Origin of the sequence: Pseudomonas sp. KD5 (assembly GCF_012932895.1) — a bacterium.
Taxonomy (GTDB): domain Bacteria; phylum Pseudomonadota; class Gammaproteobacteria; order Pseudomonadales; family Pseudomonadaceae; genus Aquipseudomonas.
Window position 1 is genome coordinate 1 of sequence record NZ_JDWJ01000007.1, and the last position, 57671, is coordinate 57671.

Annotated in this window: 53 protein-coding genes and 1 riboswitch (1 of these 54 running past the window's edge); of the genes, 21 read left to right on the forward strand and 32 right to left on the reverse strand. The window is 60.4% G+C overall.

Annotated elements, in window-relative coordinates; translation table 11 throughout:
• The 3 genes from dbpA to yccS form a co-directional block, all read left to right on the forward strand.
• The coding region (dbpA, locus tag AF70_RS16285) for an ATP-dependent RNA helicase DbpA (protein WP_169342488.1) at positions 1-1268 on the forward strand (1268 nt) is incomplete at its 5' end.
• Between the two features lie 147 nt (positions 1269-1415).
• Positions 1416-2594 carry an NAD(P)/FAD-dependent oxidoreductase gene (locus tag AF70_RS16290; protein WP_019580658.1) on the forward strand — a complete coding sequence of 393 codons (1179 nt, stop codon included), beginning with the start codon at positions 1416-1418 and terminating at the stop codon, positions 2592-2594.
• Between the two features lie 138 nt (positions 2595-2732).
• Complete coding sequence (gene yccS / locus AF70_RS16295) at positions 2733-4916, forward strand: YccS family putative transporter (RefSeq protein WP_028939055.1); 2184 nt, start codon at positions 2733-2735, stop codon at positions 4914-4916.
• Positions 4917-5063: 147 nt separating this feature from the next.
• Here yccS and AF70_RS16300 read toward each other — a convergent pair whose 3' ends face one another.
• Complete coding sequence (locus AF70_RS16300) at positions 5064-5801, reverse strand: ABC transporter substrate-binding protein (protein WP_019580656.1); 738 nt, start codon at positions 5799-5801, stop codon at positions 5064-5066.
• A gap of 257 nt (positions 5802-6058) precedes the next feature.
• On the opposite strand from AF70_RS16300, the gene AF70_RS16305 reads away from it, so the two are divergent.
• Positions 6059-6511 carry a GNAT family N-acetyltransferase gene (locus AF70_RS16305; protein ID WP_028939056.1) on the forward strand — a complete coding sequence of 151 codons (453 nt, stop codon included), beginning with the start codon at positions 6059-6061 and terminating at the stop codon, positions 6509-6511.
• 97 nt (positions 6512-6608) lie between these two features.
• Here AF70_RS16305 and AF70_RS16310 read toward each other — a convergent pair whose 3' ends face one another.
• The 3 genes from AF70_RS16310 to AF70_RS16320 are packed head-to-tail and all read right to left on the reverse strand — an operon-like array spanning position 6609 to position 9597.
• Positions 6609-6905, reverse strand: a complete 297-nt coding sequence (locus AF70_RS16310) for a helix-turn-helix domain-containing protein (protein ID WP_007937940.1) — start codon at positions 6903-6905, stop codon at positions 6609-6611.
• Positions 6906-6936: 31 nt separating this feature from the next.
• On the reverse strand, positions 6937-7428 hold the full coding sequence (locus AF70_RS16315; protein WP_007937938.1) for a M48 family metallopeptidase: 492 nt from the start codon (positions 7426-7428) through the stop codon (positions 6937-6939).
• Between the two features lie 45 nt (positions 7429-7473).
• Positions 7474-9597: a bifunctional diguanylate cyclase/phosphodiesterase gene (locus AF70_RS16320; protein ID WP_028939057.1), complete on the reverse strand. Its 2124-nt coding sequence runs from the start codon at positions 9595-9597 to the stop codon at positions 7474-7476.
• 320 nt (positions 9598-9917) lie between these two features.
• On the opposite strand from AF70_RS16320, the gene AF70_RS16325 reads away from it, so the two are divergent.
• Positions 9918-10586, forward strand: coding sequence for a polysaccharide lyase family 7 protein (locus tag AF70_RS16325; RefSeq protein ID WP_028939058.1), 669 nt, complete (start codon positions 9918-9920; stop codon positions 10584-10586).
• Between the two features lie 554 nt (positions 10587-11140).
• Entirely contained in the window at positions 11141-11503 is a 363-nt protein-coding gene (locus tag AF70_RS16330; protein WP_028939059.1) for a DUF6124 family protein, read from the forward strand.
• Between the two features lie 93 nt (positions 11504-11596).
• On the opposite strand, the gene fba is transcribed toward AF70_RS16330, so the two are convergent.
• The 6 genes from fba to tkt all read right to left on the reverse strand — a co-directional run bounded on the left by fba (position 11597) and on the right by tkt (position 18009).
• Complete coding sequence (gene fba / locus AF70_RS16335; RefSeq protein WP_018928755.1) at positions 11597-12661, reverse strand: class II fructose-bisphosphate aldolase; 1065 nt, start codon at positions 12659-12661, stop codon at positions 11597-11599.
• Between the two features lie 306 nt (positions 12662-12967).
• Complete coding sequence (locus AF70_RS16340) at positions 12968-13300, reverse strand: MliC family protein (protein ID WP_018928754.1); 333 nt, start codon at positions 13298-13300, stop codon at positions 12968-12970.
• A 56-nt stretch (positions 13301-13356) separates the two neighbouring features.
• The gene (locus tag AF70_RS16345) at positions 13357-13578 is read right to left on the reverse strand and encodes a hypothetical protein (RefSeq protein ID WP_019580652.1); all 222 of its coding nucleotides are present in this window, start codon (positions 13576-13578) and stop codon (positions 13357-13359) included.
• A gap of 34 nt (positions 13579-13612) precedes the next feature.
• Positions 13613-14776, reverse strand: a complete 1164-nt coding sequence (locus tag AF70_RS16350) for a phosphoglycerate kinase (protein ID WP_007937921.1) — start codon at positions 14774-14776, stop codon at positions 13613-13615.
• A gap of 17 nt (positions 14777-14793) precedes the next feature.
• On the reverse strand, positions 14794-15861 hold the full coding sequence (epd, locus tag AF70_RS16355; protein WP_018928752.1) for an erythrose-4-phosphate dehydrogenase: 1068 nt from the start codon (positions 15859-15861) through the stop codon (positions 14794-14796).
• A gap of 150 nt (positions 15862-16011) precedes the next feature.
• On the reverse strand, positions 16012-18009 hold the full coding sequence (tkt, locus tag AF70_RS16360; protein WP_018928751.1) for a transketolase: 1998 nt from the start codon (positions 18007-18009) through the stop codon (positions 16012-16014).
• 273 nt (positions 18010-18282) lie between these two features.
• Here tkt and AF70_RS16365 point away from each other — a divergent pair, with 273 nt between their 5' ends.
• The 4 genes from AF70_RS16365 to AF70_RS16380 all read left to right on the forward strand — a co-directional run bounded on the left by AF70_RS16365 (position 18283) and on the right by AF70_RS16380 (position 22809).
• Positions 18283-19278, forward strand: a complete 996-nt coding sequence (locus AF70_RS16365) for a metalloregulator ArsR/SmtB family transcription factor (protein ID WP_019580651.1) — start codon at positions 18283-18285, stop codon at positions 19276-19278.
• Positions 19279-19296: 18 nt separating this feature from the next.
• Positions 19297-20487: a methionine adenosyltransferase gene (gene metK, locus AF70_RS16370; protein ID WP_028939060.1), complete on the forward strand. Its 1191-nt coding sequence runs from the start codon at positions 19297-19299 to the stop codon at positions 20485-20487.
• 156 nt (positions 20488-20643) lie between these two features.
• On the forward strand, positions 20644-22323 hold the full coding sequence (gene ligB, locus AF70_RS16375) for an NAD-dependent DNA ligase LigB (RefSeq protein WP_028939061.1): 1680 nt from the start codon (positions 20644-20646) through the stop codon (positions 22321-22323).
• 90 nt (positions 22324-22413) lie between these two features.
• Positions 22414-22809, forward strand: a complete 396-nt coding sequence (locus tag AF70_RS16380; protein WP_019580648.1) for a DUF1090 domain-containing protein — start codon at positions 22414-22416, stop codon at positions 22807-22809.
• A 20-nt stretch (positions 22810-22829) separates the two neighbouring features.
• Here the strand turns inward: AF70_RS16380 and AF70_RS16385 are convergent, their stop codons facing one another.
• Positions 22830-23279 (reverse strand): cytochrome c, encoded by a 450-nt coding sequence (locus tag AF70_RS16385; RefSeq protein WP_026286618.1) that lies wholly within the window; start codon positions 23277-23279, stop codon positions 22830-22832.
• 128 nt (positions 23280-23407) lie between these two features.
• Here AF70_RS16385 and AF70_RS16390 point away from each other — a divergent pair, with 128 nt between their 5' ends.
• Positions 23408-24580, forward strand: a complete 1173-nt coding sequence (locus tag AF70_RS16390) for a murein transglycosylase A (protein ID WP_019580647.1) — start codon at positions 23408-23410, stop codon at positions 24578-24580.
• Positions 24581-24696: 116 nt separating this feature from the next.
• Here AF70_RS16390 and AF70_RS16395 read toward each other — a convergent pair whose 3' ends face one another.
• Complete coding sequence (locus AF70_RS16395) at positions 24697-25083, reverse strand: MAPEG family protein (RefSeq protein ID WP_018928745.1); 387 nt, start codon at positions 25081-25083, stop codon at positions 24697-24699.
• 50 nt (positions 25084-25133) lie between these two features.
• Positions 25134-25967 carry an EamA family transporter gene (locus AF70_RS16400; protein ID WP_019580646.1) on the reverse strand — a complete coding sequence of 278 codons (834 nt, stop codon included), beginning with the start codon at positions 25965-25967 and terminating at the stop codon, positions 25134-25136.
• A gap of 210 nt (positions 25968-26177) precedes the next feature.
• Here AF70_RS16400 and AF70_RS16405 point away from each other — a divergent pair, with 210 nt between their 5' ends.
• Complete coding sequence (locus AF70_RS16405; protein WP_018928743.1) at positions 26178-27347, forward strand: MFS transporter; 1170 nt, start codon at positions 26178-26180, stop codon at positions 27345-27347.
• 6 nt (positions 27348-27353) lie between these two features.
• On the opposite strand, the gene AF70_RS16410 is transcribed toward AF70_RS16405, so the two are convergent.
• Both AF70_RS16410 and AF70_RS16415 read right to left on the reverse strand, forming a co-directional pair.
• Positions 27354-28241 carry a formate/nitrite transporter family protein gene (locus AF70_RS16410; protein WP_028939062.1) on the reverse strand — a complete coding sequence of 296 codons (888 nt, stop codon included), beginning with the start codon at positions 28239-28241 and terminating at the stop codon, positions 27354-27356.
• A gap of 252 nt (positions 28242-28493) precedes the next feature.
• On the reverse strand, positions 28494-28898 hold the full coding sequence (locus tag AF70_RS16415) for an acyl-CoA thioesterase (RefSeq protein WP_018928741.1): 405 nt from the start codon (positions 28896-28898) through the stop codon (positions 28494-28496).
• Between the two features lie 198 nt (positions 28899-29096).
• Positions 29097-29195: riboswitch (S-adenosyl-L-homocysteine riboswitch) on the forward strand.
• Between the two features lie 23 nt (positions 29196-29218).
• Between AF70_RS16415 and ahcY the strand changes: the two genes are divergently transcribed.
• From ahcY to AF70_RS16435, 4 genes are all read left to right on the forward strand, one after another.
• Positions 29219-30628, forward strand: coding sequence for an adenosylhomocysteinase (gene ahcY, locus AF70_RS16420; RefSeq protein ID WP_018928740.1), 1410 nt, complete (start codon positions 29219-29221; stop codon positions 30626-30628).
• 190 nt (positions 30629-30818) lie between these two features.
• Positions 30819-31664: a methylenetetrahydrofolate reductase [NAD(P)H] gene (gene metF / locus AF70_RS16425; protein ID WP_018928739.1), complete on the forward strand. Its 846-nt coding sequence runs from the start codon at positions 30819-30821 to the stop codon at positions 31662-31664.
• Positions 31665-31833: 169 nt separating this feature from the next.
• Complete coding sequence (locus AF70_RS16430) at positions 31834-32649, forward strand: ABC transporter substrate-binding protein (protein ID WP_018928738.1); 816 nt, start codon at positions 31834-31836, stop codon at positions 32647-32649.
• Positions 32650-32871: 222 nt separating this feature from the next.
• Positions 32872-34728: a DEAD/DEAH box helicase gene (locus tag AF70_RS16435; RefSeq protein WP_018928737.1), complete on the forward strand. Its 1857-nt coding sequence runs from the start codon at positions 32872-32874 to the stop codon at positions 34726-34728.
• A 142-nt stretch (positions 34729-34870) separates the two neighbouring features.
• On the opposite strand, the gene AF70_RS16440 is transcribed toward AF70_RS16435, so the two are convergent.
• Positions 34871-35464 (reverse strand): YceI family protein, encoded by a 594-nt coding sequence (locus AF70_RS16440; protein WP_018928736.1) that lies wholly within the window; start codon positions 35462-35464, stop codon positions 34871-34873.
• Between the two features lie 32 nt (positions 35465-35496).
• Positions 35497-36048, reverse strand: coding sequence for a cytochrome b (locus AF70_RS16445; protein ID WP_018928735.1), 552 nt, complete (start codon positions 36046-36048; stop codon positions 35497-35499).
• Between the two features lie 363 nt (positions 36049-36411).
• On the opposite strand from AF70_RS16445, the gene AF70_RS16450 reads away from it, so the two are divergent.
• Positions 36412-37260: a YncE family protein gene (locus AF70_RS16450; RefSeq protein WP_019650246.1), complete on the forward strand. Its 849-nt coding sequence runs from the start codon at positions 36412-36414 to the stop codon at positions 37258-37260.
• A gap of 87 nt (positions 37261-37347) precedes the next feature.
• On the opposite strand, the gene AF70_RS16455 is transcribed toward AF70_RS16450, so the two are convergent.
• On the reverse strand, positions 37348-39210 hold the full coding sequence (locus tag AF70_RS16455) for a flavin monoamine oxidase family protein (RefSeq protein ID WP_028939063.1): 1863 nt from the start codon (positions 39208-39210) through the stop codon (positions 37348-37350).
• Between the two features lie 222 nt (positions 39211-39432).
• Here AF70_RS16455 and AF70_RS16460 point away from each other — a divergent pair, with 222 nt between their 5' ends.
• Positions 39433-40839 (forward strand): adenosylmethionine--8-amino-7-oxononanoate transaminase, encoded by a 1407-nt coding sequence (locus tag AF70_RS16460; RefSeq protein WP_018928732.1) that lies wholly within the window; start codon positions 39433-39435, stop codon positions 40837-40839.
• Between the two features lie 210 nt (positions 40840-41049).
• Positions 41050-41769: a 16S rRNA (uracil(1498)-N(3))-methyltransferase gene (locus AF70_RS16465; protein WP_018928731.1), complete on the forward strand. Its 720-nt coding sequence runs from the start codon at positions 41050-41052 to the stop codon at positions 41767-41769.
• A gap of 41 nt (positions 41770-41810) precedes the next feature.
• Here the strand turns inward: AF70_RS16465 and AF70_RS16470 are convergent, their stop codons facing one another.
• The gene (locus tag AF70_RS16470; RefSeq protein ID WP_019580638.1) at positions 41811-42428 is read right to left on the reverse strand and encodes a hemolysin III family protein; all 618 of its coding nucleotides are present in this window, start codon (positions 42426-42428) and stop codon (positions 41811-41813) included.
• A 156-nt stretch (positions 42429-42584) separates the two neighbouring features.
• On the opposite strand from AF70_RS16470, the gene AF70_RS16475 reads away from it, so the two are divergent.
• On the forward strand, positions 42585-43499 hold the full coding sequence (locus AF70_RS16475; RefSeq protein WP_028939064.1) for a LysR substrate-binding domain-containing protein: 915 nt from the start codon (positions 42585-42587) through the stop codon (positions 43497-43499).
• 137 nt (positions 43500-43636) lie between these two features.
• Here the strand turns inward: AF70_RS16475 and madM are convergent, their stop codons facing one another.
• The 11 genes from madM to AF70_RS16530 all read right to left on the reverse strand — a co-directional run bounded on the left by madM (position 43637) and on the right by AF70_RS16530 (position 52190).
• Positions 43637-44401 (reverse strand): malonate transporter subunit MadM, encoded by a 765-nt coding sequence (gene madM / locus AF70_RS16480; protein ID WP_028939065.1) that lies wholly within the window; start codon positions 44399-44401, stop codon positions 43637-43639.
• Between the two features lies 1 nt (position 44402).
• Positions 44403-44819: a malonate transporter subunit MadL gene (gene madL, locus AF70_RS16485; protein WP_028939066.1), complete on the reverse strand. Its 417-nt coding sequence runs from the start codon at positions 44817-44819 to the stop codon at positions 44403-44405.
• Between the two features lie 66 nt (positions 44820-44885).
• Positions 44886-45797, reverse strand: coding sequence for a malonate decarboxylase subunit epsilon (mdcH, locus tag AF70_RS16490; RefSeq protein WP_028939067.1), 912 nt, complete (start codon positions 45795-45797; stop codon positions 44886-44888).
• A complete protein-coding gene (locus AF70_RS16495; protein ID WP_028939068.1) occupies positions 45794-46414 on the reverse strand; it encodes a malonate decarboxylase holo-ACP synthase in 621 nt (206 codons plus the stop codon). Before AF70_RS16495 ends, mdcH begins: the two co-directional genes overlap by 4 nt.
• A complete protein-coding gene (gene mdcE / locus AF70_RS16500; protein WP_028939069.1) occupies positions 46408-47211 on the reverse strand; it encodes a biotin-independent malonate decarboxylase subunit gamma in 804 nt (267 codons plus the stop codon). Before mdcE ends, AF70_RS16495 begins: the two co-directional genes overlap by 7 nt.
• Positions 47208-48071 (reverse strand): biotin-independent malonate decarboxylase subunit beta, encoded by an 864-nt coding sequence (locus AF70_RS16505; protein WP_028939070.1) that lies wholly within the window; start codon positions 48069-48071, stop codon positions 47208-47210. Before AF70_RS16505 ends, mdcE begins: the two co-directional genes overlap by 4 nt.
• Entirely contained in the window at positions 48064-48363 is a 300-nt protein-coding gene (locus AF70_RS16510) for a malonate decarboxylase subunit delta (RefSeq protein ID WP_007941972.1), read from the reverse strand. Before AF70_RS16510 ends, AF70_RS16505 begins: the two co-directional genes overlap by 8 nt.
• Entirely contained in the window at positions 48363-49250 is an 888-nt protein-coding gene (locus AF70_RS16515; RefSeq protein WP_028939071.1) for a triphosphoribosyl-dephospho-CoA synthase, read from the reverse strand. Before AF70_RS16515 ends, AF70_RS16510 begins: the two co-directional genes overlap by 1 nt.
• A complete protein-coding gene (mdcA, locus tag AF70_RS16520; RefSeq protein ID WP_028939072.1) occupies positions 49250-50920 on the reverse strand; it encodes a malonate decarboxylase subunit alpha in 1671 nt (556 codons plus the stop codon). Before mdcA ends, AF70_RS16515 begins: the two co-directional genes overlap by 1 nt.
• 258 nt (positions 50921-51178) lie before the next feature.
• Positions 51179-51598, reverse strand: a complete 420-nt coding sequence (locus tag AF70_RS16525) for a hypothetical protein (protein ID WP_019580629.1) — start codon at positions 51596-51598, stop codon at positions 51179-51181.
• On the reverse strand, positions 51561-52190 hold the full coding sequence (locus tag AF70_RS16530) for a nucleotidyltransferase domain-containing protein (RefSeq protein WP_028939073.1): 630 nt from the start codon (positions 52188-52190) through the stop codon (positions 51561-51563). Before AF70_RS16530 ends, AF70_RS16525 begins: the two co-directional genes overlap by 38 nt.
• A gap of 591 nt (positions 52191-52781) precedes the next feature.
• Here AF70_RS16530 and AF70_RS16535 point away from each other — a divergent pair.
• Positions 52782-53159, forward strand: coding sequence for a DUF6124 family protein (locus AF70_RS16535; protein ID WP_019580627.1), 378 nt, complete (start codon positions 52782-52784; stop codon positions 53157-53159).
• Between the two features lie 29 nt (positions 53160-53188).
• On the opposite strand, the gene AF70_RS16540 is transcribed toward AF70_RS16535, so the two are convergent.
• Together AF70_RS16540 and AF70_RS16545 are read right to left on the reverse strand one after the other, a co-directional pair.
• The gene (locus AF70_RS16540) at positions 53189-53644 is read right to left on the reverse strand and encodes a chemotaxis protein CheW (protein WP_028939074.1); all 456 of its coding nucleotides are present in this window, start codon (positions 53642-53644) and stop codon (positions 53189-53191) included.
• Positions 53637-57671, reverse strand: partial view of an Hpt domain-containing protein gene (locus tag AF70_RS16545; RefSeq protein ID WP_028939075.1) — the 3' portion only. It continues 1869 nt past the right edge of the window; the window shows 4035 of its 5904 coding nt (coding positions 1870-5904); its start codon lies beyond the right edge, outside the window; it ends in the stop codon at positions 53637-53639. The genes AF70_RS16540 and AF70_RS16545 overlap by 8 nt, the downstream gene beginning before the upstream one ends.

Sequence of the window (57671 nt, forward strand, 5' to 3'; positions counted from 1 at the left end):
TCCTCAAGGGGATGGACCTGATCGCCCAGGCCAAGACCGGCAGCGGCAAAACCGCCGCCTTCGGTATCGGCCTGTTGAACCCGATCAATCCGCGCTTCTTCGGTTGCCAGGCACTGGTCATCTGCCCGACCCGTGAGCTGGCCGACCAGGTCGCCAAGGAAATCCGTCGCCTGGCCCGCTCCGAAGACAACATCAAGGTGCTGACCCTGTGCGGCGGCGTGTCTTTCGGCCCGCAGATCGGCTCGCTGGAGCACGGCGCGCACATCATCGTCGGCACTCCAGGGCGCATCCAGCAACACCTGCGCAAGGGTTCGCTGGTGCTTCACGGCCTGAACACACTGATCCTCGACGAAGCCGACCGCATGCTCGACATGGGCTTCTACGATTCCATCGAAGAAATCATCGCCCAGTGCCCGGAACGTCGCCAGACCCTGCTGTTCTCCGCCACCTATCCGGTGGGTATCAAGCAGTTGGCGTCAAAGTTCATGCGTAATCCGCAGCAAGTGAAGGCCGAGGCGTTCCACGACGACACGCAGATCGAGCAGCGTTTCTACGAAATCTCCCCGGAAGAGCGCATGAGCGCGGTGACCAAGGTGCTCGGCCACTTCCGCCCGGCGTCCTGCGTGGCGTTCTGCTTTACCAAGCAGCAGGTTCAGGAAACCGTCGATCACCTGACGTCCAAAGGCATCTCCGCCGTCGGCCTGCACGGCGATCTGGAACAGCGTGACCGCGACCAGGTGTTGGCCATGTTCGCCAACCGCAGTACCTCGGTACTGGTCGCCACTGACGTCGCCGCACGCGGCCTGGACATCGATGCGCTGGACATGGTGATCAACGTCGAACTGGCCCGTGACTCGGAAATCCACATTCACCGTGTCGGCCGTACCGGTCGTGCCGGTGAGAAAGGCATCGCGATCAGCCTCGTCGCACCGTCCGAAGCCCATCGCGCCCAAGCTATCGAGCAACTGCAGAAGTCGCCGTTGAATTGGGATCAGGTGGATAACCTCACGTCCCAGGGCGGCGGTCCGCTGCTGCCGCTGATGAGCACGCTGTGCATTGGTGCGGGCCGTAAAGACAAGGTGCGTCCGGGTGACATTCTCGGTGCACTGACCGGCGAGGCGGGCATCCCGGGTGCCCAGGTCGGCAAGATCGCGATTTTCGACTTCCAGGCCTATGTGGCCGTGGAACGCGGGATCGCCAAGCAAGCCTTGCAGCGCCTGAACGACGGTAAAATCAAAGGCCGTTCGCTGCGCGTGCGCATTTTGTAAAACCGCACCGCCCCCCTGTAGGAGCGAGGCTTGCCCGCGAAGAACGAAAGCTCGGTACACCTGATGCAACGCGTTATCGTTCTTCGCGGGCAAGCCTCGCTCCTACGGGATCGCCGTTAGCTCTGAGATTTATGTGAGGACACCGTTTTGCGCTCTACCGAAGTCGTGATCATTGGCGCTGGCGCCGCAGGGTTGATGTGTGCGCTGACCGCCGCCGGGCGCGGGCGCAAGGTGATGTTGCTTGACCATGCCAACAAGGCCGGCAAGAAAATCCTCATGTCGGGCGGTGGCCGCTGCAATTTCACCAACATGTACACCGAGCCGAGCAATTTCCTCTCGCAGAACGCACATTTCTGCAAATCTGCGCTGGCACGTTATACCCAGTGGGACTTCATCGCTCTGGTGGCCAAACACGGCGTGCCGTACCACGAGAAGAAACTCGGCCAGTTGTTCTGCGATAACAAATCCAGCGACATCCTCGAGATGCTGCTCGACGAGTGCAATCAGGTTGGCGTCAGCCTGCACCTGGACACCTCGATCCAGACCATCGAGAAGCTCGAAAGCGGTTATCTGCTGGATACCACGCTGGACCAGATCACTTGCCAATCCCTGGTGATCGCCACCGGCGGCCTGTCGATTCCGACTCTCGGCGCCACCGGTTTCGGCTATCAGGTGGCCAAGCAGTTCGGCCACGACCTGCTGCCGACCCGCGCCGGTCTTGTGCCATTCACCATCACCGATCAGCTCAAGGAGCTGTGCACCGAGCTGTCCGGTACGTCGGTGGATTGCCTGGTGAGCTGCAACGACCAGAGTTTCCGCGAGAACATCCTGTTCACCCACCGCGGCCTCAGCGGCCCGGCGATTTTGCAGATTTCTTCGTTCTGGGAATCCGGCGACACGGTAGAGATCAACCTGATGCCGGATCACGACGTACCGAGCTGGCTGCAACAGCAGCAAGTCGAACGCCCGAACAGCGAGTTGAAAACCCTGCTCGGTGAGATCTTCACCAAGAAGATGGCCAACTTGCTGGCGGATAACTGGTTCGTCTCCAAACCGATGAAGCAGTACACCCACGCGGAAATTGCAGACATCGCCGAAAAACTGGCGAGCTGGAAAGTCGTGCCGGCCGGCACCGAGGGCTACCGCACGGCCGAAGTGACCCTGGGTGGCGTCGACACGCGTGAAGTGTCTTCCAAAACCATGGAATCGCTGAAAAGCCCTGGCCTGTATTTCGTCGGTGAAGTGCTCGACGTCACCGGGCATCTGGGTGGTTTCAACTTCCAATGGGCCTGGGCGTCCGGTTACGCGGCGGCGCAGTACGTCTGACTACACCTCTCCCCCTGCAGGGGAACGTGTTTCGCCTGGGAAGGAACAGATTTTGCTGCCTGATGTGATCGGCGCCATTGCGTCGGCGTCATTAGTGGCTCAATTTAGCGTCATCGCCTCGGAAGGCCTTCGCACTTCATGTCATCGACCACATTTCGGCAGTCTCTGCGTCGCCTCTGGGCGCTGGATAAATTCAGTTACAGCGTTCGGGTATTCATCGCCCTGACCGGCACCATGGCGCTGTGTTGGTCTCAGGATCAAATGGGGCTGCTGATCCCGTTGTTCCTGGGGATCATCGCCAGCGCCCTGGCCGAAACCGACGACAGTTGGCAGGGCCGCCTCAACGCACTGGCCGTGACGCTGGTGTGTTTTATGGTCGCCGCCCTGTCCGTCGAACTGCTATTTCCCTACCCCATCCTCTTTATCATCGCCTTTGCCTTGGCCAGCTTCTGCCTGACCATGCTCGGCGCATTGGGCGAACGCTACGGCGCGATTGCGTCAGCGACGCTGATTCTGTCGGTCTACACCATGATCGGCGTGGACCAGCGCGGCGGCGCAGTCACTGATTTCTGGCACGAGCCGGTGCTGCTGGTGGCTGGTGCGGCCTGGTACGGCTTGCTCTCGGTGTTGTGGCAGGCACTGTTTTCCAACCAGCCGGTGCAACAGAGCCTGGCGCGGTTGTTCCGTGAACTGGGTTATTACCTGAAACTGAAATCGTCGTTGTTCGAACCGATCCGGCAGTTGGACGTGGAAGCGCGCCGCCTGGAGCTGGCCCAGCAGAACGGTCGGGTGGTGGCAGCCCTGAACGCCGCCAAGGAAATCATTCTGCACCGGGTCGGCGATGGCAGGCCGGGTGCGAAACTCAGCCGATATCTGAAACTTTACTTCCTCGCCCAGGACATCCACGAGCGCGCCAGCTCCTCGCACTACCCTTACAACGCGCTGGCCGAGGCGTTCTTCCACAGCGACGTGCTGTTCCGCTGTCAGCGCCTGCTGCGCCAACAAGGCAAGGTGTGCCGCGCGCTGGCCGAATCGATCCAGATGCGCCAGCCGTTCATCTATGACGCCAGCTTCGCCGAAGCCCTGAGCGACCTGCACGCCTCCCTCGAACACCTGCGCATCCAGAGCAATCCGGCCTGGCGTGGTCTGTTGCGCTCGTTGCGGGCATTGGCCGCCAACCTCGGCACCCTCGACCGTTTGCTCAGCGACGCCAGCAACCCCGATGCGCTTGCAGATGCCACCGACAGCAGCCTGCTCGACCGTTCGCCACGCAGCCTCAAGGATGTGTGGATTCGCTTGCGCACACAGCTGACGCCAACGTCCTTGCTGTTCCGCCACGCCCTGCGCCTGCCCCTGGCATTGAGCATCGGCTACGCGATGGTGCATTTGATCCACCCCTCGCAAGGTTACTGGATCATCCTCACCACGTTGTTTGTCTGTCAGCCGAACTACGGCGCCACCCGCCGCAAACTGGGCCAGCGGATCATCGGCACCGCCATCGGCCTGACCGTGGCCTGGGCGCTGTTCGATCTGTTCCCCAACCCGTTAATCCAGTCGAGCTTCGCCATCGTTGCCGGGGTGGTGTTCTTTACCAACCGCACCACCCGCTACACCCTGGCGACGGCCGCCATTACGATCATGGTGCTGTTCTGCTTCAACCAGGTGGGCGACGGTTACGGGCTGCTTCTGCCGCGACTGTTCGATACCTTGCTCGGCAGCCTGATCGCCGGCCTGGCGGTGTTCCTGTTCCTGCCGGACTGGCAGGGCCGACGCCTGAACAAAGTGCTGGCCAATACCCTGACCTGCAACAGCATTTACCTGCGCCAGATCATGCAGCAATACGCCGTCGGTAAAAGCGACGACCTGGCTTATCGCCTGGCCCGACGTAACGCGCACAACGCCGACGCGGCGTTGTCGACGACGCTGGCCAACATGCTGATGGAGCCGGGACACTTCCGTAAGGAAGCCGATGTCGGGTTCCGATTCCTGGTGCTGTCGCACACCCTGCTCAGCTATTTGTCGGGGCTTGGGGCACACCGTGAAACCCAACTGCCATCGGATGTGCGCGAGCACTTGATCGACGGTGCGGGCGTGAGCCTGGCCGCCAGCCTCGACGACATCGCCCAGGGCCTGGCGAGCAAACAGCCGGTGGCAATTCAGAGTGACGAGGAGGAAGCCCTGGCCAACGAGCTTGAGCAGATGCCGGATGAGATCGATGAAGGGCAGCGGCTGGTGCAGACGCAACTGGCGTTGATCTGTCGGCAGCTGGGGCCGTTGCGGACGCTGGCGGCGCATCTCATTAAAGACACCAGCGAAGCCTGAGATGTGTAGTGACTGGGCGGGCCTCTTCGCGGGCAAGCCTCGCTCCTACAGGATCAGTGTCGGCCACGGGATTTGCACCCGACACAAACTCTGCAGGAGCGAGGCTTGCCCGCGAAGGCTTCAGCTCAGACACTCAGGCCTTTCAGATCACATCCCATGCTGCCTGAGCAACTTCTCATAACTCCCATCAGCCTTCATCGCCGCAATCTCGCGATCGAAACCGGCGACGATCTGTTCATGCTCCGGGTTCTTCAGGCTCACCAGAATATGCAGACTGTTCTCGCTCAACGGCTTGGGCAGGAACTCCACGGCATTGCGCACTTTGGGTGATTCCCGCGCCAGGTAATACCGGGCGACGAACTCGTCTTCCAAAGTCAGCTTGACCCGATCGGCCGCGACCATGCGCACAGCCATGGCGAAGTTATGCACCGGGACTTTCTGCAACGACACATCGTCGTCAAATTCGTGCGAATAGGCATAACCGCGTACCACCGCTATCGGGTAGGTGTGCAGTTGTTGCAGGTTGTTGTATTCGATTGGCGTGTCTTTGCGCTTGAGAAAGCGCACGCGGTTGAGCAGGTACTCACCTGAAAATTGCCCCAGCTTCGTGCGCTCGTCGGTGTACCAGGTGTTGACCAGTACGTCGTAACGTCCCTCGCCCACCCCAAACAAGGCCCGGGCCCACGGCACTTGTTCGAAATCGCTGGCGTAACCGGCCCGGGCCAGTGCGGTGCTGACGATGTCCGTGGCCACACCGCCATTGACCAGCGTGGCGTCGGTAAAGGGTGGCCAGGCATCGGCGACCAGACGCAGCTTTTCCGCAGCCTCGGCCTGTGTCAGCAACAGCAATCCGATCAAAGCAAACGCTCGATGAAACCGCGGCATGCCAGAAATCCTTAGCGGGCGAGCTGCCCGACGTGTTTTTCAGCCAAAACTCCAAGGTCCCTCTACCGGCAAACCCAGGTCCTAACATTAGCTCATTGAGGCCATTGCACAGCGCTTCATCGCAGATTACACAAAGAAGACAACTTCGCGAGAAATGAATGATGGCATTTTGGTCTTTATCACAGATTCCTCTGTCATAAAGACATCCCGCCTCAGGGCGCTTAGTATCGGAACAACGTTGTTCAAGGAATGTGAAGATGACAATCGATTGGGTCTGCAAACATCACAGCGATCTGGGCAAAGAGCAGCTGTACGCCATTTTGCAGCTGCGCGCCGAAGTGTTTGTCGTCGAGCAGAAATGCGCTTATCAAGACATCGATGGCCAGGACCTGGAAGGTGACACTTGCCATTTGATGGGCTGGGACGGGGATCGGCTGGTGGCCTACCTGCGATTGCTCGACCCAGAGTTGCAGGGCGGCGATGTAGTGATTGGCCGGGTGATCATCGCACCTGCGGCACGCGGCGCCGGGCTTGGGCATGAGTTGATGAGCCAGGCGTTGAAACAGTCCGAGAAGCACTGGCCCGAGGTGCCGATCTACCTCTCGGCCCAGGCACATTTGCAGGGGTATTATGGGCGGTACGGGTTTGTGGTGGTGGGTGAGGAATACCTGGAAGATGAGATTCCGCATATCGGGATGCGTCGTCCTTGAGGGCCCCATCGCGGGCAAGCCCGCTCCCACAGGAACAGTGAACCCCTGTAGGAGCGAGGCTTGCCCGCGAAGGCGTCATCTGCAACACCGCAAAAGCTCAGGGATACTCCAGCACCGCTTTAATCTGCCGCAGATTACGCTCGATCCACCCCCGATCAATCGCCCCCCACTCGCGAATCCGATAGCGTCCCGCGTGGTTACGTGCGCCTTCTTCCTGCTCGAACTCACAAACGATATCCAGATCCGCCAACGCCGCGATGGTGTCCTGAGCCGTGCGTCGGGGCATGCCGGTCACCTCGGTCAATGCCGGGACGTTACTGGCCAGCCCGCTGTCGATCAGGTACGCCACGTACAATCGGCGGTAGAAGCTGCTCTTGGTCTTGCTCACGTCCATCCATGCGCTCCCGATTAATTAGCAGATTTGTTCAGTGCATATCCCGCCACGTCAGGTACACCCGCAAATCGAACTCCACCTGGTGATACCCTGGCAACATGTGCTCGCACAACTTGTAGAACGCCTTGTTGTGATCCGACTCTTTGAAGTGCGCCAGCTCATGCACCACGATCATCTTCAGAAACTGCGGCGCCGCGTCCTTGAACAGCGAGGCGATGCGAATTTCTTTCTTGGCCTTGAGCTTGCCACCCTGCACCCGTGATATCGCGGTGTGCAGACCGAGCGCGCGGTGGGTCAGGTCCAGGCGGTTGTCGAACAACACCTTGTCGATGGCCGGGGCGTTACGCAGGTATTCCTGCTTGAGGTCCAGGGCATAGGCGTACAGCGCCTTGTCGCTCTGCACCCCGTGTTTTTCCGGATAGCGCTGGCTCAGGTAATCGCCCAGCCGACCTTCGGCGATCAGTTGGCGCACCTGGTCCTGCAACGCGGCAGGATAAGCCTGGAGGTATTTCAACACAGTCATTGGAGCGGCAACACGCATCACGAAAAGGTCGCCAGTGTAGCGAATTCAACTCGTCAGCGCGCCCCAGTCGAACGGCTCGACAAAGTGACCGGTGTCCTCGGCCATCAACGGCCGCGCCACCAGGAAACCCTGCACATACTGGCAACCGTTGGCTTGCAGCCACTCATATTGCGCCACCGTTTCAACCCCTTCGGCGATCACCAGCAGCCCTAACCGGTTGCACAAATCGATGACACTGCGTGCCAGCGCCGCATCCCGTTCGGACCCTGGCAACCGGGCGATCAAATGCCGGTCGAGCTTGAGCGTGTCCAGTTCCAGGTCGCGCAAATGCGCCAGCGAACAAGCCCCGGAGCCGAAGTCATCCAGCGCCACCCGCACCCCCAGATTGCGCAGCAAACGCAGTTGTTTGCGGGTCTCGTCGGGGTTAGACATCAAGGCCTCTTCCGTGACCTCGACTTCCAGCTGCTGCGGCTTCAAGCCATGGCGCTCCAGCACCTGACGCAGCTCGGTGACCAGGTTGGGCAACCCGAATTGGGTGCTGCTCAAGCTGACGCCCAGCACCAGATCTTCGGCGAACAAGGTTTCCCAGGCTTTGCGCTGCTTGGCCCCGCGATGATAAATCCAGCTACCCAGGCGACTGATCAATCGCGCCTCTTCCAGCAACGGTAAAAACAGCCCCGGCGGTACATCGCCGACACTCGGGTGCTGCCAGCGCAACAACGCTTCGAACCCGCGGATCTGCCCATCGGCAATCGCCACCTGGGGCTGATACACCAGGTTGAAATCGCGGTTCTCGATGGCCGTGCGCACGCTCTCTTCAAGCATCAGACGCGAGCGCGCCCGGCCGTTCATTTCGTGATCGTAGAAGCGATATTGCTGACGCCCGGCGCGCTTGGCTTCGTACATGGCAATGTCGGAGGCGCGCATCAGTCCGTCCAGATTAGACCCGCAATCGGGATAAGTGGCGATGCCGATGCTGGCACCCAAGGCGATGTCCATGCCTTCGATCTGCTGACAGATCGACACCCGCTCGATGAGCTTCTCGGCAATCTTTGCCGCCTGCTCGGGGAGCTCAAGATCCAGCAACGCAGTGAACTCATCGCCCCCCATCCGCGCCAGAATATCGAAGGGCCGCAGGCACGCTTTCAACTGTTCGGACACCCAACGCAACACCCGGTCGCCGGCATCGTGGCCGAGGGAATCATTGACCCGCTTGAAGCCGTCGAGGTCCAGGTACAACAGCACCCAAGTGCTGTCGGAACGTTCGCCGCGCAGCAGCAGGTTTTCAACGGTCTGGTAGAAACCCCGGCGATTGAGCAGCCCGGTCAGCGGGTCGGTCACCGCCTGGAACTCCAACTGCTGATGCAGATGGCGCACCACCGACATGTCCAGCACCGTCACCACCATCGCATGTTGTTCGGTGGGCAAAGGCGCGCAAGACAACGCCACCGGCACTTGCTGGCCGGGCGCGGTACGCAGCAGCGCATCGTGCAAGCGCAGGGTTTCACCGCGTTTGTAACCGGCAAACAACTCGGAATCGGCCCAGATCGGGATGTGCGGTTTTTGCAGGAAATCCAGAAACTCCTTGCCTTGCAGGTCGTTCACCGTGGCATTGAGCAAGCGAGACATCGCCGGGTTGGCAAAGCGAATCACCCCGTCCTCGCCCACCACCAGAATGCCTTCGGCGGCGTTATCCAGCACCGAAGCATTGAAAGCCCGGGCGACTTCCAGATCATGGCTCAACCGCTGCAAGGCACGGCGATTACGCTGGTGCTCGAGCAACGCCTGGACTTTGGGTTTGAGTATTTGCGGGTCGAACGGTTTGAACAGGTAATCCACCGCGCCACTGGCGTAACCCTTGATCACGGCGTCCTGGGACTGTTCGTTGGCGGTAAGAAAAATGATTGGCGTAAGACGGGTTCGCTGGCTGCCGCGCATCAAGCGCGCCACTTCAAAACCGTCCATGCCCGGCATCTGCACATCCAGCAGCACCAGGTCGACATCGTGTTCGAGTAACAGGCCAAGGGCTTCAAAACCGGAAGCCGCGGTCATGACCTGCCAATCCTGGCGCTGTAACAACGCGCGCATGCTGATCAGGTTTTCAGGGTAATCGTCAACAATTAACAGGATTGAGTTGCCTTCAGCTGGCTTAGATTGTGCGCATTCCATGCTGCATCTCTTGTTCGGGGCGTCAGGCCGGCTTTTTGTTAAAACCGGTCACCTATTGCGACTTCACTCTAGACCCGGATCCCATAAAGCAGAAGCCGCTGGTATCCCATCACTTCGGTAAAGTTTCATATAGCCGACTAACGGTCAGCCCTGCAGGCCTTATAAACCGGGAAGGATGGCATTTCGACAGGTTGTTGACGCCAATCATCTGCCAGAAGGGCATTAACAAAGAGGCCTTCTACGCTTATAAAGACCCACCCGAAGGCGCGAGCTAGAGCTTCTGGCACGCACGTGCAGTAAAAAAAGTGGAAGCTTGAATTATGATCGATCTCGCAACCTGGAACCTCAGTGTTCCCGTCGGCAGCCCGCCGTACACCGTCGAAACAGCCAAGCTGGTAGACGGCTTCAAGGATCAATACTTCCACTCCGACACCGGCACTTTATTTTTCTGGTCCCCGGTCACCGGCTCCAAAACCGAAAACGCGATCTACCCGCGCACCGAACTGCGCGAAACCTACAGCAACGGCACGCTGAAAAACTGGTACTACCCTGACGCGGACAACACCCTGCGTGCCACCCTCTCGGTCAGCCAGGTACCCAGTTCGGGCAAGATCGTCATTGGCCAGATCCACGCCTTCAACAGCCAGAAGCCCATGGTGAAGGTCGAGTATCAATACAAGGACTACAGCGCGACCGGCAACATCGTCGCCAAAGTCCGCATGCACCCCGACGACGACACCGCCCGGGTCATCACCATCGCCACCGGCGTGAAACTCAATCAGGAATTCTCCTACCTCATCCACCTCAGCCCAGGCGGTGCATTGGGCATCAGCGCGGCGGGGTACCAGTGGGATACCGACATCAGCACGATGTGGCGTGATAAGCCGCTGTACTTCAAGGCGGGGGTTTATGTGCAGGACAACACCGGGTACACCACTGAAGGCGGGGAAGTGACGTTCAGCAAGCTGGATATCGATCACGATACGTAATCCCAGGACCACTCGGACAGCAGAACAATCCGGGCATCCACAGAACCCGCAGGAATCCACCCATTGTGGCGAGGGGGCTTGCCCCCGTTGGGCTGCGATAGCAGCCCCAAACCCTGCCACCCCATTCCCGCTGGTGCACCGCGCCTCCCAGTTTACGGCGGCTACGCAGCCGAACGGGGGCAAGCCCCCTCGCCACAGCCCCACTTAAACGCCAACGTTTAAAGACACTCAGCGTTACTTCATGAGGCCTACAACGGCTTGCGTCGCTGCCTACAGGTACGCCAGAATCCGCCGGCTTGTGCGTCTGGGAGGCCATCGGTAACTTGATTCGTGTCACTGATTCGCAGTGATCGGGTTTAGTAGCCCGTGGTTTCGAGCTTGGTGCACAAGCATCTGTCAGTCAGGGATTTCGATTCCTGCACTTGATGGTAACTGTGCGCAGGGCACCTTCGGGTGCGCCGGCTTGCTCGAAACCCCGGTCTACTAACCTGCGTACAGTTGCCTCCACTTTGATTAGTAGCCAGAGAGGGGCACTCCAATCAGGTTTCGAGCAAATGACTAAATCAACGCCGCATCCGCCGGTCACAGACCCGGCATCCCCCTACGAATCCCCCGATTCAAAAAAATTCCACGAAGCCGCCGAGCGCGCCCTCGACCATTACCTCAACCCCGCCGCCCAAATCATGGCCACCACCCACGAACCCGAGCCCATGTACCTCGCCAATCCGAAGTACAACACCGAAGCGCTGCTGGCCAACGCCAGCGAAACACTCGGCTCGGCCACCCTCATGCTCAACAATTTCGCAGCATTGCTGGAGACCTCCCATCGCAAGACCCTGCTGGGCATTGCGCAAGTGGTCATGCTCGGTGAACTGGCGGTGAACCAGGCACTGGATCACGTCGAACCGAAGGAGTAATCGCGGCTCGGTTGGTGCAAGGCGAGCAAACTTGCTTCCAAAAAAAACCCGCCTCTCGGCGGGTTTCTTATCAACGCAGCTTAACGCTCGGGCTTAGTTAACCTTAGCGTTCAACTCGCCTTTCAGGTAACGCTGGAACATCGCTTCCAACGAAATCGGCTTGATCTTCGAAGCATTACCGGCAGTACCAAACTGCTCATAACGCGCAATACACACGTCACGCATCGCAGTAACAGTCGCGCCGAAGAATTTACGCGGGTCGAACTCGCTCGGGTTGGTGGCCATCAGGCGACGCATCGCACCGGTGGACGCCAAACGCAGGTCGGTGTCGATGTTGACCTTGCGCACGCCGTGCTTGATGCCTTCGACGATTTCTTCAACCGGTACGCCGTAGGTTTCTTTGATGTCGCCGCCGTACTGGTTGATGATCGCCAGCCACTCTTGCGGAACCGAAGACGAACCGTGCATCACCAGGTGGGTGTTCGGGATGCGTTTGTGGATTTCCTTGATGCGGTCGATGGCCAGCACGTCGCCGGTAGGTGGCTTGGTGAACTTGTAGGCGCCGTGGCTGGTGCCGATGGCGATGGCCAGGGCGTCGACCTGGGTCTTCTTGACGAAGTCCGCGGCTTCTTCCGGGTCGGTCAGCATTTGGCTGTGATCCAGAACGCCTTCGGCGCCGATGCCGTCTTCTTCACCGGCCATGCCGGTTTCCAGCGAACCCAGGCAGCCCAGCTCGCCTTCCACCGATACGCCGCAGGCGTGAGCCATGGCCACGGTTTGTTGGGTAACGCGAACGTTGTACTCGTAGTCGGTCGGGGTCTTGCCGTCTTCGCCTAGGGAGCCGTCCATCATGACCGAGCTGAAGCCCAGTTGAATGGAGCGCTGGCAGACGTCAGGGCTGGTGCCGTGGTCCTGGTGCATGCACACCGGGATGTGCGGGAATTCTTCGATGGCCGCCAGGATCAGGTGACGCAGGAACGGGGCGCCTGCGTATTTGCGAGCACCGGCCGAAGCCTGGACGATCACCGGGGAGTCAGTCTTGTCAGCGGCTTCCATGATGGCGCGCATCTGCTCAAGGTTGTTGACGTTGAAGGCTGGAACGCCGTAGCCGAACTCGGCTGCGTGGTCCAGCATCTGGCGCATGCTGATAAGTGCCATTGTGTGTGTCTCTCCCGGTTGAGGGTCGTTAATCGTGCCAGCCTGCCGTAGCGGCGGCGGCTATTCAAGTTATTGCAGATCGGGGGTTGGCCCGGGCTGCGAATTCGGTACAACAAAACTCTTGTATCGCTGAAGCCTTGTGGCGAGGGGGCTTGCCCCCGTTCGGCTGCGCAGCAGTCGCAAATCGGACGACGTGGTCTAACTGAAGCACTGCATCCGCTGGCTTCGGGAGTGCTTCGCACTCCAACGGGGGCAAGCCCCCTCGCCACAAAAGCCCGCACCCACATTAGGTCCGTGGCGTGTCAATTACTGCGCTTTACAACCGCGGCCGATCAAATCATTGGTGGCGACCCAGTACACCAGGCCCTCCTCACCTTTTACGTGAAACGCCAGCATGTCGTTGCTGTACAGCGAGCCTTCGGCGCCCGGCTCAAGCTTCAGGCGGTAGACCTGATCGGCGCCGCCCAAACGGACATCGACTGCCTTGCGGCTCACGTCAGTGTAGCGCCAGAGCACTTTGGCCTGACTGTCGCAGGTCCAGGTGGTCCAGTTGTCCGTTGATTGGGCAGGCTTGAACAGGTCGAAATTCGAACAACCTGCCAGCAATACCAGCGCCGAAACGGCGATAAAACCTTTCATCCATGTTCCTCGACTGACGGCGCATGCCGCCAGCCCTGAGTAAAGAGTCAGACCCGTCAAGGGCAGCCATGTTCCTTGGCCGGAGTCTGTGTCTCGTATTTGTCCAGGCCATCGGGCCCGGACCGCTTGTTGATCACCGGGTTGGTTTCCGCTTGCCAGTCAGCCTGGTAGCAGCCTTTATCCGACGCGGATGGCGCGGGCTCCGGCGTGGCTTTCGGGTTACTCCCGCAAGCCGCCAGCATACCCGCGGCGATCAACAGCATTAATGTCCTGACCATCTGAACACTCCTTTGCCTGGTCAAATGAGCGGCCTCAGGCCTTGGCCCGGCTTTCCAGGACTTCAACGGCCGGCAGCACTTTGCCTTCGACGAATTCGAGGAAAGCACCGCCGCCGGTAGAAATGTAGGAGATTTGCTCGGCAACGCCATATTTATCGATGGCCGCCAGAGTGTCGCCACCGCCGGCAATGGAGAACGCCGAGCTTTCCGCGATGGCCTGGGCCAGCACTTTGGTGCCGTTACCGAACTGGTCGAATTCGAACACGCCCACCGGGCCGTTCCACAGGATGGTCTTGGACGACTTCAGCAGCTCGGCGAAATTCGCCGCGGTCTGTGGGCCGATGTCCAGGATCATGTCGTCTGCAGCCACGTCGGCGATCAGTTTGACAGTCGCGGTCGCACTTTCAGCGAATTCCTTGGCGACTACCACGTCCACTGGCAATGGCACGCTGACTTTCGCCGCGATTTCACGAGCGGTGTCCAGCAGGTCCGGCTCGTACAGCGATTTGCCAACCGGGTGACCGGCAGCGGCCAGGAAGGTGTTGGCAATGCCGCCACCAACGATCAGCTGGTTGCAGATCTGGCTCAGGCTGTTGAGTACGTCGAGTTTGGTCGACACTTTAGAGCCCGCAACAATGGCAGCCATTGGCTGGGCCGGGGAGCCCAGGGCCTTGCCCAGTGCGTCCAGTTCGGCGGCGAGCAACGGGCCAGCAGCGGCGACTTTGGCGAATTTGGCCACGCCATGGGTCGAGCCCTCGGCGCGGTGAGCAGTGCCGAAAGCGTCCATCACGAACACGTCGCACAGAGCGGCGTATTGCTTGGCCAGCTCGTCGGCGTTCTTTTTCTCGCCCTTGTTGAAGCGCACGTTTTCGAACAACACGATGTCGCCGGCTTTCACGTCGACGCCGCCCAGGTAATCGGACACCAGCGGCACTTCACGGCCCAGAGCCTTGCTCAGGTAGTCAGCCACTGGCTTGAGGCTGTTCTCGGCGGAGAATTCGCCTTCGGTCGGACGGCCAAGGTGCGAGCAGACCATCACTGCCGCGCCTTTTTCCAGGGCCAGCTTGATGGTCGGCAGCGAAGCCAGGATACGCGCATCGCTGGTGACAACACCGTCCTTGACTGGGACGTTGAGGTCTTCGCGGATCAGTACGCGCTTACCTTGCAGATCGAGGTCGGTCATCTTCAACACGGTCATGGGTCGCAATTCCTGGGTTACTGTTTTTGAAAGACAGATTGTGGAGTAGTAGCGGCTTGCAAATAGTGCTCTGCAACGTCCAGCATTCGATTGGCAAAACCCCATTCGTTGTCGAACCAGGCCAGGATGTTCACCAGCCGTGGGCCGGAAACGCGTGTCTGACTGGCATCGACGATGGCCGAATGTGGGTCATGATTAAAATCACAACTGGCGTGAGGCAACTCGGTGTAGGCCAGAAGGCCTTTGAGCGGGCCATGGGTGGCGGCCTCGCGCAGAATCCGGTTGACCTCGGTGGCGTCGGTATCGCTCACGGTCTGCATCGTAATATCGAGGCAAGACACGTTAACCGTCGGCACCCGCACGGCTTTGGCCTGAATTCGCCCGGCAAGTTCCGGCAGCAGGCGCTCAATGCCTCGCGCCAGACCAGTGGACACCGGAATCACCGACTGGAACGCCGAACGGGTGCGGCGCAGATCTTCGTGGTGATAGGCGTCGATCACCGGCTGATCGTTCATCGCCGAGTGGATGGTGGTGATCGACACGTATTCCAGACCAATGGCCTGATCCAGCAGGCGCAACAGCGGCACGCCGCAGTTGGTGGTGCAAGACGCGTTGGACACCAGCAGCTCGTCGCCGGTCAGGCAATCCTGGTTCACGCCGTAGACGATGGTGGCGTCGACATCCGCCTCGCTGGCCATCGGCTGGGAAAACAGCACCCGTGGCGCACCGGCGTCGAGAAAACGCTGGCCATCCTGACGGGTGTGATAAGCGCCGGAGCACTCCAGCACCAGATCGACGCCCAACGACGCCCAATCGATGCCTTCGGGGGTGGCACTGCGCAGGACCTTCACGCAGTCGCCCTTAATATGCAGACAATCGCCCTCAACCCTCACTTCACCGGGAAACCGCCCGTGAGTGGAGTCGAAGCGTGTCAGGTATTCGATGCTGGCCATGTCGGCCAGATCGTTGATCGCGACAATTTCAAACCCGGCTTTCTCGCCTCGCTCAAACAACGCACGCAAGACGCAACGACCAATTCGGCCGTAGCCGTTGAGTGCAACTTTGTAAGGACGCGGTTGAGGCATGGGGTTCTCGATTACCGTGGTGAATCCGTCAGTGCAGCATTGACTGGCCCGACGCCTTCGCGAGCAAGCCCGCTCCCACAGGAGAGTGCGATCTCCAGTGGGAGCGGGCTTGCTCGCGAAAGCGGCAGTCCAGACGACACATTTTCTGGATCAGTCTTCCAGCAGCTCTTCAGCCTGACCCAGGATGTTTTCCAGGGTGAAGCCGAACTCTTCGAACAAGGCCGGCGCAGGCGCCGACTCGCCGTAGGTGGTCATGCCGATCACGCGGCCTTCCAGGCCCACGTACTTGTACCAGTAGTCCGCGTGGGCGGCTTCGATGGCGATACGCGCGCTGACCTGCAACGGCAGAACCGATTGCTTGTAGCCGGCGTCCTGGGCTTCGAAGACGCTGGTGCATGGCATCGACACCACACGAACCTTGCGGCCTTGCTCGGTCAGTTTGTCGAAGGCTTGAACGGCCAGGCCGACTTCCGAACCGGTGGCGATCAGGATCAGCTCAGGCTCGCCTGCGCAGTCCTTCAACACGTAACCGCCACGGGCGATCTCTTCGATCTGGATCGCATTGCGGGTTTGGTGCTGCAGGTTCTGACGGGAGAAGATCAGCGCCGAAGGACCGTCGTCACGCTCCAGGGCGAACTTCCAGGCCACCGCCGATTCAACGGCATCGGCCGGACGCCAGGTGTCGAGGTTCGGTGTGCAGCGCAGGCTGGCCAGTTGCTCGATCGGCTGGTGCGTCGGACCGTCTTCGCCCAGACCGATGGAGTCGTGGGTGAACACGTAGACAATGCGTTTCTTCATCAGCGCCGACATGCGTACCGCGTTGCGGGCGTATTCCATGAACATCAGGAAGGTCGCGCCGTAAGGCACCAGGCCGCCGTGCAGAGCCACGCCGTTCATGATCGCGCTCATGCCGAACTCGCGAACGCCGTAGTACATGTAGTTGCCGCTGGCGTCTTCGGCGGTGACGCCTTTGCAACCTTTCCACAGGGTCAGGTTGGAACCGGCCAGGTCAGCCGAACCGCCGAGCAGTTCCGGCAGCAGCGGGCCGAAGGCGTTCAGGGCGTTCTGGCTGGCTTTACGGCTGGCGATGGATTCGCCTTTGGCCGCGACTTCAGCGATGTAGGCCTGGGCCTTCTCGGCGAAATCGGTCGGCAGATCACCGCTCAGGCGACGAACCAGTTCATTGGCCAGCTCAGGGAAGGCGGCGGAGTACGCAGCGAAACGCTGATCCCACTCGGCTTCGGCAGCGCGACCGGCTTCCTTGGCGTCCCACTCGGCATAGATATCAGCCGGGATTTCGAACGGGCCGTAGTTCCACTTCAGCGCTTCACGGGTCAGAGCGATTTCCGCGTCACCCAACGGGGCGCCGTGGCAATCTTCCTTGCCTTGCTTGTTCGGCGAACCGAAGCCGATGGTGGTCTTGCAGCAGATCAGCGTCGGTTGTGCGCTTTTGCGCGCGGTTTCGATCGCGATCTTGATTTCTTCCGGATCGTGACCGTCGACATTGCGGATCACTTGCCAGTTGTAGGATTCGAAACGCTTCGGCGTGTCGTCGGTGAACCAGCCTTCGACTTCACCGTCGATGGAGATGCCGTTGTCATCGTAGAAGGCGATCAGTTTGCCCAGGCCCAGCGTACCGGCCAGGGAACTGACTTCGTGGGAAATGCCTTCCATCATGCAGCCATCACCCAGGAATACGTAGGTGTGGTGATCGACGACGTTATGGCCAGGACGGTTGAACTGCGCCGCCAGGACTTTTTCCGCGAGGGCGAAACCGACCGCGTTGGCCAGGCCTTGGCCCAGTGGACCGGTGGTGGTTTCAACGCCCGGGGTGTAGCCGTATTCCGGGTGACCCGGGGTGCGGCTGTGCAGTTGGCGGAAGTTTTTCAGGTCATCGATCGACAGGTCGTAGCCGGTCAGGTGCAGCAGCGAGTAGATCAACATCGAGCCGTGACCGTTGGACAGCACGAAGCGGTCACGGTCGGCGAACGATGGATTGCTCGGGTTGTGCTTCAGGTAGTCACGCCAAAGTACTTCGGCGATATCCGCCATACCCATAGGGGCACCGGGATGGCCGCTGTTGGCTTTTTGCACGGCATCCATGCTGAGGGCACGAATGGCGTTGGCGCGCTCACGACGGCTGGGCATCGCTGATCTCCTGCGGATATTGAATCGAGAGTGAATAAAACGAAACGGAAAAAAGGCGAGCATTTTCCCTCACCGACCCGCCTCGGGGCAATGAGAGATAGTCATCCGAAGGCGTTTTTCCAATGGATAACGGCGTATTCGACTGATGAAACCTTTCCGCTGTTGGTTTGTGGACTGAAACTAACGTTAAGAAGTGCCATCTATCGACCAATATCAAAACTTTTTGATATTGCTCTTGCGGTGTTTTCTGACCGTCACTAGACTGCTGGCCTTATGAATCTGCGCGTGCCTTCCATTCAACATGACGATTGCGATGAGCTGGCGGCCCTGTGCAAGGCCGGCGGCGATCCTCTGCGGCTGAATGTATTGCGCGCGCTGGCCAACGATTCGTTCGGCGTACTGGAACTGGCGCAGATCTTCGGCATCGGTCAGTCCGGCATGAGTCATCACCTCAAGGTATTGGCCCAGGCCGACCTGGTGGCAACCCGCCGTGAAGGCAATGCGATTTTCTACCGTCGCGCCCTGCCCCACACCGACCTGCTGGGCGGAAAGCTGCATGCCGCGCTGCTCGAAGAAGTGGACAACCTGACCCTGCCGACTGACGTTCAGGCGCGGATCGGTCAGGTCCACGGGCAACGTGAGGCGGCCAGCCAGGACTTTTTCTCACGGGTCGCGGAGAAGTTTCGCGCCCAGCAAGACTTGATCGCCGGCCTGCCGCAATACCGCGAAAGCGTGGTGGCCCTGCTCGACAAACTGAGCTTCGGCCCCGGCGCCACGGCCATCGAAGTAGGTCCCGGCGATGGCGCTTTTCTGCCGGAGCTGGCGCGTCGCTTCACTCAGGTCACGGCGCTGGACAACAGCCCGGCGATGCTCGAACTGGCCCGTCAGGTCTGTGAACGTGAAACGCTGGCTAACGTCAGCCTGCAATTGGCCGATGCATTGAACGGTGTAAGCCTTCAGGCCGACTGCGTTGTACTGAACATGGTGCTACACCATTTTGCCGCACCGGCCGAAGCGCTCAAGCACATGGCCGGCTTGCTGCAACCAGGCGGTAGCCTGTTAGTGACAGAGTTATGTAGCCACAACCAGAGTTGGGCCAGGGAGGCCTGCGGTGATCTCTGGTTGGGGTTTGAACAGGACGATCTGGCCCGTTGGGCCACCGCTGCGGGACTCGTTCCCGGGGAAAGCCTCTATGTAGGCTTACGTAATGGTTTCCAGATACAGGTCCGCCATTTTCAGCGACCGGCTGGCGACACTCACCATCGGTAAATTCAGGAAAAAATCGAGATGAGCGAATACTCCCTCTTCACCTCCGAGTCCGTGTCTGAAGGGCATCCGGACAAAATCGCCGACCAGATTTCCGATGCGGTGCTGGACGCCATCATTGCTGAAGACAAGTTCGCCCGCGTGGCGTGCGAGACTCTGGTGAAAACCGGCGTGGCAATCATCGCCGGTGAAGTCACCACGTCGGCCTGGGTCGATCTGGAAGACATCGTCCGTAACGTGATTCTCGACATCGGCTACAACAGCTCCAATGTCGGCTTCGACGGTGCAACCTGCGGCGTGATGAACATCATCGGCAAGCAGTCCCCCGACATCAACCAGGGTGTTGACCGTGCCAAGCCTGAAGATCAGGGCGCCGGCGACCAGGGCCTGATGTTCGGCTACGCCAGCAATGAAACCGACGTGCTGATGCCAGCACCGATCACCTTCTCGCACCAACTGGTTCAGCGCCAGGCCGAAGCCCGCAAGTCCGGCCTGCTGCCTTGGCTGCGTCCAGACGCCAAGTCGCAAGTGACCTGCCGCTACGAAAACGGCAAGGTTGTCGGTATCGACGCCGTTGTACTGTCGACCCAGCACAACCCGGAAGTGTCCTACAAAGACCTGCGCGAAGGCGTGATGGAGCTGATCGTCAAGCACGTGCTGCCTGCCGAACTGCTGTCCAAGGACACCCAGTTCCACATCAACCCGACTGGCCAGTTCATCATCGGTGGCCCGGTGGGCGACTGCGGCCTGACCGGTCGCAAGATCATCGTTGACAGCTACGGCGGCATGGCCCGTCACGGCGGCGGCGCGTTCTCCGGTAAAGATCCATCTAAGGTTGACCGTTCGGCTGCCTACGCCGGTCGTTATGTGGCCAAGAACATCGTCGCTGCCGGCCTGGCCGAGCGTTGCGAGATTCAGGTTTCCTACGCAATCGGCGTCGCTCAACCGACTTCGATTTCGTTGAACACCTTCGGCACCGGCAAGATCAGCGATGACAAGATCGTCAAACTGGTCCGCGAAGTGTTCGACCTGCGTCCATACGCGATCACCACCATGCTCGACCTGCTGCACCCGATGTACCAGGACACCGCTGCGTACGGCCACTTCGGTCGCACCCCGGAAACCAAAACCGTGGGCGACGATACGTTCACCACGTTCACCTGGGAAAAAACCGACCGCGCCGACGCTCTGCGTGTCGCGGCCGGCCTGTAAGACCTCCCCGGTTGTCAAAAAGCCCCGCACGGTTCGCCGTGCGGGGCTTTTTCATGAAGAAGATCCCACCTCGAAACACGCAGAATTACACCTCTGCACTCCACACCCGAAACCTGACTAGCCTTGAAAGCATCCCAACGAGCAAGGACGCTCTCGATGCTGCCCAACCTGCGCCTGTTTTTCGGTTTCCTGCTGACCCTCACCTGCCTGACCGCCAATGCCGCCGACTGCCCTGATTGGCCGCTGGCCCGCGCCCTGGACGAAATCAACGCACTGCAAAAGCGAATCGACCTCTGGGACGACAGCTATCATCGCGAAGGACGCTCTTTGGTCGCCGATGAACTCTATGATCAATCCCGCATACGACTAAGCGAATGGCGCGAGTGTTTTGACTCAGGCCCTTCAGCCGAACCGTTGCGCACTGCCGGTGGCACGATTGCTCACCCCATCGCCCACACCGGCCTGGAAAAACTGCGCGATGGGCGCGCGGTCGAAGCCTGGCTGAAAAATCGGGATGAGGTCTGGATTCAGCCCAAGGTCGACGGCGTGGCAGTGACGTTGATCTATCGCAACGGCTGGCTGCACCAGGCGATCAGTCGTGGTGACGGGATGACCGGCCATGACTGGACTGCCTCAGCACGCCAGATCACCACCATTCCCCAAAAACTTCCGCAGCCGCTGGACCTGCTGCTGCAAGGCGAACTCTATTGGCGCCTGACCGAGCACGTGCAAGCCGAGGCCGGCAGCCTCAATGCCCGCGCCACGGTGGCCGGGTTAATGGCACGCAAGACGCTGAACCCTGAGCAAGCCGCCGGTATCGGCCTGTTCGTCTGGGACTGGCCACAAGGCCCGAAAAGCCTGCCCGCCCGCGTGGCGGCTCTGGATGAGCTGGGGTTCCCGAGCACCGCGCCCTACAGCCAGCCGATCGAGGCATTTGCCGATGCCGAACGCTGGCGCGATCACTGGTATCGCTCGCCTCTGCCCTTTGTCAGCGATGGCGTCGTTTTGCGACAGAGCCAGCGCCCAGCGGCCGAGCGCTGGCAGGCGAAAACGCCTTACTGGAGCGTCGCCTGGAAGTATCCCTTCGCCCAGGCACTGGCCGAGGTGCGCAAGGTCCACTTCAAGATTGGACGAACCGGCCGGATCACACCGGTGCTGGATCTGGCACCGGTGATGCTCGATGACCGGCAGATCAAGCGTGTCAGCGTCAGTTCCCTGCAGCGCTGGGAAGCGCTGGACATTCGTCCCGGCGATCAGGTCGCCATCAGCCTGGCCGGGCTGACCATCCCCAGGCTCGACGGTGTCGTATTGCGCAGCACCGAACGTCCTGAATTGAACGCACCGCTGGCAGCAGATTTTCATCCGTTGAGTTGCTGGCAGCCGACACCCGGATGCGAAAGCCAGTTTCTCGCACGGCTGGCCTGGCTCAGCGGCAAACAGGGGCTGGCCTTGCCGCATGTCGGGCCGGGCACCTGGGAGAAACTGCTCAAGGCCGAACGTCTCGACAACTTGCTCGATTGGTTGACCCTCGACGAGCAAGAGCTTGCTAACATTGACGGCTTCGGCGAACGCAGCAGTGCTCGTCTTTTGAACAGTTTCAACAGCGCCCGGCAACGACCGTTCGCCCGCTGGCTCAAAGCCCTGGGCTTGCCGCCGACCGGCCAGGCACAGCTCGCCGATTCATGGCAGGTGCTGGCGCAACGAAACACCGAACAATGGCAGGCCGAAACCGGCATCGGCCCGGGACGCGCGGCGCAACTGAGCGCATTTTTCCGCGACCCGCAGGTCCTGGCCTTGAGCGAGACATTACGTGTTGCCGGGATTGACGGTTTTTAGCAGCCGGCGACGCCCGCCAGCCTGGGAACCCATAGGTACCGATGCGCTCAAACAGCCCATCGCTACATCGATTTTTCACCTGGAGCTTTTATGAAACTTCTTTCACCGCTCGCCTTGTTGACCCTGTGCAGCGTGATGGCCGCTCCATTAATGGCCGCCGAAGACGCCCCGGGCCTGACCGGCTGCGCTGCCAAAAAACAAGGCATCATCAACCAGATCGAACTGGCCAAGTCTCACGGTAACGCCGATCAACAGGCTGGCCTGGAAACCGCCCTGAGCGAAGTTACCGCCCATTGCACCGACGCTTCCTTGAAGAAGGAACGGGAAAACAAGGTGCTCGACGCCAAGCACGAAGTCAGCCGGCGTCAGGCCGACCTCGACAAGGCGATGAAAAAAGGCGACGCCGAGAAGATCAACAAACGCAAAGACAAACTGGCTCAATCGCGCAAGGATTTACAGGACGCGCTCGACGAGCTGGATAAGTAATCCGGTTTGAACACGCCGCCTCAATGATCCCGAAACTCTTTATGGCAGGCACTACAGGCGTCTTCGACTTTCTGAACTGCCGGCCCCAGGTTGCTGGCCTTGTAGGGTTGAACCTGGCTGGCGATCACCAGTTCACCGGTGGCGCCTTCAAGGGTGCGGGCCATTTCCTGGAAGCGTGCCTGCTTCTGCCAGACATCGTCCTTGGCGCTGGTGTGATCTTCTTCGCGCACCTGCGGGAAATGTTTCCACGGCTCATGGGACAACGCGTCGAGCTTCACGGCACCGTCGGCGAATTTCGGGCCATCGAACGGAATACGCCCACGCAACATGCCACCCAGGTCTTCGCCGGTCTTGAGCATTTGCTTGAAGATCGCCTTGCGCTGGCCCAGAGGCGAGTTCGGGTCGACACCGCCGCAGGCGGACAAGGTCAGGCAGGCCAGCAATACAACAGAGAGTCTTTTAAGAGTCATGGTGGCTTCAGATCACTGGAAACGGCGGCCAGTATCCTCGCGTCACCGGCAAAGACCAATAGCCCTATTATCAATACGGGTTGTTTGAGCGCATGGAGCACTCAGGCAACCGGCAAAGGAATTACTCCATGAACAGCCGTTTCAAGGCGTGGCGTCACAACCTGGCCTGGACCCTTCCGATGGTGGCCGTGCTTGCGGGCTGCACCGGTGGCGACAGCAGCACACCGAAAACCCACGCACTGGCGACCTACTCCAGCGCTACCTGGGAAGCCCTTCCAGCGGTGTCCGACAACGACCTCGTCGCCGGTTTTGGCTCGTGGCGCAGCGCCTGCACCCGACTCAAGGCCGACCCGGTCTGGGGTGGCACCTGTGCCGCTTCCGCCAACGTGCAGCCAACCGCCAGCGACATCCGTGGTTTTCTCAAACAGAACCTCGACGTCTACGGCCTGCGCGCCGCCAATGACAACCCCAACGGCCTGATCACCGGTTACTACGAACCGGTGTATCCCGGCAGTCTGACCCAGACCAAGCAAGCGAACATCCCGGTGTACGGCGTGCCCGAGGACATGATCATCGTCTCGCTGGACAGTATCTACCCGGAGCTCAAAGGCAAACGCCTGCGCGGACGACTCGAAGGTCGCGTGCTCAAGCCTTACGACGATGCGGCAACCATTGAAACCAAAGGCGTGAAGGCGCCGGTGATTGCCTGGCTGACCGACCCGATGAACCTGCAATTCCTGCAAATCCAGGGTTCGGGGCGCATCCAGCTCGATGATGGCCGTCAATTGCGCATTGGTTATGCCGACCAGAACGGCCACCCCTATCGACCTATTGGCCGCTGGCTGGTGGATCAGGGCGAGCTGAAGAAAGAAGAGGTGACCATGAGCGCCATCGATAACTGGGCCAAGGCCAATCCGACGCGCATTCCCGAACTGCTCGGCAGCAACCCCAGCTACGTGTTCTTCAATCGCAACCCGGACAGCAACGAAGGGCCGCGCGGTTCGCTGAATGTGCCATTGACCGCAGGTTATAGCGCGGCAGTGGATCGCAAGGTGATTCCGCTCGGCAGCTTGTTGTGGTTATCGACGACGCGACCGGACGGCAGCGCACTGGTGCGTCCGGTGGCCGCTCAAGATACCGGCGGCGCGATTGCCGGCGAGGTCCGCGCAGACCTGTTCTGGGGCACGGGCGAGGCGGCCGGGCAATTGGCCGGCGACATGAAACAGCAGGGGCAGATCTGGATGCTCTGGCCTAAAGGGGCGGCGTTGCCTCAGGTGCCGCAGGTGGCTGACAAACTTTAGAAGCAAACGATCGCAGACTACGCCAGCGTCAGCATCGAGAGCGTTCGTCGCAATATCGCGAATGAACATCGATCCCTGCAGGGAATGGCGCAGCCTGCGATCCTTTGATCTTGCCGTTAAACAGACACCACAAAGAAACTGACGATCAGCCCCATGCCTATGGCCCACACCAGCGACCGCAGAATCGCCCAGTCCGCCAGATAGCAAATGATGTACAGCAGCCGACTGGTGATGAACAGCACCGACAGCACATTGATCGTCACCAGTTCGGCATTGCCGGCCAGATGCGCCACGATCACCGCCGCGGCAAACGCCGGGGTCACTTCGAAGCTGTTCAACTGCGCCGAATGCGCACGCCTGGCCACTCCTTCGAGCGAATCCAGAAACGCCCTTGGGTCGTGATTCTGTTTCAGCCCGAACTTGCCATTGCTGAACTTGGCGACGCCCGTGCACAGATAAGGCAAGCAGATCGCAATCAAAATGCACCACAGAGCAACCGTCATAACGCAGTCCCTTCTTCAAGTTGTAGAGAATCGAATTCCATCAGCGGCGACTAAAACTTCATCACCAACATGCCGATCAATACCAGTCCACAGGCTAAGAGCCGTGGCCTGCCAAAAGGTTCTTTGAGGTAGCGCATACCGAACAGCACCACCAGAATCACGCTGATCTCGCGCAGCGCCGCTGCCTCGGCAATTGAACCGAGCTGCATGGCCCACAGCACCAGAGCGTAGCTGAACAACACGCAGAACCCGACCGCCAACCCCAACCGCCACTGTTCGCGCCAGAACAACATGAACGCCGGTCGTTTGCGCACCAGCGCCAGCAATGGGAACGACCAGGCACTGAGCACGGTGACCCATACCAGGTAATCCAGCGGATGGGACCAGCGCCGCAAGGCCTGGCCATCGATGAAGGTGTAGCAACCGATGCACAACCCGATCAGCGCCACCACCGGCAGCATCGACCACGGCAGGCGCACCCCGCCACCGCCCTGCCAGAGCAGGCACACCATGCCGAACGGGATGAGCAAAATCCCGAAGATCTGCTGAGCCGTCAGCACTTCTCCGGCGAAGATCAGCGTCAGTGCCAGCACCACCAGCGGCGACAAGCCGCGCATCAACGGATAGACCAGACCGAGATCGCCGACCCGATAGGCCTGGATCAACAGGTAGCGATAGAGCAACTCGAATGCCGCCGACGCAAGAATCCACGGCCACATATCCAGTGGCGGCAGCGCCACGAAGGGCAGCATCAGCGCGACAAACAGCAACGCCACGCTGTCCATGCAGGCCACCACCAACAGCCGCTCCGCGCTGAACTTGATCAGGGTATTCCACGCCGCATGCAACAGCGCCGCCACCAACACCAGAATCGTCGCAAGCACGGCACACTCCTTGTATTGCCCCTACATCTCGGGACAGAGATTTGATTCGCCATATGTCCGCAGCTGTTTATACTGCAAGCGACCACGCCGCACTCAGTTGCGCACAGACTAATTCCAATAATTCCTGCCCCTGCCCGCTCTCGTCGAGAACGGTCGTCGGCCTGCGTATGCCTGATCAAAGCGTCAAGACTACCGACAGAGACCTTGCGCATGCCACTCGCCTTGCTTGCACTGGCCGTTGCCGCTTTCGGCATCGGCACCACTGAGTTCGTCATCATGGGCTTGCTGCCCGATGTCGCCCGCGATCTCGCCGTGAGCATTCCTCACGCCGGCCTGCTCATCACCGGTTACGCCCTTGGCGTGGTGTTCGGTGCGCCGATTCTCGCGGTCGGCACCGCCAACATGCCGCGTAAAGCGACACTGCTGGGCATGACGCTGATGTTCATTCTCGGCAACATCCTCTGCGCCCTGGCGCCGAACTACGCCACTTTGATGGCCGCACGAGTGATCACCGCGCTGTGCCATGGCGCGTTTTTCGGCATAGGCTCAGTGGTCGCTGCCAGTCTGGTGGCACCGAACAAACGAGCCCAGGCGATTGCCATGATGTTCACCGGCCTGACCTTGGCCAACGTGCTGGGCGTGCCATTGGGCACTGCGCTGGGGCAATACGCCGGCTGGCGCTCGACCTTCTGGGCAGTGTCGGTGATTGGCGTGATTGCGGCCATTGCGCAGTGGGTCTGGCTGCCCAAGGAAATCCCCATGGACAAAGCCAACCTGGCCAGCGAATTCAAAGTGCTGGGCAAGGTCAATGTGCTGCTGGCGCTGGGCATGAGCGTGCTGGCGTCCACCAGCCTGTTCAGCGTGTTCACTTACATTGCGCCGATCCTGCAGGACATCACCGGCGTCAGTCCGCATGGCGTAACCATCATGTTGCTATTGTTCGGGGTCGGCTTGACCGGGGGCAGCATGCTCGGCGGCCGATTGGCGGACAGTCGCTTGCTGCCTTCGCTGGTGGGGATGACATTGGCCGTGGCCATCGTACTGGCCGCCTTCAGCCAGACCAGCCATTCAGTGATACCGGCGGCGATCACGCTGGTGTTGTGGGGCATCTTCGCCTTCGCGCTATGCCCGATCCTGCAATTGCTGATCATCGATCAGGCCCATGAGGCGCCAAACCTCGGGTCGACCTTGAATCAAAGTGCATTCAATCTCGGCAACGCCGCCGGGGCGTGGATTGGTGGGCTGGTGGTGGCCAGCGGTGCGGACCTGGCGGACCTGCCGTGGACCGGCGCGCTGGTCAGCGTGTTCACGCTGCTGACGGCGCTGTTCTTCATCTACCTGCAACGTCGCAGTGCTGCCGCAATCAATGTCTCTGGCTGACATTGATCATTTTTTGACCTTCTGCGGTTCGGATTCCTGAGCCCGCTCCGCAGAGGTCTTCGGCGGCCCGCTTTCACTGCGAATCTGCGCGTGACTGATCAGCGCAAAGATAAAACTGCCGCCAATAATGTTCCCCACCAGCGTGGGACCTGCGAACACCCACCAGAAATCCTTCCACGGCAACTCGCCGGCAAACACCAGGTAAGAAACCTCGACCGATCCGACCACGATGTGAGTGAAATCGCCCAGCGCCATGAAATAGGTGATGAGGATGATGATCCACATCTTGGCGCTTTCCATGGACGGGATCATCCAGACCATGGTGGCGATCATCCAGCCGGAGATGATGCCTTTGGCGAGCATCTTGCCGGCATCGTTCTCCATGACCTTGCGCCCGATCTCAAGGAAGGCCAGATCGGTCTTGCTGTCGAATATCGGCAGGTGCAGCATCACATACGCCACCAGCAAGGTGCCGCAGAGATTGCCCACCAGCACCACCGTCCAAAGCCGCAGCAACCGACCGACATTACCCAGCGTCGGCTTGCTCATGATCGGCAGCACGGCGGTCAGAGTGTTTTCGGTGAAGAGTTGCTGACGGGCGAGAATCACCGCGAGAAAACCGGCGCAGTAACCGAAGCTGGCGATCACTTTGAAGCCTTCGCCGTCCGGCAAACGCGAATTGAGCAGCCCCATGCCCATCAGCGACAGGCCCATGGTCAGGCCGGCCGCCAGGGCCGACCACCACAGCGCCGCAACGCTGCGCTCGAGTTCCTGATCGCCTTGGGTGCGAATGATTTCGTGCAGCACCGCCGCGCGCGGGGGCTGGTTCTTGTCGACCTCGCGCTGTTCCTGTGCCGAGAGCTCCGGGGTCTTGCCGTCTTTGGGCGTGTCCATAAGGCTGCTCCTGAACCGGTGGCGTGTCGTTTACGTACGACACGCGGGGTTCGGAGCTGTTCACTACCCGGGGGGGGGGGGGAACGCAGCAAACCCTGTGGCGAGGGAGCTTGCTCCCGCTCGGCTGCGAAGCAGTCGTAAGCTGACGTGAAGCCTGCCTGAAAGAACCCAATGACAGATTTCAGGGCCGCTTCGCGCTGGAGCGCCAGCCCGGCCCAACGGGAGCAAGCTCCCTCGCCACAGAAACAACAATCACCCGCCGATCTCGTCATCCTTGAACTGGTCTTTGACGTACCTGATCTCGGTCCGGCCGTGCGGCATGGGCAGGCCGTCTTCGCCCAGGTTCACGAACACCATCTTCTCTACTGTCAAAATGCTCTTGCGAGTGATCTTGTTGCGCACTTCACAGGTCAGAGTGATCGAGGTGCGACCGAACTCGGTGGCGGTGATGCCCAGCTCGATGATGTCGCCCTGACGCGAGGCGCTGACGAAATTGATTTCGGAAATGTACTTGGTGACCACGCGCTGATTACCCAGCTGGACGATGGCGTAGATCGCCGCTTCTTCGTCGATCCAGCGCAGCAAACTGCCGCCGAACAGCGTGCCGTTGGGGTTGAGGTCTTCGGGTTTTACCCATTTGCGGGTGTGGAAATTCATACTCACTCCTGACCGTCTTGCCGATTGATGCCGGCCATCATGGCAGAGCCCGGACTAGAGCTCTATCAAGCATCGACTATGGTCTCGATTACCGTTCGGACATTGACCAACAGAAACGCTTTGGAAGATCAGCATAGCCCGCTATAATCGCCCCCGTTTCAAAACGGTAATGTTCACTTGCTACCGTTTTCCCGCCACCTGTCCGAGGGGCGCTGCAGCAGGTTCAACCTGTCAGGCTCGGATGGGGCGTTGACTGGCCACGGCCAGACACTAAACGCACAACGGCGCCCATTCGCATACATTACGAATGGAGGCTCTTCATGAGCGCTGTTATCACGCCTGCAGATTTTAACGATTACAAAGTCGCCGACATGTCCCTGGCTGCCTGGGGCCGTCGCGAAACCATCATCGCCGAATCCGAAATGCCAGCCCTGATGGGTCTGCGTCGCAAGTACTCCGTTGAGCAACCGCTCAAGGGCGCGAAGATCCTCGGCTGCATCCACATGACTATTCAGACTGCCGTGCTGATCGAAACCCTGGTTGCCCTGGGTGCCGAAGTACGCTGGTCGTCCTGCAACATTTTCTCGACTCAGGATCAGGCCGCCGCTTCCATCGCCGCTGCCGGCATCCCGGTTTTCGCCTGGAAAGGCGAGACTGAAGAAGAGTACGAGTGGTGTCTGGAGCAAACCATCCTCAAGGATGGCCAGCCTTGGGATGCCAACATGATCCTCGACGATGGCGGCGACCTGACCGAGCTGCTGCACAAGAAGTACCCACAAGTACTGGATCGCGTTCACGGCGTCACCGAAGAAACCACCACCGGCGTTCACCGCCTGCTGGACATGCTGGCCAAGGGCGAGCTGAAAATCCCGGCCATCAACGTCAACGACTCGGTGACCAAGAGCAAGAACGACAACAAGTACGGCTGCCGTCACAGCCTGAACGACGCGATCAAGCGCGGCACCGACCACCTGCTGTCCGGCAAGCAAGCGCTGGTCATCGGTTACGGTGACGTGGGCAAGGGCTCGGCCCAGTCCCTGCGTCAGGAAGGCATGATCGTTAAAGTCTCCGAAGTCGACCCGATCTGCGCCATGCAAGCCTGCATGGACGGTTTCGAACTGGTTTCGCCGTTCATCGACGGTATCAACAACGGTACCGAAGCGAGCATCGACAAAGCGCTGCTGGGCAAGATCGACCTGATCGTGACCACCACCGGTAACGTCAATGTTTGCGACGCAAACATGCTCAAAGCCCTGAAGAAACGCGCTGTTGTCTGCAACATCGGTCACTTCGACAACGAAATCGACACCGCTTTCATGCGCAAGAACTGGGCATGGGAAGAAGTGAAGCCGCAGGTTCACAAGGTTCACCGCACCGGTCCAGGCGCTTTCGACGCTCAGAACGACGACTACCTGATCCTGCTGGCTGAAGGCCGTCTGGTTAACCTGGGTAACGCCACTGGTCACCCAAGCCGCATCATGGACGGTTCGTTCGCCAACCAGGTTCTGGCGCAAATCTTCCTGTTCGGCCAGAAGTACGCCGACCTGTCGCCAGCCCAGAAAGCCGAGCGCCTGACCGTTGAAGTACTGCCGAAGAAACTCGACGAAGAAGTGGCCCTGGAAATGGTCCGCGGTTTCGGCGGCGTGGTCACTCAACTGACCAAGCAACAGGCTGACTACATCGGCGTCACCGTCGAAGGCCCGTTCAAGCCGCACGCTTACCGCTACTGATCGGTCCAGCAGTCCGCTCCCCATGGGAGCGGACTTATGCAGGAACCACGCTTCCTGTAGGAGCGAAGCTTGCTCGCGAACGCTTCACCGCGGTGCTGCTGAAAGACCGCGGCGCCTGCTTCGCGAGCAAGCTTCGCTCCTACAGGAAGCACGGCGCCTACAAGGCTTACGTGTTTCCAAGGATATGACCATGTCCCAAGAACGTCGCTACAGCTTCGAATTCTTCCCGACGAAGACCGATGCTGGGCATGAAAAACTGATCGCCACTGCCCGTCAGCTGGCGACCTACAATCCCGACTTCTTCTCCTGCACCTACGGCGCTGGCGGTTCGACTCGTGATCGCACCCTCAACACCGTGTTGCAGCTGGAAAGTGAAGTCAAAGTCCCTGCCGCTCCGCATCTGTCTTGCGTGGGTGACAGCAAGAACGACCTGCGCGGCCTGCTGACCCAGTACAAGGCAGCCGGCATCCAGCGAATCGTTGCGCTTCGCGGTGACCTGCCCTCGGGCATGGGCATGGCCAGCGGCGAGTTGCGTCACGCCAATGACCTGGTTGAATTCATTCGTGAAGAGACTGGCGATCATTTCCACATCGAAATCGCCGCTTACCCGGAAATGCATCCGCAAGCGCGCAATTTCGAAGACGATCTCAACAACTTCGTGCGCAAGGCCAACGCCGGTGCCAACAGTGCGATCACCCAGTACTTCTTCAACGCCGACAGTTACTTCTACTTCGTCGAGCGTGTACAGGCGAAGGGTGTGAACATCCCGATCGTGCCGGGGATCATGCCGATCACCAACTACAGCAAGCTGGCGCGCTTCTCCGACGCTTGCGGTGCGGAAATCCCGCGCTGGATCCGCAAGCAACTGGAAGCCTACGGCGACGACACCCAGAGCATTCAAAGCTTTGGTGAGCAAGTCATCACCGAGATGTGCGAACGCCTGTTGCAAGGTGGCGCACCGGGGCTGCACTTCTACACACTGAACCAGGCTGAACCGAGCCTGGCGGTGTGGAACAACCTGAAGTTGCCGCGCTAATAGCCGTTAACGCAAGATCAAGAGATCGCAGTCTTCGGCAGCGCCTCCAGGGGAATATGTACCTCTGCAGGCGCCGCCGAAGGCTGCGATCTTTTGCTTTTAATGCCCGATCCAGAGCTTCTGGATCCGGTTTCTGGCTCTTTATGATTTCTCGTCGTAATCTCAAGCCATGCCCCTGATCACCCAGTTACTGACCGTGCTTCTATTCACTTGCCTGAGCTTCACCGCTCGGGGCGAGAAGCTGCGTATTGTCACCGAACCCTGGGCGCCTTACGTCTATGAAGAAGGCGGCAAGAACCTCGGGCTCGACTACGAAACCACGGCCATCGTCTTCAAACGTCTCGGGATTGACGTGGAATGGCAGTTCTTGCCGTGGAAACGCTGCCTGTCGATGCTTGAGCAAGGCCAAGCGGACGGTGTGCTGGATATTTTCCACAGCGATGAACGCGAAGCGACCCTGCTCTACCCCAGCGAACCGCTCTCGCAAGTCGAATTCGTGATGTTCTACGCCAATGAACGGCCGTTCCCGTTTCGCACCCTGGACGACCTGAAAGGCCTGACCATCGGCACCTCGCCGGGCTACCTGTACAGCAAGGACTTCAGCGAATCGACGTTGTTTACCCGGGAACCGGCGCCTACCCATGAAGCCAACTTCGGCAAACTGGTGCGCGGGCGGATCGACCTGTTGATCACCGATCGCCGGGTCGGCCAGCACTTGCTCGATCAACTGGACATCCGCGACAAAATCACCGAGAACCCGACCGTCATCAGCCAGCAGAGCCAGTACCTGGCGGTGCGCCGCAATGCCGGGATGGATTTGCTGGTGCAGCGTTTCGGCGCCGAGCTCAAGCGTTTCAAGCGCGAACCGGCCTACGCCGAACTGAGCGCCCGCTATGGTGCCGGTCCGGCTGCCGAAGCCCGGGCCGCCAGCGCCACCGCAACCGGCGGAAAAACCGTTGAGCAGCAGGAAAGCGGCGCACAGTGATTGCTCTGTTATACTCCGGCCTTCCCGCCAGGCTCACGCCCGGACGCTCGGACTTGTTCAAGGCATCTCGATCCCGCTACAGCGCAGCTTTTCAGCCCGCGCGAGCGCTCCAGACGAGCCTTCGAGGCCCAGCAGGACCGGACGGGATTGCGTCCTCTTAAACGCCATTCGCGCCAGGCAAGACTCCCATTGGGCCAAGCCCTAACTAAAACAGGATTACTCATGTCCTTTGCTTCCCTCGGTCTCTCCGAGGCTTTAGTCCGCGCCATCGAGGCAGCGGGCTATACCGAGCCTACTCCGGTGCAACAGCGGGCCATTCCCGCCGTGTTGCAAGGTCGCGACCTGATGGTTGCGGCTCAGACAGGTACTGGTAAAACCGGTGGCTTCGCCCTTCCGATTCTGGAGCGGTTGTTTCCCAACGGTCACCCGGACAAATCCCAGCGTCACGGCCCGCGCCAACCCCGCGTACTGGTCCTGACCCCAACCCGCGAACTCGCGGCTCAGGTGCACGAGAGCTTCAAGGTCTATGCCCGTGACCTGAAGTTCGTCAGCGCCTGCATCTTCGGTGGCGTCGGCATGAACCCGCAGGTTCAAGCCATGTCCCGTGGTGTCGACGTGCTGGTGGCCTGCCCAGGTCGCCTGCTCGACCTCGCCGGCCAAGGCAGTGTCGATTTGTCCCACGTGGAAATCCTTGTGCTGGACGAAGCCGACCGCATGCTCGACATGGGCTTTGTCCATGACGTGAAAAAGGTCCTCGCCCGCCTCCCGGCCAAACGGCAGAACCTGTTGTTCTCGGCGACGTTCTCCAAAGACATCACCGACCTCGCCGGCAAGCTGCTGCACAACCCGGAACGCATCGAAGTCACGCCACCGAACACCACGGTCGAGCGGATCGAACAACGCGTATTCCGCCTGGCCGCCAGCCACAAGCGTTCGTTGCTGGCGCACCTGATTACTGCCGGCGCCTGGGAACAAGTGCTGGTGTTCACCCGCACCAAGCACGGCGCCAACCGCCTGGCCGAGTACCTGGACAAACACGGCCTCACCGCCGTCGCGATCCACGGCAACAAGAGCCAGAACGCCCGCACCAAAGCCCTGGCCGACTTCAAGGCCGGTGAAGTGCGCATCCTGGTCGCCACCGACATCGCTGCTCGTGGCCTCGACATCGACCAGTTGCCTCATGTGGTCAACTTCGAACTGCCAAACGTCGACGAAGATTACGTGCACCGTATCGGTCGTACCGGCCGTGCCGGTCGTTCGGGCGAGGCGATCTCGCTGGTCGCTCCGGACGAAGAAAAACTGCTGAAAAGCATCGAGCGCATGACCAAGCAGAAAATCGCCGACGGCGACCTGATGGGCTTCGACTCCAGCGCTGTGGAAGCCGAGAAACCGGAAGTCCGCGAGCGTCCGGATGTGCGTAACCCGCGCGCCCCACGTGGTCCGCGCGGCGACGGCCCGAACGGCAGCGGTGGTGGTGGCGGTCGTAAAGACAAAGGCAAGGACAAGGGCGGCAAGGAAAAGCCTGCCGCTGGCCGTGGCGAGCGCCCGGCCCGTGAACACAAGCCACGCGAAGGCACTCCGGCCCGCGAGCAACAGCGCCCGGCTCCTCGCGCCGCCGCCGACCGTGCTCCGGACGAGTTCCTGGACGACGATATCGACAACTTCGGTAACCGCGTCGACTACGTGCCTCAAGCCAAACCGGCTCAGGGCCGTGGCCGCCGTCCAGGCGCACCGGCACAAGGCGCTGGCGCTCCGCGCGCCGGTCAGCCACAAGGTCGCCAGAACGGTCCGCGCAACAGCAGCGGCGCAACCACCGGCACCCCACCGGCCAAGCGCAGTGGCCCACGCAACGGCGCTCCACGTGACGGCCAGGCCCGTCGCGAAGAGTCCCGCAACCGCCGTCCGGCCCGTGACGACCAGTCTCGTTCGGAACCGGCCGTGCAGAACCCGCGCAGCCCGGCACCGAAGATCATTCACAAGGAGTCGAAAAGCGATCGCTTCCCGACACCTGAGCAACTGGATCAACTGCCAGGCCGTCCGCGCGGCGAAAAACCAGCGTTGCTGACCCGCAACCGCTGAGTTAGCACCGTTATAAAAAATGCCCTGATCTTGCGATCGGGGCATTTTCATTTCAGCTGAGAACATCCCTGCAGATTTTCTCCGACCATAAAAAACGCCCGCGATCGTGAGATCGGGGGCGTTTTTGTGTCAGGTGCGAAGATTATTTCGCTTTGACACCTTCAAACGTCACGTACAGATCGACCGCGTCGGACGCTGGGCCCAGGTCTTTCTGCTTGCCGAAATCGGAACGCTTGATGCTGGTGGTGCCTTCGAAGCCGGCACGGTAGCCGCCCCATGGATCCTTGCCTTCACCCAGGAACGTGGCTTTGACTACGATTGGCTTGGTCACGCCCAGCAGGGTCAGGTTGCCGGTCACGTCGGCAGTGTCTTTGCCTGCGGCGTTTTTACCGGTAGGTTTGACGCTGGTGGAGACGAACTTGGCGTCGGCGAATTTGCCCACGTTCAGGAAGTCACCGCTGGCGATGTGCTTGTCGCGTTCGGCGTGGTTGGTGAACACGCTGGCGGTGCGCACATTGAACTCGATCTTGCTGTCTTCAGGCTTGGCAGCGTCGAAGCTGAACTTGCCGTCGATATCCTTGAAGGTACCGATGATGTAGCTGTAGCCCAAGTGGCTGATCTTGAAGTCAACGAAGGCGTGCTGGCCTTCTTTGTCGACCACGTAATCGGCCGCCATCACGTTAGCGGACAACAGAGCAGAACCGATTGCCAGAGCGGCGAGCGTCTTTTTCAACATGCTTTCTATTCCTTTGGAGTCGAGGTAGAACATCAGGCTTTGCGCCCCAGCATTCGCGTCAGGGTCGCATCACGATCAATAAAGTGGTGCTTCAATGCTGCCAACGCATGGAAACCGGAAAAAATTACCAGCAGCCAGGCCAGGTACAAATGAATCACACCCGCGGTGTCTGCCTGGTCCGGTAGCCCGGAAACCAGTGCAGGAATTTCAAACAGGCCAAACACCGGAATCCCGACACCGTCTGCGGTGGAAATCAGGTAACCGGCAATCATCACAGCGAACAGACTGAGATAAAGGAAGGAATGGCCGAACTTGGCGCCAAGGCGGGTCATGCGGCTATAGCTTGGCAGGAGCGGCGGCGGTGGGCTGATGAAGCGCCACACTACCCGCAGCAACATCACGGCAAATAACACCAGACCAATGCTCTTGTGCAGATCCGGCGCGTCTTTACGCCAGGTGCTGTAGTAATCGAGACCGACCATCCACAACCCCAACGCAAACAGGCCGAAGACGGCCAACGCCACACCCCAGTGCATAAAGATGCTGACCCAACCGTAGCGGGAAGAAGAGTTACGTAGCTGCATTGCCCAAATCCTGTAAGAACTGCGCCCAAGACTATCGAGTTATCTATCGATTTAAAGCGGAAAATTTCGCTCTGAAATATCGAGAAATACGATCAAGACCTTGGGGCCGAGAGGTTAAGAGAGTGTTAACCAAAGGAAAAAACCTTCACGCACCCTCCTTATATTCATTTAAGAGCCGATACCACTCGTCAGAACTGTCACATTTAACAGTGGCTTTCATTGCAAGTCATTGATGAACTTGAACTTGGACGTCAGTCCAAGCGTCTGAACAGGAGTTCTACCATGAGTCACAATTCGAGTTCATCCCCCGTGATAACACGCAATCAATCCAATTCGATACCCGTAGGGGAAGGACCGCGAGGGATGGCCATCAGCAACGATGGATCACGCGTATTTGTTTGCAATTACATGTCGGACAATGTGTCCGTCATCGACACCCGAATCAAAAAGGTAATCCGTACCATCGCCGTGGAGCAGTACCCCCGAAGCATCGCCCTTGGCCATGAGGGAAAAAGAGCTTACGTGACCAACTACGGTTCAAGTTCGGTTTCGGTTATTGATACCGAAACATACGCGGTGGGTAACATCACGGTGGGTAGACACCCTAGCGGAGTCGTCGTGAGCGGAGACGGGAAATATGCTTACGTCACCGTTCGACAGAATAAAGAGTGGTTGGCAATTATTGATACCCGTCTGTATGCGGTGAGCAGAGTACAAGGCTTACCCTCACCGTCCATAAGTGTGGATATCAGCCCGGACGATTCGCGCCTTTACATTTCCAGCACCAACGCCCCGGCCGCCCCTTATGAGGACGCGCTCACGGTCATCAACAGCAAGACCTTCAAAGTCATCAATATCATCAAAACTGAAAAATATCCGTCAGCCGTCACTGTCAGTCCCGACGGTAGCGAAGTGTATATCGTGGCTCTGGACGCTCGAAAACTGACCGTGTTGGACACCCGCTCATTGACCACCCGGCATTTCGATTTTGTGGCTTGCGAAGGGAAAATAGTGTTCGGTGTAAAAAACGCTTATGCCGTTGATCAAACCGAAAAAGAGATCGTGGAAGTTGATACCGCCACCCATGAGATTGTTCGCAGGGTTCCCATCCCTGGCGCTTTCGATCCGCGCTACATGGTTCTTGATCAACACAACCGCGCCTATATCAGCGACTACCAAAGCGACGAAGTCCATATCGTCGACCTACCTTAGTACCAAAAAAATCAGCTGCCTCCACGGGAGGACAAAGACATAAAAAAAGCGCGGCATCACTGCCGCGCTTTTTTTTGATCCCAAGACTTACTGTGTCTTGGTTTCAGTCGCCACCGGGGCCTTCGCAGCGGTACTCGCCACTGGTTTCTTCACTGGCTCAGCCTTTTTCGCCGTTGCCTTGGCCGGAGCCTTTTTGGCCTCGGTTTTGGCAGCAGGCTTTTTCACTGGCGCTTTAGCCGGTGCTTTCTTCACCGGCTCGGCTTGCGCCGGCACCACTGGCTTCGGAGCCTCAACCGGTGCCGGAGCCGGCGCAACGACTGGTGCGGGTGCCGGAGCAACGGGGGCCACGGGTTCTGGCGCCTTGGCCGGAGCCTTGTCGGAGCCACCACCAAACATCCGCGAGAAGAAGCCAGGCTTGGTCTCTTCAGCTTTCGCTTCAACCTTGGCAGGTTCTGCCTTGTCGGCCGCTTTATCGGACGAACCACCGAACATGTTGCTGAAGAAATTGCCTTTCTTCGCCACTACCGCGCCTGCCGCCGCAGCGGTCGCTGCCGGCACAACCTTCGCCGGTTCAAACGATTTGCCCGCTGCCAGGTCTTCAACCTGACTGGCTGCACGCTGACCGGTGCGCAAGGCGCCTTCCAGGGTGCCTGGGTACAAGGTGTCAGTGTGTTCGCCGGCAAAGGCTACACGTTGCAGCGGACGCTCCCACAGGCGCCAGTATTTGCTGATCTGCCCCGGACCGAAGGCCAGGTAAGCGCCGCCCATCGATGGGTCAGTGCTGTAGCGACGGATTTCATAACCGGTGAACGAACCGCGTGCCTGTGGATAAAAGGTATGCAGACGAATCAGCACCTGATCAGCCATCTGCTTGTCGCCGAAGGCCTGCATCACCCGTGCGTTGTCGCCGGAAATGTTGATCACCACGTTGGCGCCGCCCTTCAAGGCCGGCTCGATCCACAACATGCCCAGACCGGCATTGCTGTAGATCTCGCCGGACATGCGCGCCTTGCTTTCCCATACCGGCGTCTTGAACTTCAGCATGATCTGGTCACGCCAGCCGTAGTTGGTGCCCTTGATGGCGCCCATGTGCTGGGCGTCCAGCGCCGGAGTCATCTGGATCTTGCTCAGTGCGCGCAACGGCACCGCCAGCACGACGTAGTCCGCCTGATAGCCAACGCTGCCGACCTTGACGGTCACGCCGTCCTTGTCCTGGGTGATGGATGAAACCGGGGAACCGGTCTTGATGGTTTTCAGTTGTTTGACGAAGGCCTGGGCCAGCACCGGGCTACCGCCGGGCAGGCGCGAGGCACGCAGGTCACGGTCGGCAACACCACGGTAGACACGGCTCTGTTGAGCGAAGTACAGCAGCGACAGGCGCGAAGGTTCATCGTAACGGGTACGGATCTCCTGATTCACCAACTGACGCGCCGTGGCTGGCAGATTCAGGCGATCGAGCCAGTTGGCCACGTTGATCTGGTCCAGGGCGAACAGCGTGCTGTTGGCGGCCGGGTTTTGCGGGTCTTCGATCGAACGCGCCAGGTCATCCAGGGTCTTTTCGTAGCGTTTCAGCGCGTCGCTGGTGGCCGGCTGTTTAGTCGCCAGATCGGCGGCGCTGAAGTATTCACCGTCGATCAGGTAACCCGGGGTCCGCACGAACTCGGGGGCTGGCGTGGTGCTCAGCTTGAACGTCGAGATGTACTTGTTCAAAACCGGTTGGGTCTTGTCGTTGCCGATCCACTCGCTGGTGGCCATGCCGGAACGACCGCCCAGGGTCGGTTTGGCTTCCAGCAGGGTGACCTGCCAGCCTTTGCTCTGCAGTTCGTACGCCGCGGTGAGGCCCGAAAGCCCGCCGCCGACCACGATCGCTGTTTTATCCTTGGCCAGCGCCGAAACGCTGAACAGTCCTAACATCACCAGCGCACAGGCGCGCAGCCAACCAGCAGACATTCAGAGAACTCCGGAAATACACGAGGAAATAGCGGTTTTACGAGTCAGACGACTCAAAGAGCCGCGAAGAATACGTCAGCCATCAAAACGCCGCCAGCGACGTCTATCGTCCTATACAAAGTAGCTCAATCGACACAATGGGTTGTCCCCGTGACGCGCATTGCATAGGCTTGCGCGATTGTTTACCCGCCTACGTCACGGGTAGCCTCGAGGAGACAGAAAATGGGCCTGAATAAACAGTGGATGGAACGCGATCTCGCCGTGTTATGGCATCCCTGCACCCAGATGAAAGACCACGAACAGCTGCCGCTGATCCCGATCAAGCGCGGTGAAGGCGTGTGGCTGGAAGACTTCGAAGGCAAACGCTACCTCGACGCCGTCAGCTCCTGGTGGGTCAATGTGTTCGGCCACGCCAACCCGCGGATCAACCAGCGCATCAAGGATCAGGTCGATCAGCTGGAACACGTGATCCTCGCCGGTTTCAGCCATCAGCCGGTGATCGAGCTGTCCGAGCGTCTGGTGAAGATGACGCCCGAAGGCCTGACCCGGTGTTTCTATGCCGATAACGGTTCATCGTGCATCGAAGTCGCGCTGAAAATGAGCTTTCACTACTGGCTCAACCGCGGCCAGCCGAACAAGAAGCGCTTCGTCACCCTCACCAACGGCTACCACGGCGAGACCATGGCGGCGATGGCAGTGGGCGACGTGCCGCTGTTTACCGAAACCTACAAAGCCCTGCTGATGGACACCATCAAGGTGCCGAGCCCCGATTGCTACCTGCGCCCCGAGGGCATGAGCTGGGAAGAACACTCGCGCAACATGTTCGCCGCCATGGAGCAGACCCTGGCCGATAACCACGATACCGTGGCCGCCGTGATTCTGGAGCCGCTGATTCAGGGCGCCGGCGGCATGCGCATGTATCACCCGGTGTACCTCAAGCTGCTACGCGACGCCTGTGATCGTTATGGCGTGCATCTGATCCACGATGAAATCGCCGTCGGCTTCGGTCGTACCGGCACGATGTTCGCCTGCGAACAGGCCGGCATCCGCCCGGACTTCCTCTGCCTGTCCAAGGCCCTGACTGGCGGTTACCTGCCGTTGGCGGCCTGCCTGACCACCGATGAGGTGTACAGCGCGTTCTACGACGACTACCCGACCCTGCGCGCCTTCCTGCATTCCCACAGCTATACCGGCAATCCGCTGGCCTGCGCGGCGGCATTGGCGACGCTGGATATCTTCGAAGAAGACAACGTCATCGAGAACAACAAGGCCCTGGCCCAGCGCATGGCCTCCTCCACCGCGCACCTGGCCGATCACCCGAACGTCTCTGAAGTGCGCCAGACCGGCATGGTGCTGGCGATCGAGATGGTCAAGGACAAGGCCAGCAAGACCGCTTACCCGTGGCAGGAACGTCGCGGTTTGACCGTGTTCCAGCATGCACTGCAACGAGGTGCTTTACTGAGGCCGTTGGGCAGCGTGGTGTATTTCCTGCCGCCTTACGTGATTACCCCGGAGCAGATCGATTTTCTGGCCGAAGTGGCCAGCGAAGGCATCGACATCGCCACCCGTGACAGCGTCAGCGTGGCGGTGCCGAAGGACTTTCATCCGGGCTATCGCGATCCGGGTTGAAGCCTTGCCCAGATCCCTGTGTGAAAGAGCTTAACTGTGGCGAGGGGGCTTGCCCCCGTTCGGCTGCGAAGCAGTCGTAAATCCGGTTGATACGTTTTCACTGGAATAGCGCAGTTGCAGGTTTTGGGGTCGCTTCGCGGCCCAACGGGGGCAAGCCCCCTCGCCACAAAAGCGACTCGATCCAAATTTCTGATTCAGTAGAGACCCAAGATGAGACTGTCCCGCTTCTTTATCGACGCCCCTTTGAGCACCGGCGAACACGAGTTGCCTGAAGCCCAGGCGCATTACATCAGCCGTGTGCTGCGCATGGCCGAGGGTGATGCGGTGCAACTGTTCGACGGCTCGGGCCACGAGTTTCGCGGCACGCTGGTGGAAGTCGGCAAGAAGCGCGTGGTGGTGCAAATCGATGAAAGCTTTACCGGTCAGGTCGAGTCGTCGCTGGCGGTCCATCTCGGCCAGGGTTTGTCCCGTGGCGAGCGGATGGACTGGGCGATTCAAAAAGCCACCGAACTGGGAGTCACCGAAATCACGCCGATTTTCACCGACCGCTGCGAAGTCCGCCTCAAGGACGAACGCGCCGACAAACGCCTGATGCACTGGCGTCAGGTGGCGATCAGCGCCTGCGAGCAGTGTGGGCGCTCACGTGTGCCAGTGATTCATCCGCCATTGCTGTTGGCTGACTGGTTGAAGCAGACCGCGGCCGAATTGAAACTGGTGCTGCATCCGGTGGCCGAGCCGCTGGTGAGCCACGCCAAACCTGCAAGCCTGGCGTTCCTGATCGGCCCGGAGGGCGGCTTGTCCGACGTTGAAGTCGAACAGGCCAAGGCTGGCGGTTTCCACGCCGCCCGCCTCGGCCCGCGCGTGCTGCGCACCGAAACCGCGCCGGTGGTGGCGTTGGCGGTGGCCCAACAACTCTGGGGTGACTTCTAGGGACTTGTGGCGAGGGGGCTTGCCCCTCGCCACAAAAGCGGTCACAAGACGTAGAACCAAATCGCCACAAAGTGCAGCAAACTCCCGGCGATCACGAACAGATGCCAGATCCCATGGGCGTGGCGCAGACGATGGTCGAGGGCAAAAAAGATAATCCCCACGGTGTACAACACCCCGCCCGACGCCAGCAAGGTAAAGCCGACAGGGCCCAGTGCCGCCAGTAACGGCTTGACCGCCACCAGCACGATCCAGCCCATCACCGCGTAAATCACGACCGACAGAATCCGTGCTTCCGAGCGCGGTTTGATCTCTTGCAGGATGCCAATCAGCGCCAGCCCCCAGACAATCCCGAACAGCGTCCAGCCCCACGGCCCACGCAGGGTCACCAGGCAGAACGGCGTGTAACTGCCGGCGATCAGCAAGTAGATCGAAAAGTGATCGACCTTCTGCATGATCGCTTTCTTGCGCCCACGCACGCTGTGGTACACGGTCGAGGCGCTGTAGAGCACCAGCAAGGTAAACGCGTAAATCGCCACACTGACGATCTTCCACGGACTGCCATCCATACTGGCGATCACCAGCAGCCACACGCCCCCGATAAATGCTGCTACAGCCCCGACCAAATGCGTCCAGGCGTTCAATCTTTCCCCGTGATACATGTGTCGCTCACCTCTACGTTCATTACCGCCGCGCGCAAGGCTCAGGCCTCAAGGTTAAAAGCGCAATGTTTCAGAACACAATGCCCCTACGAAAGCCATCAAGCCAAACGTCAGCCAATTGGGCACAATCGGGACATTCGAATAAGAGTCTGGCCCATGTTGATCGATGAAGAGTTGACCCTGAAAAAACTCGAGGTGTTCCTGGCCTTCATGCGCACCGGCAACCTGGCCCGCGCCGCCATCGAGTTGCAGACCAGCAACGTCAGCGTGCATCGCGCCATCCACTCCCTGGAAAGCGCCCTGCGCTGCCCGCTATTCAAGCACGAAGGCCGCAACCTGACCCCGCTGGAAAGTGCCTATGTGCTGGAAGAGCGGGCGCAGAAGCTGATTCAGGACGTGCTCGAAACCGTGCGTCTGACTCGCGAAGCCGCCGGGTTCTCCGCCGAACGCTTCAAACTCGGCTCGCTGTATTCGCTGACGGTGAAGACTGTGCCGCAGCTGATCATGGGCCTGAAAATCCGCCGCAGCGAACTCAATATCGACCTGATCCTGGGTTCGAACATCGACCTGTTGTACAAGCTCAAGAACATGGAAGTCGACGCGATCCTGGTGTCGCTGGACGACAGCGTCAACGACCCGGACTGCGAGCAGATCCCGCTGTTTTCCGATGACATCTTCCTCGCCACCCCAGCGGACTCGCCCTTTGCCCAGCGGAGCGAAGTCGACCTGGCCGAGGTGCGCGACGAAACATTCATCACCCTGACCCAAGGCTTCGCCACGCACCAGGACGGTATTCGGGTGTTCAAGCAGGCGGGGTTCGAGCCGAAGGTCGCGATGCAGGTCAACGACATCTTCACCCTGCTGAGCATGGTCAGCTCGGGGGTGGGTTATGCGCTGCTGCCGGGGCGGATTGCGGCGGTGTATGAAAACCGGGTGAAGCTGATTCCATTGCAGGAAAAGTACCGGTTGCAGCAGCACATTGGCGTGGTATTTCTCAAGGCCAAAGAACGTGACCCGAATCTGCTGGCGCTGTTGGCGGAATGCCGGATGTATGCCAATCGCCAGGCTTGAGACCGTGTCGAGGCCTTCGCGGGCAAGCCTCGCTCCTACAGGATTTCGGAGTACCGCGGGATTTGGGCACAACACATACCCTGTAGGAGCGAGGCTTGCCCGCGAAGGCGTCATCATAGGCGGTACAACTCTCGAACCTACCCGACAATCCCGCGAACAACGAAGTACAGCAACGAAGGCCCAAGCAAGCATCCAAGCCCGGTATGGAACGTCGCCGTCAGCGCGCCATACGGCACCAGCCGCCGATCCGTCGCCGCCAACCCGGCCGTCACTCCACTCACCGTCCCGGCCAAGCCGCCAAATACCATCGCCGAGCGCGGGTTATCCAGGCCCATCCAGCGCGCCGCCACCGGCGTGCCGACCATCACCAGAATCGCCTTGATCAACCCGGTGGCAATCGACAGCGCCATCACATCGGATGAGGCCCCAATCGCAGCACCCGTCACCGGCCCGACGATGTACGTCACCGCACCCGCGCCAATGGTGGTCATGCTGATCGCATCGCGATAACCGAACACCCAGGCAATGCTCGCCCCGACAATGAACGGCAGAATCGTGCCCAGCAGCAGCGCGATGACGCCAATCATCCCGGCCTTTTTCGCTTCGGTGGCCTGCACCTCGAACGCCGTGGCAACGATGGCGAAGTCACGCAGCATGGCGCCGCCCATCAAACCGATGCCGGAAAACAGTGACAGATCCGCCAGGCCTTTTTGCCCGCCGGTCATGGTGCCGCCGACCCAGGCCAGCACCAGGCCGATGACGATGGCAATCGCCGAGCCGTGAATCCGGCCGAAGGTCAGGCGCTTGGACAGCACCACCGACACCCACATGATCACACCAACGAAGGCGAACGCTGTGACCAGACCGTTGTGTTCCAGACCTTTCTCGATGAGATCCCACATATCAGCGACCTCCTACGGGCGTGCCAACCGGGGTGACTTCCACCGGCTCATCGGGCAAGGGCTCGCCTCTGTGGGTCCGGCTGATCAACGCAATGGTGCAACCGCAGATCACCACCGAACCGATCGCCGCCAGCACCGCCACCGGGCCGCCGTGCAGCGCCGTCACAACGTTCTGTTGCGCAGCCATCGCCACCACCACCGGAATGTACATGGCGCCCCAGAAGCCGACGCCCATCTCGCAATCCTTGGTCATGCCGCCGCGTTTGTGCATCCACAACCGTGCGCAGATCAGCAGGATCATCGCGATCCCGACCCCGCCGACGTTGGATTTCACACCCAGCAACACGCCGAGCATGTCACCCATGATCACCCCTGCCAGCGTACAGATCGCCAACAGCGCCACACCGTAAATAATCATTGTTGTAGTCCTCAAAGTGCATCGTCGGAATTGTTGTTTTTGTAGTTCGAAGCCTGAGTCGGTGGTCTAGTGTTGGCGGCTTCCCTCCTCACGCAACAGCGCCTGCAAGGTATCGAGCCGTGCACCGTCGAAGGCAATGACGGTGCCCTGCTCGAACACCCGGCGCGCCAGCCCGGTCAACACCGCACCGGGCGGCAGTTCGATCTGTAAACGCACGCCGCGCTCGTAAGCGCTTTGCACCGTGCCACGCCAATCAACGACGCGGCACATGTTGAACGCCAGGTCGTCGCGCAAGGCATCCGTGTTGATGACGGGCCGGGCTCGACTGCCGCTCAGGTAACCCAGGGCCGGCGTTTTCAAGTGCACCTTGGCGAAGGCTTCGTCCAGGGTGTTCGCCGGTGTTTCCAGCAGCGGGCAATGGGACGGCACGCTGACCGCCAGACGCTTGGCCAGACCGGCGCCACGGCTGCGCGCCAGGTCGGCAACTGCTTTCATCGCCGAATCACTGCCAGCAATCACCACCTGGTTATCGGCGTTGATGTTGGCCAGGTAAACCGGTGTATCAACACAGTGAACCTGCGCCAGCAACCCCTCCACCGTGGCCAGTTCCAGACCGATGATCGCGGTCATGCCATAGCCCTGAGGATAAGCCTGTTGCATCAGCTCACCGCGCAGGCTGACCAGATGCAGCGCATCACTGAAACTCAAGGCGCCCGCAACCACCGCCGCCGGGTAGGCACCGATGGACAGTCCCGCCACGTAATCCGGTGCCATTGATAACTGACGCGAAGCGGCGACGCCGGCAATCAGCAGGCACAGCTGAACCGCCCTTGTCGACTGCAACGCCTCGGCAGAATCGAGCAGCAAGACGTCTTCGCCAAGCACCTCGCTGGCCTCGATCAGCGTTTCCCAAGGTAAACGATGGAGCATGCCCGGCTGCTGCGCGCCCTGGCCGGGGAACACCAGCAAGCTGCTCACGCTGCTTGCTCCTGCGGGTTCCAGGGATCGTTGACCAAACACGCTTGATGGGCGTTCTTGAGTAGAACCCGTTGCGACGGGCTAGCCCATTCGCGCAGGGCGACAGCGCCATTCGGCGCCTGCAATTGCATGTCCACCAAACACTCGGCGCTGCCGAGAAGCATCATCAATGCCCGCGCTTGAGTACGGCTCAACGGCTGCGGTGTACGCAGGATCAAGTCGAGGTCGCTGCGCTCATGGAGCGCCGTAAAACCGCTGGCCAATTCGAACCCGGCGCTGCCGCTGACACCCCACACCCAACCGCAGGCGTCGAGCATCGGACGCAGTTGCGCCAGCGCTCGCAGGGTCGGCAGCTTGCGAGTGCTCTCGACATGACAGAGCTCTTCCGGCCGTACCCGATGAGAAATCGCAGCAACGGCCATCGACGTTGCATAACGCTGCTCACGCAAGCGCCCACGCACTCCGACCGCGATTTGACCCGGCGCGGTGATCGCGCGCCGAACTACCACCGGCTGACCCGCGCTGATCGACTCGACCACCCACCCAGGCGCATCCGCCGGCAACTGCTCCGGGGTCATCCCCCAAAGCAGGTCGTGGGGCAGAAACCTGTTCACCACTGCGCTCTCAGCAACTGGCGAACCTTGCTCGACGCGGCGCGGTTACTCGCCCCCAGGCGGCTGCTCAGATCGCGACCGCTGGCAGCGACATCGCCAATCGCCTGGTTCAGGCATTCATTCACTCGCGCCAAATCTGCTGCGGTCGGCTGCTCGATCTGCTCCACCGACAAGGTTTCCCAGAGCAACCCCAGGCTGGCAAAGCTATCGATGTCATAAGCCATCGGTGGCACGCTGGCGGCCAACGCCTCCAGCTCTTCGACGCTGCGCAACGTCACCCGCGCCGCCGACGCCTTGCCCATCGCATGCACCATCACCCCCGGATCGCGCAACGCGATCAGCCGGTTGGCCTGATACCCATGAGCCAGAAACGCCCCGGACATCGCCTTGCCCACCAACAAACCGATCACCGCATGGCCGGCCAGTCGGGCGCGGGCATAACTGTCCGCCGCACCGGCCAAGGCCTGATGAATGCCGAGCGCTTCTTCGCGCCGACCGTAAGCCTGGCTCGGCACATCGACGATGGCAATCAACGCCCGTTTGTGCGGTTTATCCCGATCGGCTTCGATCACCTCATCCACCGCTTTGGCCAGCCCCCAACCTTCCAGCAGACCCACCTCGCCATTGCGGGCGCGGACAAAGCGGTTGTCGGGGTCGGCCACCACCGCAATAAACCGCACGGGCTGATCGCCCAGTACACCGTCGGCGACGTTCAACGAAGCCGGCAAACCTTCGACCGATTTCGCGCCAGCGCTCAAGGCGTTGAACCAGTTCAGGCCCCTCAGGGAATACGAACTCATGAACGCTCTCCTTGATACAGATCGCGAACCGTCGCCGGCTCGATTTGCGGTTCGGCGTCCAGGCACGCCAGCCGTTGCAGGAACCATTCGGCCTGGCGGCTGCGGGTTTGCGCCGGCAAACCTTGCTTGAGCAATTCGCCGACCTGCTGCTGAATCTGCGCCACGTCATCGGCGACATAGCGATCCACCAAGCCACTGGCGAACCGTTGCTCGCCGCCGGTCAGGCTCCAGATAAACGGGCGATCACGGGAGTCGTATTCCTCAAGCCCGGCTTCCTGCTCGATCACCTGCGGGCCGTTGAGGCCAAGGCGTGCTTCCTGGGTTACCAGTAAATAGCTGCACAACCCGGCGGCAATCGACATCCCACCAAAACAGCCAACGCTGCCGGCGACCACGCCGATTACCGGTTGGTACTGGCGCAGATCGACAATCGCCGCGTGAATATCGGCAATCGCCGCCAGCCCGAGATTGGCCTCTTGCAAACGCACGCCACCGGTTTCCAGCAGCAACACGGCACGGGTGGGAATGCCTTTGCGGTTGTCCTCGGCGGCCAGCTCCAGCGCACCGGCAATCTTCGCCCCGCCGACTTCACCCAGGCTGCCACCCTGGAACGCGCCTTCGATGGCCGCGATCACCACTGGCAAACCGCCAATGCTGCCCTTGGCGATCACCACCCCGTCATCGGCTTGCGGCACCACGCCCTGGCGCGAGAGCCATGGCGACATGACGCGCTGAAACGGGTCGAGCAATTCGCGGAAGGTGCCGGCATCGAGCAGCGCTTTTGCCCGTTGCCGAGCACCGAGTTCGACGAAGCTCTGCCTTTCAAGGAATGGGTTGAGAAGTGCTGCGCTGTCAGTCATGGCCAATCTCCTCAAAGCCCTGTTCCAGACGCAAGCGCACCACGCCAGGGGTGGCGCCGAAATCGTGGATATCAATCGCCATCGCCGGCGGTGTCTGGCCATCGAACATCCGTGCGAACAGATGCTGCCAGCGTTGTTCGCTGCCATTGACCGAGGTCTGCACCTGGATCGTCAGCTTGCCCGCCAGCCCTGGCTCGATCAGCACTTCCAGATCGCCCGAGCCTACACAGCCCACCAGCGCCCTGCCCCGTGGCGGCTGCCCGGCGGGGAATTCAAAGGATAAGGTTTCCATCAAAACGCTCCCTGGAAGATGCCGTCGCACGACTCAATGCGGTCGATGAACAGACAGGCTGCGAGCAAGTCCGCAGCGCCGCCGGGCGAGGCATTCAACGCGATTAATTGTTGGTCCAGCTCGAGCAAACGGCGGCGACCGGCGAGGCTGGCGCTGCCACCCGCGTCGAGCACGGCTTGAGCACCGAGTTGCATGGTGTGCAGGCCGGTTTCGCCGGCGCGGTAGAGCACACAGGTGTCGGCCAGTGTCGTCATGATCGCCAGCAAGGCATCGAGCCGGGCGTTCTGTTCAGCAACGCCTGCGGCGCGGCTGCGTTTGAGTTGCGGCAATGCGCGTTGAATCACCGCCGGGAAACCGAGCTGTGCCTCTTCACGGGCACCGCGTGCGCCGTAGCGTTGGGCGACCTGGGCACCGTGACTTAAAGGACGTGGCGAGTAACGGTCGTCGAGCAAGGCCAGGCGTGCAGCGCGCAAAGCGATTGAGCTTGCGGCACAGGATTCAGGTTCCAGCGCGACGGCCGTGACCAGAAGCCCCAAGGCCCAGATCGCCCCACGATGGGTGTTCACACCGCCCGTAGTAGCGAGCATCACTTGCTCGCCTTCACGACCAATGCACCCGACAGCTTCACGCAGGGGCAGGCCGACTTCACCGAGCTCGATGGCCGCGTCCGCCATTGCCTTGAACGCCGGCCACAGGGACAACGCCGAAGCGTGCATCAGCCCGAGGTGCAAATCGGTGTGCGCACCATTGCCGCGACGGTCCACCAGCGCCGGTTTCGGCGACAGGTCCGCTTCGTCGATCAGCGCGTCCACCGCCAGGTCCGCCAGCCATTCGGGCATCGACAAGGGCTGGGTTAACGTTCTCGGTTGCAGGTTGAATGCGTGCATTACCAGCTCCTGAACTTGGCGGGCGGGTTGTAGAGGCCACCGGCCCACTCCACCAGATCGGCCACGCTTTTCGCTGCGAGCAGTTCGCGAGTGGCGTCGGTGCGGCGGATGCCGAGGTCTTCGGGCAAGGCGATCAGGCCTTCGCGGCGCATGCGCGCGGTGTCTTTGGGGTTGTGGCGCAAGCCGATGGCGGTCACCCCGGCGACAGCAGCGATCATCGCCTGGCGCTCTTCGAGGGAGCGGGCCTTGTACAAGTAGGCGATGCCTTCTTCGGTGAGCAGATGGGTGACGTCGTCGCCATAGATCATGATCGGCGCCAGCGGCATGCCGCTTTTCTTCGCCACCTCCACCGCGTCGAGGGTTTCGACGAAGGTCGGTTTGCCGCCCTCCTGGAAGGTCTCGACCATCTGCACCACGAGTTTCTTGCCGCGTTCGAGCATCGGCTCGGCCACGTCGGTGTGGCGCATGTCGAGCCAGGCTGGCGTGCCGTGACGACGACCGCGCGGGTCGTGCCCCATGTTCGGCGCGCCACCGAAACCGGCCAGGCGACCGCGAGTCACCGTGGAGGAATGACCGTCGCCATCGACTTGCAGGGTCGCGCCGATGAACAGGTCCACCGCGTATTGCCCGGCGAGCTGACTGAACATCCGGTTGGAGCGCAGGGAGCCATCGCGACCGGTGAAGAACACGTCAGGCCGGGCGGCGATGTAGTTTTCCATGCCCAGTTCGGTGCCGAAGCAATGCACACTTTCGACCCAGCCACTTTCGATGGCCGGGATCAGGGTTGGGTGCGGATTGAGCGTCCAGTTGCGGCAGATCTTGCCCTTGAGGCCGAGGGACTCGCCGTAGGTCGGCAGGATCAGTTCGATGGCGGCGGTGTTGAAACCGATGCCGTGGTTCAGTGACTGGACGTTGTGTTTTTCGTAGATCCCGCGGATCGCCATCATCGCCATCAACACATGCACAGGCTTGATGTGCCGTGGGTCGCGGGTGAACAACGGCTCGATGTAGAACGGCTTGTCGGCCACTACCACGAAGTCGACCCAGGACGCGGGGATATCCACGCGAGGCAGGTCGCTAACATCGTCCACCAGTTGATTGACCTGAACGATGACGATGCCGTCACTGAAGGCCGCCGGTTCGATCAACGCGGGCGTGTCTTCGGTGCTTGGGCCGGTGTAGATGTTGCCGGCGCGGTCGGCCATGAAACCGGCCGAGAGCACGACGTTGGGGATCAGGTCCACCACCAGTCGCGCATAGAGTTCGATGTAGGTGTGGATCGCGCCGATTTCCAGCAAACCGTCTTCGAGCAACTGGCTGATGCGCAGGCTTTGGGTGCCGGCGAACGAAAAGTCGAGCTTGCGCGCGATGCCGCGTTCAAACAGGTCCAGGTGCTCGGAGCGCCCGACGCTGGGCATGATCATGTGCAAATCATGTAGCTTGCCCGGATCGGCCTTGGCCAGGGAGCGAGACAGGAAATCCGCCTGCTTCTGGTTATTGCCCTCCAGCACCACACGATCGCCGGGCAGAATCAACGCCTCCAGCGCCGCCACGATCTTGTCGGTGGGCAACACCACACCGTCGGCAAGCCCCTTCACCAGCTCGAGACGCCGCTGCTTTTCGCTGCGCCGCCGCGTCCATCGCGAGTCGGGGGATATTGTTGTTGTCATGACCACTCCACGGGTTCGCTGTCGTGGGAGTCACCTTAGGAGTGTTGGGTGTAGGGCATCAATCAAGCAGCGTGTTGGATCGTTACGGTCAGGGTAATGGTTGTCGGGATTCGTTGCCCGTGCCGACGCCTTCGCGAGCAAGCCCGCTCCCACAGTTTGATCGAGTAGTTGCTAAGAACTCGGTCAAACTGTGGGAGCGGGCTTGCTCGCGAAGGGGCCCGAACAATTCCCGCAGTTTTTAATGACGGAGCACTACAGTCAGATCATCTGCTGCTGTACGCGAATCAATAGTTGCTCGGTGCTTTCCAATAGCTGCGCCAACAACGCCGGATCTTCATCCATATAGCCTTCGTATTCCGCCAGGTTTCGTCGCTCATGACACAGGGCGAATAGCCGAACCTGTACTTTGCCAATATCAGCGGTATGAACCAGGCACTGAAACACCAGATAGCGTTTGTCTGAACGGTAGCCGCACAAGCGAAGAGCCGTCAGTGCAAGGGCATGGGCAGCGTTGTAAGCCAGGTCGAAACGACTCGCGAAGGAAAGTGAAGACGTTTGGGCGTCCTTCAATCGGTCCACAGCCGAACGCATCAGCCCTTCGCATTCCTTGCGATCCGGCGGCTCAGCCTTCAGTCCACCACTACGTAACAGGTTTTCCAGGTTCTCGTTGCTGCCCATCCTTGGACTCCAAAGGGTTTCCCCCCATCAGATTGATCTTGTCCTGCTGCGCTACCCGCACGACAAAACTATTTTCAGCCGCCAGTTTTGCGGCCCAGTCGTCGGGGGTGTAGAGCGTCGGGTTGAGGACGCGGCCCAACTGCTCCTCCATCGGTATAAGCCGCTCCATCACTTCACTGTAGTGCAGGCCCTCGCCGATCAGCATGAGATCAATGTCACTGGATGCGTTTGCCTGATCCTTGGCGATAGAGCCGTACACAAATGCCCAGGTGATCTGTTCGGCAAAGGGTTGAAGCGCCTGACGCAGAGGCTCGGTAATACCAAAGGTTTTGCGGGCAATGCCCAGCAGTTCGGCATAGATCGGGCAGTCGGGATTGGCTTGATAGTGGGTCTGGTTGCCCTGACGGGTCATGATCAGCACGCCTGCCCGCTGCAACCGGTCCAGCTCGCGCATGAGGCTGCCTTTACCCACTTGAGCCCAGCGGGCGATCTCGTTGGCGTAAAAACTTCGGTCGGGTTTACCGAACAGCAGGCCCAACACTTTTTGCTGAGTAGTGGTGAACAAGGCTTCGCTCAATGACAGGTTTTTCACGGCAACGACCGATAAGTCCCAAAAAAGGAACGATAGGTCCCTTTTTGGGAATCTTCAACCTAATGCAGAAACCTTTGTGGCGAGGGGGCTTGCCCCCGTTCGGCTGCGCAGCAGTCGTAAAACCATTGTTATCGGTGTACCTGATACACCTCGGTTGCAGGTTTTGGGGCTGCTTCGCAACCCAACGGGGGCAAGCCCCCTCGCCACAGGGAGGTCCGACAGCCTGGGGTTTTGTGTTTAAAAGTTTGTCGGCAGGAACGGTGTGAGGCTACACAGTCGTGCGTCGCTGCCTACAGCAATGCCGGAAGCCGCTGACTGGTACGCTTTGGCGTTGATCTTTATCGTTTGGGGGTCGCTGCCAACCGCAGCGACCGGGATTGGAACCCCGTGGTGTTAACGAGGCAAAAGCGCCTTTCATAACGTATGCTTGCGCACCTTTAATGTGTGCACTCCGTTATGGCGGCTGTGCGCGGGAGACCTTAGTGTCTGTCGGGTTTTGTCCGTTTGCCCGGGTTCCAGCCCGCGTACAGCTGCCACCCCTTCGATTGGAACCCGATGGAGCAGCTGAAACTCATTAAATGGAGCTTCACTATGTTCAAAGCTACTCCCAATCCCCCGGAAACCGACACTGATTCCCAAGCATCCCTCGACGCAGAAAAAATGAAGGAAGCCGCCGACCGCGCCCTCTCCCATTACTTCCCTCCGCTCCACGAAAAACCGGCCAAACGCCGCAAACTCCGCCTCTTCAGCGTCTCCCCCGACATCGACACCGAAGCCCTTCTGGCCAACGCCTCCGAAGACCTGCTGTCTATTAGCGCCATTGCTGCCGATCTGGCGGACGATGTGGAAGGCTCACGCCGCTCTGTAGCCTTGGCGCTCAGCCGTTTGGCCGATGGCGTGCAGTTGTTGGTGGAGCGGGTGCTGGATCATCATGAGTCGTTGCAGATGAAGGCTCGGGCCGGGGTTTAACGCACTACCCCCTCGCCACAGGGATCCGGTCAGACCAGACCCGCACTTACAAGCAGTTCCTCCAGCGCGAGCAAGTCAGGCACCTTGGCCACTTGCTCCCCCACCTGCACCGCCGCCTTTTCCAGCGAACACAACGGCACGTCGACATAACTCAACTGACTATCGAGCTTGTAAGAACGCGGAATCCCCTGCACCAGCAGCGCAATGAACTTCAACTCAGGCCGCCCGCCGAGGGCGTTGAGGATGACGATCCGCGCCCGCTCGCCGATCACCACTTTGCTGCCACACGCCGACTCAAAACTGAGTAACGGAATCTGCCGTTCCCGCCACGTCACCCGCCCCAGATACCACGGCGGTGTATCGAGATCGAAAGCCCCCGGCTGATAGTCGATGAGTTCAGCGACGGCGACGTTGGGCAGGATCAAGTTGCGGTCGGCCAAAGGCAGTAGCAAGCCGGTAAGGTTGCTGGAGCGGTGCTCATGCATGGGTTTTGCTCCAGCGGGCGATGCTGTCGAGCAGCACCGATTCCTGATACGGCTTGCCGAGGTAGTCGTTGACGCCGATGGCCATGGCGCGGTCGCGGTGTTTTTGACCCGTGCGGGAGGTGATCATGATGATCGGTAGATGCTGTAAGCGTTCGTCGGCGCGCACCTGGGTCGCCACTTCGAAGCCGTCCATGCGTGGCATTTCGATGTCCAGCAGCATCAGGTCGGGCATGTGCTCTTCCAGCAGCAGCATGGCGTCAACACCGTCCTTGGCGGTCAGCACGTTCATGCCGTGACGTTCCAGCAGACGGCTGGTGACCTTGCGCACGGTGACCGAATCATCGACCACCAGCACCAGCAACGGCCGTTGCGCCTCGGGCTCTATGTCCTGGGTCACCGGCCGTTGCGGCACCTGCGCTTGCATCGCGCGGATCGGTGCCAGCAAGTCGAGAATCAGCACCACCCGACCATCACCCAGGATCGTCGCACCGGACAAACCCTGCACCGCGGCGAACTGCGGGCCGAGGCTTTTGACCACGATTTCCCGGGTGCCGGCCATGGCGTCCACCTGCACCGCAACGTGCCGCTCGTTGCACTGCACCAGCAACACCGGCAACGGCAGGTTCTGGCCCAGCAGTTTCGGGCGGGTGCTGGTTTTCAGCAGATCGCCGAGGTAGCACAGCTCATAGCGTTGCCCGGCGTATTCGTAGCTCGGTGGATCGAGCCGGTAGTGCCCTTCGAGTTCGTTGGGCAGCACGCGAACGATGCCGTCGATGGTGTTCAGCGGGATCGCGTATTGATCCTCTCCGCATTGCACCATCAGCGCGCGATTGACCGACACGGTGAACGGCAAGCGAATCCGGAAATGCACGCCCTGCCCCGAAGTCGAGTCGATGCTCATGGTCCCGCCGAGCTGCCGGACTTCCTCGTGAACCACGTCCATGCCCACGCCACGCCCGGAAATCTGGGTGATTTTCTCGGCGGTGGAGAACCCCGGTTGCAGGATGAATTGCAGCACGTCGCGGTCGCTGATGTCGCTGTCCGGGGCGAGCAGCCCGCGCTTGATCGCCTTGCGCCGCACGGCGTCCAGCGGCACGCCGGCGCCGTCGTCGCAGATGTCGAAAATGATGTCGCCGCCCTCTCGCGACAGGTCGAGGGTGATCTTGCCCTGGGCCGGTTTACCGGCCGCGATCCGCACCTCGGCCGACTCCAGCCCATGGTCAACGGCGTTGCGCAGCATGTGTTCCAGCGGCGCGGCCATGCGCTCGAGGACGTTGCGGTCCATCTCGCCTTCGGCGTTGCCAACGATGAACTCCACATCCTTGCCCAGTTCGCTGGAAACCTGACGGACGATGCGCTTCAAACGCGGCAGCATTCGCTCGAACGGCACCATGCGCGTGCGCATCAGGCCTTCCTGCAATTCGGTGTTGATGCGGCCCTGCTGTTGCAGCAGGTTTTCCGCATCCTGATTGCGCCGGTCGAGGGTTTCCTTGAGGTCGAGCAGGTCGGAGGCGGACTCGAACAATGCCCGCGACAGCTGTTGCAGCTGCGAGTGACGGTCCATCTCCAACGGGTCGAACTCTTCATAACCCAGGCGCTCGGCCTCGACTTGCTGACGGCTGAGAATCCGTCCCTGGGTTTCGGTATCGAGGCGGCGCAACTGGTCGCGCATACGCTCGATGGTCGTTTCCATCTCGCTCAGGGCCACCCGTGCATCGTTAACCTGTTGTTCGATACGGCCACGGAAGATCGAAGTCTCCCCGGCCAGGTTGACCAGGTCGTCGAGCAACTCCGCCGAGACCTTGACCGTATCGGCGGCTTCGGGTTGCAGCGTGGCTGGCTCGGCTTTGGGCGCCGCGGGCATCGCCACCGGTGTCGGTGTTTCGGGCACCGCCGGATGGCTGAAATTCTTGATCGCCTCGATCAGCTGATCGGCCGGTGGCAGTGGCTGACCGGCGCGGGTGGCGTCGAGCATCTGCGCCAGTCGGTCATGGCTGCTTTGCAACAGCGCGAACAGCGTCGCGGTCGGTTGCAGCGCGCCAGCGGACAAGCCTTCGTAGAGGAATTCCAGCTCATGGACCAGGTCGCCGATCGGCGCGATCTCCACCATTCGCGCGCCACCCTTGAGGGTATGCAGGTCGCGCAGCAGGGTTTCCACTTCTTGACGATTCGATGGTTCGGCCTGCCAGCGCAACAATGCTGCGCCAGAGTTTTCAATGATGTCGAAACCTTCTTCGAGGAAGATGTCCAGAAGCTCGGGATCATGCCCCGCCGAGTCGTTGCTGGCCGCCGGTTCGATCACCTCGGCACTGCCGGCATTACCCAGACGAAACTCACGAATGGCCTCGATCAATTCGCCCGGATCGCCCAACGGACGGTTGTGCTGCAACTGTTCGAGGAACACGGCCAGTCGGTCATGGCTCTGTTGCAGCAACTGCGCCAGCGCTTCGCTGTGGCTGTAACGGCGGTCCACCAGGCCTTCATAAAGGCTTTCCAGCTCATGGGCCAGATCGCCGACCGGCTCGACCTCGGCCATCCGCGCACCACCCTTGAGGGTGTGCAGATCGCGCTGCAAAGACAGTAGCGGCGCGGCGTTTTCCGGGTCGCTCAACCAGCGTTGCAAGGCCTGGCCGGCGCTTTCAAGGATATCCACCGCTTCCTCAAGAAAGATCGAAACGATTTCGTCGTCCAGATCTACCTCAGTCGCGGCCTGCTCCAGCTCGGCCGTGGCGCTGCCCAGCTCTCGAATGCTCAGGGTGCGGCTGCCATCACTGCGAATCAGGCCCATGGAGGATGGGTCGAGACTCTCATCCAGCAAGTCGCGCAAGGCCCGCACCCGCTGCGGTTGCGCAGTGACTTCCTGGCCGGCAGCCAGTTCATCGAGCATGTTGATCAGCGCTTCGTGGGCACTTTGTGCCTCGTGGAAAAACCTGTCGCTGACCGCCAGGCTGCTTTCTTCCACAGCGCCATAGAGATCGAGCAAGGCTTCACAGAGCTCGTCCACCGGATGCAGGTCGGCCAGGTGCGCGCCTTCACCGAGAGTGGTCAATTCGTCCAGCAGCGCGCTGAGTTCCTGGCGCTCGCCGGGGTGCTGCTGCCAGCGCTGCAACAGGCTTTCGGCGTCCAGCAGGATGTCCATGCCCTGGGCGAGGAAGTTGTTGATCAGTTGCGGGTCGCGTTTGATCCGCAGCCCCGTGCCGGGCGCGCTCGACAGGCTTTGCAGATGTTCGGCCAGCAATGTCCGGGTGCGTTCAATCAACGAACGGGCGCCGGGGATTTCGGCCAGCGGGTCGCTCTTGAGCTGTCGCAGCCCCAGGCGGAACAAGCCTTCGGCTTCCAGCAGCAACTCGACTTCGTCCAGATCGAGGGCAATCCGGTGCGCCTTGTACTCCCGGGCCAGTTGATCCAGCGACGCCGCCAGCTCGGCAATCGGCAGCACGCCGGCCATCGACGCGCTGCCCTTGAGGGTGTGCAAGGCTCGCTGCAACTCGTCACTGGCCTGCAGCGGTACGTGCTCGGCGGCCTGATCGAGGAAGCGATTGAGGCTGTTCAAATGGGTTTCGGCTTCGTTGCGGAAGATCTCCAGCAACAGCGGATCGAGCGCCGCGACATCCTGTGCGTCCTCATCGGACAGCGGTTCATCACCCTTGGCGAGGGCATGGGCGCGGGCGGCCAATTGATCGACATCGTTGCGCTGGCGCTGGGCGTTGGCGGCGAACTCGGCCACCAGTTCCGGCAGCAACTTCAGCGCGTCGCCCACCAGTTGCTGCACTGCAGGCAAAGGTGCAACGCTGTGTTCAAGCACGCGGTTGAGCAGGTTTTCCACCGCCCAGGCCAGCTCGCCCAGCACCAACGCGCGGACCATCCGGCCACTGCCCTTGAGGGTGTGGAAGGCGCGGCGTAATTCACTCAAAACCGATGTGCTGTCGGGATTGGCCGACCAGCGCGGCAGGTACTCCCGGAGGATTTCCAGAACCTCGTCGGTTTCTTCGAGGAAGACTTCCCGCAGTTCATCGTCCACCGGTTG

Excerpts from the sequence above, each read along its gene's own strand:
- mdcE (WP_028939069.1), bottom strand. The coding sequence starts at position 47,211 with ATGAGTTCGTATTCCCTGAGGGGCCTGAACTGGTTCAACGCCTTGAGC.
- epd (WP_018928752.1), bottom strand. The coding sequence starts at position 15,861 with ATGCCTCAACCGCGTCCTTACAAAGTTGCACTCAACGGCTACGGCCGA.
- tkt (WP_018928751.1), bottom strand. The coding sequence starts at position 18,009 with ATGCCCAGCCGTCGTGAGCGCGCCAACGCCATTCGTGCCCTCAGCATG.
- AF70_RS16345 (WP_019580652.1), bottom strand. The coding sequence starts at position 13,578 with ATGGTCAGGACATTAATGCTGTTGATCGCCGCGGGTATGCTGGCGGCT.
- AF70_RS16540 (WP_028939074.1), bottom strand. The coding sequence starts at position 53,644 with ATGCATGAGCACCGCTCCAGCAACCTTACCGGCTTGCTACTGCCTTTG.
- ligB (WP_028939061.1), top strand. The coding sequence starts at position 20,644 with ATGCTGCCCAACCTGCGCCTGTTTTTCGGTTTCCTGCTGACCCTCACC.
- AF70_RS16310 (WP_007937940.1), bottom strand. The coding sequence starts at position 6,905 with ATGGACGTGAGCAAGACCAAGAGCAGCTTCTACCGCCGATTGTACGTG.
- AF70_RS16390 (WP_019580647.1), top strand. The coding sequence starts at position 23,408 with ATGAACAGCCGTTTCAAGGCGTGGCGTCACAACCTGGCCTGGACCCTT.
- AF70_RS16510 (WP_007941972.1), bottom strand. The coding sequence starts at position 48,363 with ATGGAAACCTTATCCTTTGAATTCCCCGCCGGGCAGCCGCCACGGGGC.
- AF70_RS16475 (WP_028939064.1), top strand. The coding sequence starts at position 42,585 with ATGTTGATCGATGAAGAGTTGACCCTGAAAAAACTCGAGGTGTTCCTG.
- AF70_RS16445 (WP_018928735.1), bottom strand. The coding sequence starts at position 36,048 with ATGCAGCTACGTAACTCTTCTTCCCGCTACGGTTGGGTCAGCATCTTT.
- AF70_RS16350 (WP_007937921.1), bottom strand. The coding sequence starts at position 14,776 with ATGACCGTGTTGAAGATGACCGACCTCGATCTGCAAGGTAAGCGCGTA.
- AF70_RS16525 (WP_019580629.1), bottom strand. The coding sequence starts at position 51,598 with ATGGGCAGCAACGAGAACCTGGAAAACCTGTTACGTAGTGGTGGACTG.
- AF70_RS16405 (WP_018928743.1), top strand. The coding sequence starts at position 26,178 with ATGCCACTCGCCTTGCTTGCACTGGCCGTTGCCGCTTTCGGCATCGGC.
- AF70_RS16430 (WP_018928738.1), top strand. The coding sequence starts at position 31,834 with ATGCCCCTGATCACCCAGTTACTGACCGTGCTTCTATTCACTTGCCTG.
- AF70_RS16325 (WP_028939058.1), top strand. The coding sequence starts at position 9,918 with ATGATCGATCTCGCAACCTGGAACCTCAGTGTTCCCGTCGGCAGCCCG.
- metK (WP_028939060.1), top strand. The coding sequence starts at position 19,297 with ATGAGCGAATACTCCCTCTTCACCTCCGAGTCCGTGTCTGAAGGGCAT.
- AF70_RS16305 (WP_028939056.1), top strand. The coding sequence starts at position 6,059 with ATGACAATCGATTGGGTCTGCAAACATCACAGCGATCTGGGCAAAGAG.
- mdcA (WP_028939072.1), bottom strand. The coding sequence starts at position 50,920 with ATGACAACAACAATATCCCCCGACTCGCGATGGACGCGGCGGCGCAGC.
- AF70_RS16340 (WP_018928754.1), bottom strand. The coding sequence starts at position 13,300 with ATGAAAGGTTTTATCGCCGTTTCGGCGCTGGTATTGCTGGCAGGTTGT.
- AF70_RS16395 (WP_018928745.1), bottom strand. The coding sequence starts at position 25,083 with ATGACGGTTGCTCTGTGGTGCATTTTGATTGCGATCTGCTTGCCTTAT.
- fba (WP_018928755.1), bottom strand. The coding sequence starts at position 12,661 with ATGGCACTTATCAGCATGCGCCAGATGCTGGACCACGCAGCCGAGTTC.
- AF70_RS16515 (WP_028939071.1), bottom strand. The coding sequence starts at position 49,250 with ATGCACGCATTCAACCTGCAACCGAGAACGTTAACCCAGCCCTTGTCG.
- AF70_RS16470 (WP_019580638.1), bottom strand. The coding sequence starts at position 42,428 with ATGTATCACGGGGAAAGATTGAACGCCTGGACGCATTTGGTCGGGGCT.
- AF70_RS16415 (WP_018928741.1), bottom strand. The coding sequence starts at position 28,898 with ATGAATTTCCACACCCGCAAATGGGTAAAACCCGAAGACCTCAACCCC.
- AF70_RS16450 (WP_019650246.1), top strand. The coding sequence starts at position 36,412 with ATGGCCATCAGCAACGATGGATCACGCGTATTTGTTTGCAATTACATG.
- AF70_RS16315 (WP_007937938.1), bottom strand. The coding sequence starts at position 7,428 with ATGACTGTGTTGAAATACCTCCAGGCTTATCCTGCCGCGTTGCAGGAC.
- madM (WP_028939065.1), bottom strand. The coding sequence starts at position 44,401 with ATGTGGGATCTCATCGAGAAAGGTCTGGAACACAACGGTCTGGTCACA.
- AF70_RS16455 (WP_028939063.1), bottom strand. The coding sequence starts at position 39,210 with ATGTCTGCTGGTTGGCTGCGCGCCTGTGCGCTGGTGATGTTAGGACTG.
- AF70_RS16535 (WP_019580627.1), top strand. The coding sequence starts at position 52,782 with ATGTTCAAAGCTACTCCCAATCCCCCGGAAACCGACACTGATTCCCAA.
- AF70_RS16460 (WP_018928732.1), top strand. The coding sequence starts at position 39,433 with ATGGGCCTGAATAAACAGTGGATGGAACGCGATCTCGCCGTGTTATGG.
- AF70_RS16440 (WP_018928736.1), bottom strand. The coding sequence starts at position 35,464 with ATGTTGAAAAAGACGCTCGCCGCTCTGGCAATCGGTTCTGCTCTGTTG.
- AF70_RS16320 (WP_028939057.1), bottom strand. The coding sequence starts at position 9,597 with ATGGAATGCGCACAATCTAAGCCAGCTGAAGGCAACTCAATCCTGTTA.
- ahcY (WP_018928740.1), top strand. The coding sequence starts at position 29,219 with ATGAGCGCTGTTATCACGCCTGCAGATTTTAACGATTACAAAGTCGCC.
- AF70_RS16300 (WP_019580656.1), bottom strand. The coding sequence starts at position 5,801 with ATGCCGCGGTTTCATCGAGCGTTTGCTTTGATCGGATTGCTGTTGCTG.
- AF70_RS16435 (WP_018928737.1), top strand. The coding sequence starts at position 32,872 with ATGTCCTTTGCTTCCCTCGGTCTCTCCGAGGCTTTAGTCCGCGCCATC.
- AF70_RS16505 (WP_028939070.1), bottom strand. The coding sequence starts at position 48,071 with ATGACTGACAGCGCAGCACTTCTCAACCCATTCCTTGAAAGGCAGAGC.
- AF70_RS16465 (WP_018928731.1), top strand. The coding sequence starts at position 41,050 with ATGAGACTGTCCCGCTTCTTTATCGACGCCCCTTTGAGCACCGGCGAA.
- madL (WP_028939066.1), bottom strand. The coding sequence starts at position 44,819 with ATGATTATTTACGGTGTGGCGCTGTTGGCGATCTGTACGCTGGCAGGG.
- AF70_RS16330 (WP_028939059.1), top strand. The coding sequence starts at position 11,141 with ATGACTAAATCAACGCCGCATCCGCCGGTCACAGACCCGGCATCCCCC.
- AF70_RS16365 (WP_019580651.1), top strand. The coding sequence starts at position 18,283 with ATGAATCTGCGCGTGCCTTCCATTCAACATGACGATTGCGATGAGCTG.
- metF (WP_018928739.1), top strand. The coding sequence starts at position 30,819 with ATGTCCCAAGAACGTCGCTACAGCTTCGAATTCTTCCCGACGAAGACC.
- AF70_RS16380 (WP_019580648.1), top strand. The coding sequence starts at position 22,414 with ATGAAACTTCTTTCACCGCTCGCCTTGTTGACCCTGTGCAGCGTGATG.
- AF70_RS16410 (WP_028939062.1), bottom strand. The coding sequence starts at position 28,241 with ATGGACACGCCCAAAGACGGCAAGACCCCGGAGCTCTCGGCACAGGAA.
- yccS (WP_028939055.1), top strand. The coding sequence starts at position 2,733 with ATGTCATCGACCACATTTCGGCAGTCTCTGCGTCGCCTCTGGGCGCTG.
- AF70_RS16385 (WP_026286618.1), bottom strand. The coding sequence starts at position 23,279 with ATGACTCTTAAAAGACTCTCTGTTGTATTGCTGGCCTGCCTGACCTTG.